Source organism: Dehalobacter sp. (assembly GCA_023667845.1).
GTDB lineage: Bacteria > Bacillota > Desulfitobacteriia > Desulfitobacteriales > Syntrophobotulaceae > Dehalobacter.
Genome location: JAMPIU010000178.1, coordinates 1 through 57,671, shown reverse-complemented (window position 1 = coordinate 57,671; position 57,671 = coordinate 1). Strand labels below are relative to the sequence as shown.

At 45.3% G+C, this 57,671-nt stretch carries 51 protein-coding genes and 2 riboswitches (1 of these 53 running past the window's edge); of the genes, 37 read left to right on the top strand and 14 right to left on the bottom strand.

Features of this window, described 5'->3' with window-relative positions; genetic code table 11:
* Positions 1 to 32, top strand: partial view of a class I SAM-dependent methyltransferase gene (locus NC238_15030; protein MCM1567222.1) — the 3' end only. 886 nt of this gene lie to the left of the window's left edge; 32 of the gene's 918 nt are visible here — the last part of the coding sequence; its start codon lies beyond the left edge, outside the window; its stop codon occupies positions 30 to 32.
* 26 nt (positions 33 to 58) lie between these two features.
* On the opposite strand, the gene NC238_15025 is transcribed toward NC238_15030, so the two are convergent.
* The gene (locus tag NC238_15025; GenBank protein MCM1567221.1) at positions 59 to 838 is read right to left on the bottom strand and encodes an ABC transporter permease; all 780 of its coding nucleotides are present in this window, start codon (positions 836 to 838) and stop codon (positions 59 to 61) included.
* 34 nt (positions 839 to 872) lie between these two features.
* Positions 873 to 1,844, bottom strand: a complete 972-nt coding sequence (locus tag NC238_15020) for an ABC transporter ATP-binding protein (GenBank protein ID MCM1567220.1) — start codon at positions 1,842 to 1,844, stop codon at positions 873 to 875.
* Positions 1,845 to 2,011: 167 nt separating this feature from the next.
* Positions 2,012 to 2,188, top strand: a riboswitch (cobalamin riboswitch).
* A 257-nt stretch (positions 2,189 to 2,445) separates the two neighbouring features.
* On the opposite strand from NC238_15020, the gene NC238_15015 reads away from it, so the two are divergent.
* From NC238_15015 to NC238_14930, 18 genes are all read left to right on the top strand, one after another.
* Positions 2,446 to 3,816: a cobyrinate a,c-diamide synthase gene (locus NC238_15015; protein ID MCM1567219.1), complete on the top strand. Its 1,371-nt coding sequence runs from the start codon at positions 2,446 to 2,448 to the stop codon at positions 3,814 to 3,816.
* Positions 3,817 to 3,937: 121 nt separating this feature from the next.
* Positions 3,938 to 4,492 carry a bifunctional adenosylcobinamide kinase/adenosylcobinamide-phosphate guanylyltransferase gene (locus NC238_15010; GenBank protein MCM1567218.1) on the top strand — a complete coding sequence of 185 codons (555 nt, stop codon included), beginning with the start codon at positions 3,938 to 3,940 and terminating at the stop codon, positions 4,490 to 4,492.
* Positions 4,476 to 5,249 (top strand): adenosylcobinamide-GDP ribazoletransferase, encoded by a 774-nt coding sequence (gene cobS / locus NC238_15005; GenBank protein ID MCM1567217.1) that lies wholly within the window; start codon positions 4,476 to 4,478, stop codon positions 5,247 to 5,249. Before NC238_15010 ends, cobS begins: the two co-directional genes overlap by 17 nt.
* Positions 5,246 to 5,641 (top strand): hypothetical protein, encoded by a 396-nt coding sequence (locus NC238_15000; GenBank protein ID MCM1567216.1) that lies wholly within the window; start codon positions 5,246 to 5,248, stop codon positions 5,639 to 5,641. The genes cobS and NC238_15000 overlap by 4 nt, the downstream gene beginning before the upstream one ends.
* Positions 5,634 to 6,236, top strand: coding sequence for a histidine phosphatase family protein (locus tag NC238_14995; GenBank protein ID MCM1567215.1), 603 nt, complete (start codon positions 5,634 to 5,636; stop codon positions 6,234 to 6,236). Before NC238_15000 ends, NC238_14995 begins: the two co-directional genes overlap by 8 nt.
* A gap of 87 nt (positions 6,237 to 6,323) precedes the next feature.
* Positions 6,324 to 7,298 carry an adenosylcobinamide-phosphate synthase CbiB gene (cbiB, locus tag NC238_14990; protein MCM1567214.1) on the top strand — a complete coding sequence of 325 codons (975 nt, stop codon included), beginning with the start codon at positions 6,324 to 6,326 and terminating at the stop codon, positions 7,296 to 7,298.
* Between the two features lie 773 nt (positions 7,299 to 8,071).
* Positions 8,072 to 9,157, top strand: a complete 1,086-nt coding sequence (cobD, locus tag NC238_14985) for a threonine-phosphate decarboxylase CobD (GenBank protein MCM1567213.1) — start codon at positions 8,072 to 8,074, stop codon at positions 9,155 to 9,157.
* Positions 9,132 to 10,253, top strand: a complete 1,122-nt coding sequence (locus tag NC238_14980; GenBank protein MCM1567212.1) for an alkaline phosphatase family protein — start codon at positions 9,132 to 9,134, stop codon at positions 10,251 to 10,253. The genes cobD and NC238_14980 overlap by 26 nt, the downstream gene beginning before the upstream one ends.
* Positions 10,254 to 10,290: 37 nt before the next feature.
* Positions 10,291 to 11,802, top strand: a complete 1,512-nt coding sequence (locus NC238_14975; GenBank protein ID MCM1567211.1) for a cobyric acid synthase — start codon at positions 10,291 to 10,293, stop codon at positions 11,800 to 11,802.
* Positions 11,803 to 12,333: a cob(I)yrinic acid a,c-diamide adenosyltransferase gene (locus tag NC238_14970; GenBank protein ID MCM1567210.1), complete on the top strand. Its 531-nt coding sequence runs from the start codon at positions 11,803 to 11,805 to the stop codon at positions 12,331 to 12,333.
* A gap of 781 nt (positions 12,334 to 13,114) precedes the next feature.
* A complete protein-coding gene (locus NC238_14965; protein ID MCM1567209.1) occupies positions 13,115 to 14,080 on the top strand; it encodes a DUF4405 domain-containing protein in 966 nt (321 codons plus the stop codon).
* A 343-nt stretch (positions 14,081 to 14,423) separates the two neighbouring features.
* A complete protein-coding gene (locus NC238_14960; protein MCM1567208.1) occupies positions 14,424 to 15,002 on the top strand; it encodes a TetR/AcrR family transcriptional regulator in 579 nt (192 codons plus the stop codon).
* Positions 15,003 to 15,027: 25 nt separating this feature from the next.
* Positions 15,028 to 17,118, top strand: coding sequence for an MMPL family transporter (locus NC238_14955; GenBank protein ID MCM1567207.1), 2,091 nt, complete (start codon positions 15,028 to 15,030; stop codon positions 17,116 to 17,118).
* Positions 17,118 to 18,686 carry a hypothetical protein gene (locus tag NC238_14950; GenBank protein MCM1567206.1) on the top strand — a complete coding sequence of 523 codons (1,569 nt, stop codon included), beginning with the start codon at positions 17,118 to 17,120 and terminating at the stop codon, positions 18,684 to 18,686. The genes NC238_14955 and NC238_14950 overlap by 1 nt, the downstream gene beginning before the upstream one ends.
* Before the next feature lie 147 nt (positions 18,687 to 18,833).
* On the top strand, positions 18,834 to 19,712 hold the full coding sequence (hslO, locus tag NC238_14945; GenBank protein ID MCM1567205.1) for an Hsp33 family molecular chaperone HslO: 879 nt from the start codon (positions 18,834 to 18,836) through the stop codon (positions 19,710 to 19,712).
* Between the two features lie 18 nt (positions 19,713 to 19,730).
* Positions 19,731 to 20,483, top strand: a complete 753-nt coding sequence (locus NC238_14940; GenBank protein ID MCM1567204.1) for an SDR family oxidoreductase — start codon at positions 19,731 to 19,733, stop codon at positions 20,481 to 20,483.
* 350 nt (positions 20,484 to 20,833) lie between these two features.
* Positions 20,834 to 21,223, top strand: coding sequence for a MarR family transcriptional regulator (locus tag NC238_14935; GenBank protein MCM1567203.1), 390 nt, complete (start codon positions 20,834 to 20,836; stop codon positions 21,221 to 21,223).
* A 65-nt stretch (positions 21,224 to 21,288) separates the two neighbouring features.
* Positions 21,289 to 23,166, top strand: coding sequence for an MFS transporter (locus tag NC238_14930; GenBank protein ID MCM1567202.1), 1,878 nt, complete (start codon positions 21,289 to 21,291; stop codon positions 23,164 to 23,166).
* A 593-nt stretch (positions 23,167 to 23,759) separates the two neighbouring features.
* On the opposite strand, the gene NC238_14925 is transcribed toward NC238_14930, so the two are convergent.
* Positions 23,760 to 24,245: a rubrerythrin family protein gene (locus NC238_14925; protein MCM1567201.1), complete on the bottom strand. Its 486-nt coding sequence runs from the start codon at positions 24,243 to 24,245 to the stop codon at positions 23,760 to 23,762.
* Positions 24,246 to 24,398: 153 nt separating this feature from the next.
* On the opposite strand from NC238_14925, the gene NC238_14920 reads away from it, so the two are divergent.
* Positions 24,399 to 25,163, top strand: coding sequence for a MerR family transcriptional regulator (locus NC238_14920; protein ID MCM1567200.1), 765 nt, complete (start codon positions 24,399 to 24,401; stop codon positions 25,161 to 25,163).
* Positions 25,164 to 25,254: 91 nt separating this feature from the next.
* A complete protein-coding gene (locus NC238_14915) occupies positions 25,255 to 26,370 on the top strand; it encodes a hypothetical protein (protein ID MCM1567199.1) in 1,116 nt (371 codons plus the stop codon).
* 84 nt (positions 26,371 to 26,454) lie between these two features.
* Here the strand turns inward: NC238_14915 and NC238_14910 are convergent, their stop codons facing one another.
* From NC238_14910 to NC238_14890, 5 genes are all read right to left on the bottom strand, one after another.
* Entirely contained in the window at positions 26,455 to 27,423 is a 969-nt protein-coding gene (locus NC238_14910; protein ID MCM1567198.1) for a DUF4474 domain-containing protein, read from the bottom strand.
* A 117-nt stretch (positions 27,424 to 27,540) separates the two neighbouring features.
* Positions 27,541 to 28,542: a DUF4474 domain-containing protein gene (locus NC238_14905; GenBank protein MCM1567197.1), complete on the bottom strand. Its 1,002-nt coding sequence runs from the start codon at positions 28,540 to 28,542 to the stop codon at positions 27,541 to 27,543.
* Between the two features lie 88 nt (positions 28,543 to 28,630).
* On the bottom strand, positions 28,631 to 29,134 hold the full coding sequence (locus tag NC238_14900; protein MCM1567196.1) for a hypothetical protein: 504 nt from the start codon (positions 29,132 to 29,134) through the stop codon (positions 28,631 to 28,633).
* Between the two features lie 178 nt (positions 29,135 to 29,312).
* Complete coding sequence (locus NC238_14895) at positions 29,313 to 31,052, bottom strand: ABC transporter ATP-binding protein/permease (protein ID MCM1567195.1); 1,740 nt, start codon at positions 31,050 to 31,052, stop codon at positions 29,313 to 29,315.
* Positions 31,053 to 31,253: 201 nt separating this feature from the next.
* Positions 31,254 to 31,733, bottom strand: coding sequence for a DUF456 domain-containing protein (locus tag NC238_14890; GenBank protein MCM1567194.1), 480 nt, complete (start codon positions 31,731 to 31,733; stop codon positions 31,254 to 31,256).
* A gap of 173 nt (positions 31,734 to 31,906) precedes the next feature.
* On the opposite strand from NC238_14890, the gene NC238_14885 reads away from it, so the two are divergent.
* Positions 31,907 to 32,254, top strand: a complete 348-nt coding sequence (locus tag NC238_14885; protein MCM1567193.1) for an FtsX-like permease family protein — start codon at positions 31,907 to 31,909, stop codon at positions 32,252 to 32,254.
* A gap of 86 nt (positions 32,255 to 32,340) precedes the next feature.
* Here NC238_14885 and NC238_14880 read toward each other — a convergent pair whose 3' ends face one another.
* Together NC238_14880 and NC238_14875 are read right to left on the bottom strand one after the other, a co-directional pair.
* Positions 32,341 to 33,537, bottom strand: a complete 1,197-nt coding sequence (locus NC238_14880) for an NlpC/P60 family protein (protein MCM1567192.1) — start codon at positions 33,535 to 33,537, stop codon at positions 32,341 to 32,343.
* Positions 33,538 to 33,540: 3 nt separating this feature from the next.
* A riboswitch (cyclic di-AMP (ydaO/yuaA leader) is annotated at positions 33,541 to 33,675 on the bottom strand.
* Positions 33,676 to 33,875: 200 nt separating this feature from the next.
* Positions 33,876 to 35,246 (bottom strand): TrpB-like pyridoxal phosphate-dependent enzyme, encoded by a 1,371-nt coding sequence (locus tag NC238_14875; GenBank protein ID MCM1567191.1) that lies wholly within the window; start codon positions 35,244 to 35,246, stop codon positions 33,876 to 33,878.
* 494 nt (positions 35,247 to 35,740) lie between these two features.
* Between NC238_14875 and NC238_14870 the strand changes: the two genes are divergently transcribed.
* From NC238_14870 to NC238_14860, 3 genes are all read left to right on the top strand, one after another.
* Positions 35,741 to 36,925 (top strand): Xaa-Pro peptidase family protein, encoded by a 1,185-nt coding sequence (locus NC238_14870; GenBank protein MCM1567190.1) that lies wholly within the window; start codon positions 35,741 to 35,743, stop codon positions 36,923 to 36,925.
* Between the two features lie 113 nt (positions 36,926 to 37,038).
* Entirely contained in the window at positions 37,039 to 37,665 is a 627-nt protein-coding gene (locus NC238_14865) for a carbonic anhydrase (protein ID MCM1567189.1), read from the top strand.
* 157 nt (positions 37,666 to 37,822) lie between these two features.
* Positions 37,823 to 38,659 (top strand): S1-like domain-containing RNA-binding protein, encoded by an 837-nt coding sequence (locus NC238_14860; protein MCM1567188.1) that lies wholly within the window; start codon positions 37,823 to 37,825, stop codon positions 38,657 to 38,659.
* Here the strand turns inward: NC238_14860 and NC238_14855 are convergent.
* Positions 38,628 to 39,341: a uracil-DNA glycosylase gene (locus NC238_14855; protein MCM1567187.1), complete on the bottom strand. Its 714-nt coding sequence runs from the start codon at positions 39,339 to 39,341 to the stop codon at positions 38,628 to 38,630. The genes NC238_14860 and NC238_14855 overlap by 32 nt on opposite strands.
* Before the next feature lie 257 nt (positions 39,342 to 39,598).
* Here NC238_14855 and NC238_14850 point away from each other — a divergent pair, with 257 nt between their 5' ends.
* The gene (locus tag NC238_14850) at positions 39,599 to 40,783 is read left to right on the top strand and encodes a PLP-dependent aminotransferase family protein (protein ID MCM1567186.1); all 1,185 of its coding nucleotides are present in this window, start codon (positions 39,599 to 39,601) and stop codon (positions 40,781 to 40,783) included.
* A gap of 8 nt (positions 40,784 to 40,791) precedes the next feature.
* On the opposite strand, the gene NC238_14845 is transcribed toward NC238_14850, so the two are convergent.
* From NC238_14845 to NC238_14835, 3 genes are read right to left on the bottom strand one after another with little or no spacing between them, the layout of a single operon-like run.
* The gene (locus tag NC238_14845; GenBank protein ID MCM1567185.1) at positions 40,792 to 42,024 is read right to left on the bottom strand and encodes a Ger(x)C family spore germination protein; all 1,233 of its coding nucleotides are present in this window, start codon (positions 42,022 to 42,024) and stop codon (positions 40,792 to 40,794) included.
* Complete coding sequence (locus NC238_14840) at positions 42,021 to 43,073, bottom strand: spore germination protein (protein ID MCM1567184.1); 1,053 nt, start codon at positions 43,071 to 43,073, stop codon at positions 42,021 to 42,023. Before NC238_14840 ends, NC238_14845 begins: the two co-directional genes overlap by 4 nt.
* Before the next feature lie 38 nt (positions 43,074 to 43,111).
* Positions 43,112 to 44,722 carry a spore germination protein gene (locus NC238_14835; protein MCM1567183.1) on the bottom strand — a complete coding sequence of 537 codons (1,611 nt, stop codon included), beginning with the start codon at positions 44,720 to 44,722 and terminating at the stop codon, positions 43,112 to 43,114.
* A gap of 641 nt (positions 44,723 to 45,363) precedes the next feature.
* Between NC238_14835 and NC238_14830 the strand changes: the two genes are divergently transcribed.
* From NC238_14830 to NC238_14780, 11 genes are all read left to right on the top strand, one after another.
* Positions 45,364 to 45,921, top strand: a complete 558-nt coding sequence (locus tag NC238_14830; protein MCM1567182.1) for a TetR/AcrR family transcriptional regulator — start codon at positions 45,364 to 45,366, stop codon at positions 45,919 to 45,921.
* Positions 45,922 to 45,966: 45 nt separating this feature from the next.
* Entirely contained in the window at positions 45,967 to 48,018 is a 2,052-nt protein-coding gene (locus NC238_14825; protein ID MCM1567181.1) for a formate hydrogenlyase, read from the top strand.
* Positions 48,019 to 48,058: 40 nt separating this feature from the next.
* Positions 48,059 to 49,054 carry an NADH-quinone oxidoreductase subunit H gene (locus NC238_14820; protein ID MCM1567180.1) on the top strand — a complete coding sequence of 332 codons (996 nt, stop codon included), beginning with the start codon at positions 48,059 to 48,061 and terminating at the stop codon, positions 49,052 to 49,054.
* The gene (locus tag NC238_14815) at positions 49,047 to 49,706 is read left to right on the top strand and encodes a hydrogenase (GenBank protein MCM1567179.1); all 660 of its coding nucleotides are present in this window, start codon (positions 49,047 to 49,049) and stop codon (positions 49,704 to 49,706) included. Before NC238_14820 ends, NC238_14815 begins: the two co-directional genes overlap by 8 nt.
* Positions 49,707 to 49,717: 11 nt before the next feature.
* A complete protein-coding gene (locus tag NC238_14810) occupies positions 49,718 to 51,202 on the top strand; it encodes a hydrogenase 4 subunit F (protein ID MCM1567178.1) in 1,485 nt (494 codons plus the stop codon).
* A gap of 88 nt (positions 51,203 to 51,290) precedes the next feature.
* The gene (locus tag NC238_14805; protein MCM1567177.1) at positions 51,291 to 52,934 is read left to right on the top strand and encodes an NADH-quinone oxidoreductase subunit C; all 1,644 of its coding nucleotides are present in this window, start codon (positions 51,291 to 51,293) and stop codon (positions 52,932 to 52,934) included.
* 370 nt (positions 52,935 to 53,304) lie between these two features.
* Entirely contained in the window at positions 53,305 to 54,249 is a 945-nt protein-coding gene (nuoB, locus tag NC238_14800) for an NADH-quinone oxidoreductase subunit NuoB (GenBank protein MCM1567176.1), read from the top strand.
* 226 nt (positions 54,250 to 54,475) lie between these two features.
* On the top strand, positions 54,476 to 55,306 hold the full coding sequence (locus NC238_14795; protein MCM1567175.1) for a carbon-nitrogen hydrolase family protein: 831 nt from the start codon (positions 54,476 to 54,478) through the stop codon (positions 55,304 to 55,306).
* A 42-nt stretch (positions 55,307 to 55,348) separates the two neighbouring features.
* A complete protein-coding gene (locus tag NC238_14790; protein ID MCM1567174.1) occupies positions 55,349 to 56,392 on the top strand; it encodes a DMT family transporter in 1,044 nt (347 codons plus the stop codon).
* A 121-nt stretch (positions 56,393 to 56,513) separates the two neighbouring features.
* Entirely contained in the window at positions 56,514 to 57,074 is a 561-nt protein-coding gene (locus tag NC238_14785; GenBank protein MCM1567173.1) for a PadR family transcriptional regulator, read from the top strand.
* Positions 57,075 to 57,123: 49 nt separating this feature from the next.
* A partial coding sequence (locus NC238_14780) for an alpha/beta hydrolase (GenBank protein MCM1567172.1) occupies positions 57,124 to 57,671 on the top strand: 548 nt, incomplete at its 3' end.

The following is a 57,671-nucleotide window of genomic DNA, read 5'->3' as shown; positions in this document are numbered from 1 at the left end:
CCTGTATGTATTGGCAAGTTGCAACCGTCTAGATTCCCAAAAGCAAAAAAGAGTCCGTTTATTGAATGAGCTTCTTTTTAACTATGACCAGCGGGAAAGGAAGCGTCAGCAGCGTAACGGCTAAGAGCCAGATGATATGGCCGGTGATTGCCGGAGTAACCTGTCCCAAAACCAATGGACGCACCGTTTCAACGGCATGGTACAGCGGCGTCAGCCACGGAAGAAAACGAATGGCGGCGGGCAGGCTTTCAATCGGGAAAAAGATTCCGGCAAACAAGAACATTGGAGAAATCAGCAGCGTGAAAAAATAGCCGAAAGAGTCATAATTGGGAGCGAGACTCGTCCAAATTAAAGAGAGATTGGAAAAGATGACGGACATGAGGATCAGTGGGACAAAGATGAGCAGGGCATACAGGGAGTGGACAATGCCGAACAAGGCGACAACAATAAAGAAAACCGCACCGTAAAGAACGCCTTTGAACGTGCCGTACAGGATTTCGCCGAGGACGATGTCGTCCATACTTACCGGCGTAACCACCATGCTGTGAAATATTTTCTCCTTGGACATCCGGGTATAGCTGTTGTAGGTCATTTCATAAGTCACAGCAAACATCGCTGAAGAAGCAATCAGCCCCGGAGCCAAAAAATCAAGGTAGGAAAGCCCGTTAATCTGCGTAATATAAACACCCAGACCAAAGCCCATGGCCCAGAGATAAAGCAGCGGCTCCAGAAAATTAAACATGATATTGGCTTTCCATGTTTTACCGAAAACCTTCAGATTCCGCAGAAATACTTTGAAGGTCAGTACGGGGTTAAGATCAGGCATTTTTATTCTAATCATATTCTTCCTCCATATCATCAGTATGCTAATCCTACTCCTCAAACTGACTGCGCTTACCATGCAGCGTTTCGCCGGTTAACTTCAGAAAAACGTCTTCAAGGTTAGTGGGCCTCAGCCGTTGATAGCTGACAGGGAAGTGTTCGTCCGTAATTTTGTGATTCAAGTCATCAGCCATCGCTGGCCCATCATTGGAATAGAGGACCAGATCATCTCCAATATGCTGATAGGATTTCAGCCAGGGAGAGCTCCATTGCAGGAGCATATTTTGATTGTCAGGATTCGTTCCAAGTTCAAGGGCATATGTCCCGACATGCTTATCAATAAGCTCTTCCGGTACACCTTGCTCAAGGATTTTGCCCTGATTGATGATGATCAGTCGGTCGCAGAGATGACTGGCTTCTTCAAGATAGTGTGTTGTCAGCAGCATGGTCGTACCGCTTTCTTTTAACTGCCGCAGGCGCTGCCAGACCATATGACGGGCGTACGGATCAAGCCCGGTGGTTGGCTCATCGAGAATCAATAGCTCCGGACGGTTGATCAACGCTCGTCCAATTGTCAGACGTCGTTTCATGCCGCCGGACAGCTCGTCGACGACTGCATTGGCTTTACTTCGAAGATCCATAAAGTCCAGGATCTCCAAAGCCCGTTCCCTGGCTGTACTACGCGGCAGACGGTAATAGGAGGCATAGACCAGCAGGTTTTCCAGAACCGTCAGTTCCGGGTCAAGGTTGTCTTCCTGGGCAACAACACCGAGACGTGCTTTAATTTCCCGGGAATGCTCCGAAATATCCTGATTAAAAACAGTCAGGCGGCCCTCAGTTCTGGGTGACAAGCCAAAGACCATTCTGGCCAGGGACGTTTTGCCGGCGCCGTTTGGACCAAGAAGTCCAAAACACTCTCCCTGCCGGACAGTAAAAGAGATATTGTCAACGGCAGTGAAATCTCCGAATCGTTTGGTTAGGTTTCCGGCTGAAATGATATCGGCTGGAAGAGAATAAGACATGAAGAGGTACCTCCGCGAATTGCTGTTCTTTTTTCCTAGCGTATCAAAAGGAGGGCGGAAGAGCAAGGCCGGGTCTGTGAAAATATCAAATATCATGTAGGGAGAAGGCAAGGAGAAGACTATATACTGTTCTGCAGATTGCGGGTGGACACGTTGTGCGTCTTCTGATATAATGGTATCGCTTAGGTTGCATTATTTTGCAATAATAGGGAAACAGGTGAAATACCTGTACGGTCCCGCCGCCGTAAGGTGGAGCAAATTCAAAGTTGCCACTGTTTACAATGGGAAGGCTGAATTTGCTTTGAAACCGAGTCGGAAGACCTGCCTGAGCCATTTTGCACTGTTTTCACGGAGGATGAAAGGTGTAGCATACGAATCGTGCAGAAGTGTTTTGGACTGTTTGCAGATTGTGTAAGTAAAACCTCTTCCAACCGCCGGTTAGAGAGGTTTTTTGATGTCCACGGATGGACGAATGCCGCGATGCCAGGGATGGCAAGGAGCGGCGACGGCCACGGACGGCCTAGTGCCGCGATGCCAAGGACGGCAAGGAGCGGTGATGTCCACGGACCATCTCAGCTTCGATAGAAATGGAGAACAAGTCATGAAAGCAGTTATTCCACGTATTATGTTTGCGGCTGCAGGCAGCAGCAGCGGCAAGACCACCATCACCTGTGCGGTATTACAAGCGCTTTTGGAGCAAGGGGTTCATCCGGCTGCGTTTAAATGTGGGCCGGACTATATTGATCCGATGTTTCATACCGAAGTCATTGGGACAAAATCACGGAATCTGGATTTGTTTATGCTATCGGAAGAGGTATGCCGGTATTTGCTGGTCAAGAATTCCGAACAGTCGCAAATCGCTGTTTTAGAAGGAGTAATGGGTTATTATGACGGGCTAGGCATTGGCAGTACCGTGGCAAGTTCTTACCATTTGGCTGCAGTAACGCAAACGCCTGTTATCCTTATTGTCAATTGTGCCGGTTCAGCAATCTCAATTGCAGCCTTGATCCAAGGATTCTGCCATTTTAGACCGGACAACGGGATCAAGGGCGTTATTCTGAATAATCTTACACCTTCCCTATACCCGCAGTATAAGGAAATGATCGAAAAAGAGACGGATATCCAGGTGGTCGGTTACTTTCCGAAGCTCAAAGAATGCGCGCTGGAAAGCAGGCATCTTGGATTAATTACAGCATCGGAAGTGGAAGACCTGCAGCAAAAAATGAAATTACTGGCCATACAGGCCAGAGAATCCATCGATCTGAAACACCTGCTGCGTATTGCAGGCAGGGCCGCGGAAATAGACTATCATGAGGCCGGGATCGAGAGAATCTCTGCTGTTAAAGTCGCCGTAGCCAGAGATAAAGCCTTTTGTTTTTATTACCAGGACAGTCTCGACCTTTTGGAAACATTGGGAGCGGAACTGCAGTACTTTAGCCCGCTTGATGATCGAGCCGTACCTGAATGCGACGGACTGATTCTCGGCGGCGGTTACCCGGAATTATATACCGAGCAGCTGGCCGGGAATACATCGATGTTGGCAAGCATCAGGCATGTTCTCTCCAATAATACTCCCTGTATAGCTGAGTGCGGCGGGTTCATGTATTTATTGGAACGTATTGCTGACAAGGACGGCAAACCTTATCCAATGGCAGGATATTTAGAAGGGGATGCTGTACTGACGGATAAACTGAACCGTTTCGGTTATATCACGCTGACGGCGCAAAAGGATAACCTGCTGTGCGGCAAAGGCGGCAGGATTAACGCGCATGAATTCCATTATTCTGATTCGACAGCCAATGGCGGCGGTTTTACGGCAGTCAATTCGTCCGGGAGCAGAACGTGGGACTGTATCCATGCCGATGAGAACCTCGTCGCCGGTTACCCTCACCTTCATCTCTGGGGAAACCCTGAGTTTGCGCGTTCGTTTATTCGGAAATGCAGCGATTTTCAGGCTGCCAGGATGGGTTAGTCAGGCGTGTATAAGCTGGAAAAGTTTGAATCGCTTGATGATCGCTTGATGATAGATAGATAGATGATAGATAATAATAGATAAAGGGATATTTTTGTGAAAGGAAAGAGGCGGTGAGTAAATGTTGGCTTTGGTCAGCGGAGGCGTTGCCAGCGGAAAGTCTGAAATAGCGGAAAATTTGGCTGTTAGCCTGAATAAAGGAAAAATGGCCTATATTGCAACAATGGCTGCCTCAGATGAAGAGTGCCGCAACCGGGTTGTCAAGCACCGTCGGATGCGGGACGGCAAAGGGTTCAACACTTTTGAGTTTCCTTACGGACTTTCCGAGAAAATCCCTATTTTAAGCGGCTGCGATACCGCTTTACTCGAGTGCATGGGCAACCTGATTGCCAATGAAATGTATCTGCAGGAGCGCAGCCCGCAGGAGGCTATTGAATGCATTCGCAATGATATCCGGCTGCTAGCGGCTACCGTACCGAATACCGTCATCGTAACCAGTACGATATTTGAGGATTTCAAAGCCTATGATGATTTTACGACCGGCTATATCCGTGTACTGGCTGAAATAAATTCGGCAATTGCCGCGGCTGCAGATGTCGTGATTGAATCCGTCTGCGCGATCCCGGTCATCCATAAAGGAATGAAGGAGCTTTCCGGTTATGAAAATCTTGTATGAATCGTTTGTTGCAGCCTTTTCGATGTTTTCTAAAATTCCGATGCCTCAAATCGACTGGAACGAGAAGAATATGCGTTATTCTTTTATCTTCTTTCCTGTGGTCGGGGCTGTCATTGCCTTTGTTCTCTATTTTTTGTTTCTATTGTTGGAATATTTCGGGTTCAGTCCCGTCTTTTTTGCTGCTGCAGCTGTGTCTATTAACGTCATGATCACTGGCGGAGTTCACCTCGACGGTTATTGTGACACGACAGATGCCTTGAATTCCCATAAGGACCAAGAGGAAAAGCTTCGAATCCTTAAGGATCCCAATGTTGGAGCCTTCGCGCTTATCTATACGTCTGCTGTCCTTCTGCTGCAGTTTGCGGCGTGGTATGAGACCTATCTGAAACCGGACTTTTTCTTACTCGTTCTTGTTTCTTTTATCCTGTCACGTTCGATGGCTGCTTTAGCGGTTGTCTCCTTTCCGTGTGCCAGAGATACAGGACTTGCTGCAATTTTTGCAGGTTATGCTTCGAAGAAAGCGGTAAGAATCATTAGTTGCTTTATGGCTTTATTATCGATTGCGATGATGCTGTATGTAAGTGTGATTATCGGGATCATTGCAGTTCTGTTTATTATGCTATCCTTTTACTTATTTAACCTCATGGTTCAAAAACATTTTGGGGGTATAACCGGCGATCTAGCAGGCTTTTACATTGTAGTAAGCGAAACAGGAATACTTCTGATTTCGGCAATAGCAGGAGGCGTTATACTATGATTTTGGTGATCGGAGGTGGCAGTCAGGGGAAATTGGAATTTGTCAGGAGAAGATGGGATATCGCTTCGGCCAATATTACGGACGGAGGGACTTGCAGCTTCGAAGAGGCTTTTCAGCGTCCGGTGCTTGACCATCTGCATCTGCTGATCAGACGTTTGCAGGAAGCCAGCCTTGATGCTCGGAAATTTATCGCTGACGGAATCGAGCAGCACCCTGGCATGATTCTGATTTGTGATGAATTAAGCTCAGCCGTGGTGCCGGTTTTAAAAGATGACCGGGAAATGCAGGAAACGACCGGGAGGGTCCTTTGCGCGGCCGCCCAGAAAGCGGCTAAGGTCTATCGTGTCTTCTGCTCCGTTCCGGTTCTGATTAAAGGTGAAGAACATGACTAAGTTCCTGTACCTGATCCGGCATGGCAAGACGGAAGGAAATCTGAGACGCAAGTATATCGGAATTACGGATGAGCCTTTATGTGAACAGGGGATCTCCGAAATCCGTGAGTATATTGCTGCCGGCCACTATACGGCGGTTGAACATGTCTTTGTCAGTCCAAGGCTCCGCTGCCTTCAGACCAGGGAGCTGATCTATCCGGATATTCCTTATAGTACAATACCTGAACTTGCGGAGTGCAGCTTTGGCATATTTGAAAACAAATCGTATGAACAGCTGAGGGACCTTGCCGAGTACAAAAGCTGGATCGACGGCGGCGGGAAACAGCAAGTCCCGGGCGGGGAACAGCCGGAAATGTTCAGGTCCCGCTGCCTGGAAGGTTTTAACCGCGTGATGCAGGAAGTAGATGATGCCGGAATCGAAAAGGCCGCACTGGTTATTCACGGCGGTACGATCATGATGCTGCTTGAGGCATTTTCGCCCGAAGTATTTGATTTTTACCATTGGCAGATAAAGAACGGTGAAGGCTATCAGCTGACGATTGATCAGGCTTTATGGACCGAAAAGAAGAAGCTGGCGGCGATATCGAAGATCTAGATGATAAGAATATAAAGGTCCGAAGTTGGTCGCCCGCTGGTTTTGGTAATGACGAAGTCGATGAAATGATAAAGAAGTTGGTATTGAATGATTACACTTTATGCTTTAGTGACAGGTTATATTTTGGATTTGATTTTTGGTGATCCTCCCTGGTTGCCTCATCCGGTCCGCTGGATCGGTTCGCTGATTGCCGGGGGAGATAAATACCTGCACCGGATCAGTTGCAGGACGGACCGAAGCCAGTATTGGTGCGGGGTACTGCTGACTGCTACCATTGTTACGGTGACATTTCTCGTGCCGCTGGGCCTATTGTATTTGCTGAATAGCATCAGCCCGCTGCTAGGGTTTATTGTCGAGGCCTTGATGTGTTATCAGATTCTGGCTACGAAGTCGCTGAAAGCTGAGAGCATGAAGGTCTATGATGCCCTGCAGAAGAACGATATCATGGAAGCCCGTTATCAATTATCCTGGATTGTCGGCCGGGACACGGAGAACTTGAACAGCTCCCAGGTAGCGAAAGGCGCTGTGGAAACCGTGGCCGAAAATCTTTCCGACGGCGTTATCGCGCCGATGCTTTTCATTCTAGTTGGCGGCGCCCCATTGGGCTTTTTGTATAAAGCGGTCAATACGCTGGACTCGATGATTGGCTATAAAAATGACAAATATCTTTATTTTGGCCGGTTTGCTGCCAAACTGGATGATGTCGCCAATTATCTTCCGGCTAGAATTTCTGCCTATTTGATGCTCCTGGCTGTTTTTTTGACCCGTTATGATTTCAAAGATGCCTTGAGAATCTACCGGCGTGACCGTCATAATCATACCAGTCCGAATTCCGCCCACACTGAAGCCGTTTGCGCCGGGGCCCTTAATGTTCAACTTGCCGGAAGCAATTCTTACTTTGGCAAGCTGGTGGTTAAGCCAACGATCGGTGACCCGATCCGGGAGATCGAGGCTGAAGACATCCGCCGCGCCAACAAGCTGATGGTTGCGACGTCGCTTGTCGGCCTGATTCTGGGGTTCGCTGTTAGAGCCGTTATTGTGCAGAAAGTAGTAGCTTTGTAAATTCTACGGAGCAGAAGAGCACAATCAGTGTAGTTATCAAGACTTATTAAGGTAAGCCTGTAGTTATCCGCTCTTTGGGGATTATCTTTGAGTGAAGCGCTCTATGGGGTAGGTCTGGGAGTCACAATACCGCTTTTCGGCTGTTGTGCCCTCCGTGGCACAAAAAGCCGCGCTCCGCCTCGTGCTCCGCTTAGCGCGGAACTGTGACTCCCAGACTGATCTTAAGGGTGGGAGACTTTAGCGGCTCAAGAAGCACTGTCAAACTTAATAAGCAGGTTTACTTTGCCTTCCTTTGCCTTCCGTAACTAGCTTCTTTATGACTTGCTCCTTGTATCAGTACCTTCTAAGCATTGTTACTTCTGAGCGCAACGCTCTACATCGTGCTTCACATGGCGGCAATTTAGGATTTTAGACTTGTGCTTGCCAACAAAGCGAGGAATACCGGCTGAGACAGTATAATGGGACTTAAGGTATTCGGCTCGGTGCTTTTCTAAACTTTCTACAAAACTTTCTACAAATTAGCGTATCTTCGTAACCTGACAAGCGGAACATGGATGTGGAGCGCGGCTTTTTGACGGCCACGGATGGCCTAATGTCGCGATGCCATGGATGGCGCAATAGCCGAAAAGGCGGTTACGAAGAGACGCGAGCCTCAAAATAAAGAATAAAATAAAAGATTTCAATAAGCTAAAATGCTAGAATAATGCTTCAGAGAAACAGTTCCACTTTAAACAAACTTAGGCTACAAATACGACAGAGACAGGTGAGAGCAGATGTATCAATATATCCACGGCGGAGACATTTATTCGGTAAAAAAACTGACGGGCAGGCAGGAAATTCTTGATTTTTCTTCTAACGTCAATCCACTCGGGCTGCCGGAGTCTGTAAAGGAAGCCGTGATCCGTTCGCTTGATGAATGTACGAATTATCCGGACCCGTTTTGCCGGGATCTTGTTGCGGCTTTGGCCAACTATGAGTGCACGGATCCTGATTATATCCTTGCCGCCAATGGGGCCGCAGAGATTATTTTCCGACTTGCGTTGGCTCTGAAACCAAAAAAGGCGCTGATCTTTGCTCCAACCTTTGCAGACTATGAAAAGGCGCTGCGTACGGTGGATTGCTCGGTAGAATATTATTTTTTACGGCCAGAGCACGATTTTGCAGCCCGTGAGGACCTGTTGGATCAGATGCGCCCAGGCCTGGACCTGATGATCATCTGTAACCCCAATAATCCTACCGGTCAATTGTGTTCACGTGCGTTTTTACAGAAGGTGCTTGCCAAGAGCCAGGAAATCGGGGCAATCGTGATGATTGATGAATGCTTTATGGATTTTGTCGAAGATAAAGAACAATTTTCTGTGCAAAACTGCATTGAACAGTATGAAAATCTCGTCATTCTGAAAGCTTTTACCAAGATATTTGCGATGCCGGGTTTTAGACTTGGCTACGCTTTGACAGCGAACAAAACATTGCTCGAACAAATGAGGTCTGCCGGTCAAGACTGGAGTGTTTCAACGCTGGCCCAAACGGCCGGTACCGCTGCCTTAAAAGAAACTGCCTATCTGCAGCAGACGAAACAGCTGATTCAAACAGAAAGAAGATTTTTGATTGATGCACTTTTGGGTCTTGGACTGAAGGTCATCGGCTCCAGAGCAAACTACATATTTTTCCGGACTCAGCGTACAGACCTGTCTGAAAAGCTGATAGCGAAAGGGATTATGATCCGTCCATGCGCCAACTATGTCAATTTAAACGGTGAATACTTCAGGGTTGCTGTGAAAAGCCATGAAGATAATTTGAAACTCAGCGCCGTACTCAGGGATGTGATATGTGATGAAAGCAGTCATGGTCATTGTTGACGGACTTGCAGATGAAAAAATTGAAGAATTAGGCTGGCAGACCACATTTGAGGCTGCCCGTCATCCAGAACTTGACCAAATTGCCGCTGAAGGTCATACTGGCTGGTTTGATTCCTGCCCGCAGGATTACCTGCCGGAAAGCATGCCGTGTATCCTGAATCTTTTAGGCGTTAAGCCGGCCTATTTCCCGCAAAGCAGGGCATCACTCGAACTGCTTGCCAACGGCTACTGCCTGGAGCAGGATGAAGTCGTTTTGCGCTGCAATCTTGCCGCCCTTGACAGTCACGGAAGATTAGCTTCCTTCAACGGCGGGAACTTAACCGGAGCTGAAATGCAAAAAGCAGCGAAGATAGCGGCTGATATCGATCCGAATATCAAGATGCTGCATTTATCCGGGTACAGGAACCTGATCATTGTCAAAGCGCATTATTTTCAAACGCTGGATTGCAAGACGTATCCGCCGCATGAATTTTTGGGCGATGATTCCGATGATTTATTAGCGGACATTTGCACTTCGGCCCCCATACTCCAAAAATTTGTTTCGGAGGGGAAAAATAGGTTAAAATACCTAAGCAGCCAAGAACAGCAAATGATTTTTTATCCATGGGGGATATCTGGGAAAAGCCGTTTACCTGCATTTGCAGAATTGTATGGTAAAAAGGCAGCGGCAGTCTGCGGTACGGAAATTGCCAAAGGGATTGCTTTGGCCTTGAAGATGGATGTTCCTGATTTGGCAAAAGCTACTGGAGATACGGATACGGATCTGGCCCTTAAGGCGCAAACGGCATGCCGCTTGTTATCCGAGTATGACTTTGTGCTTGTGCATATCAATGGCACAGATGAAGCCGCTCACCGGCATGATCATCGAGAAAAAATTGAATTTATCGAAAGAGTTGATCGGGAATTTTTTGCTTTTCTGCGTCAGAACCTGAAAGATGATACTGGGATTCTGATCTGCGCTGATCATGCGACCAGCCCTGTCAGCGGGAAGCATTCGGCCTTGGATGTTCCGTATATCTTCAGGAAAGCCGGGGAAACCTTGCCGTCGGGGAATTTAGAGGCGAATAAGGTCTTAAAGTATTTGATTTCAGAGTAAATACTAACATAACAAACAGGAAAGCGGGTGTCACACGATGGCCAAATCAATCATGGTTCAGGGAACAATGTCCAACGCCGGAAAAAGCTTGTTCACGGCAGGTCTGTGCCGTGTTTTTAAACAGGCAGGTTATAAGGTAGCGCCCTTCAAATCCCAGAACATGGCCTTGAACTCCTACATTACCAAAGAAGGACTGGAGATGGGCAGAGCGCAGGTTGTCCAGGCAGAAGCTGCCGGGCAGGAACCCAGTGTCCTGATGAATCCGATCCTTCTGAAACCGACGAATGATCAGGGCTCGCAGGTCATTGTCAACGGTGAAGTGTTGGGTAATATGAATGCAGCAGACTATTTTAAATATAAGACCAGGCTCATTCCAAACATTATGGCGTCCTATCAGACGCTTGACCAGAACAATGACGTTATTGTCATTGAAGGAGCAGGCAGTCCCGCAGAGATTAACTTGCAGGAGGATGATATCGTTAATATGGGGATGGCCAAAATGGCTAAAGCTCCTGTCCTGCTTGTTGCCGACATTGACAGGGGTGGCGTTTTTGCATCTATTTACGGCACGGTGATGCTCTTAAGTGAAGATGAAAGGAAAATGATCAAAGGCATTGTGATTAATAAATTTCGCGGAGATGTAGAAATTCTGAAGCCCGGGCTGCGGATGATCGAAGAAAAAGTCAATATTCCGGTCATCGGTGTCGTTCCATATCTGAATATCGACATTGAAGATGAAGATAGTTTATCCGAAAGAATTGCTGTGGACAAAACAGTGCAAGCAGTAGATATTGCAGTGATCCGGCTGCCAAGGATGTCCAATTTTACTGATTTTAACGTTTTCGAACTGATTCCCGGAGTTTCCCTGCGCTATGTAAAATCCATGGCTGAGCTGAAGAATCCGGACATGATCATCTTGCCAGGGACGAAAAATACGATGGCTGACTTGTTGTGGCTGCGTCAGAGCGGTCTGGAAGCGAAGATTAAAAAGCAGGCTGCTGACGGGGAAACCATTGTATTTGGCGTATGCGGAGGCTACCAAATGCTTGGAGAAACGTTGGAAGATCCTTTTGGCGTAGAAGAGGGCGGGAGTCTCACGGGAATGGGTCTGCTGGATATGAAGACAATATTCTCCAAACAGAAGACCAGGACGCAGGTGGAAGGTCGGTTCAGTCAGCTTGATGGTGTTCTTGCCGGATTATCCGCGATCCGTTTCCACGGTTATGAGATTCATATGGGCGTGACAGAAACAGGAGATACCGAGCCTCTGACGCATATCGACATCGAGTCAGGCCTTCAGGTGCAAAAGACAGAAGGCGTCCGGAAGCGGAATATTATGGGCAGCTATGTTCATGGCATATTTGATGAAGAAGGAGTCGCTGTAGCAATTGCCGAATGTCTGTTGAATAAAAAGGGGTTGGATTCAACAAGCCTCAAACGGTTAAGCTATAAACAATATAAAGAGCAGCAGTATGACCGATTGGCGGATGAAATCCGAAAACACGTCGACATGGCTGCGATCGTGGATATTTTGGAGGCAGGTGTATAATTGATGAAAAAGGGTCTTATTCATATTTACTGCGGGGACGGCAAAGGAAAAACGACCGCTTCCCTCGGTCTGGCAGTCAGGTGTGCAGGCAGAGGGCGCAGGGTATTGATCGTCCAGTTCTTAAAAAGCCAGGATACTGGGGAACTGCATACCCTGGAGAAAATTCCGGGGATAACGTTTTTGCGCGGTGAAGAGTCCTTTGGTTTCTATAATCAGGAGACAAATGAGCAGAAGGAGCAGCGCAGGACCGTTTATAATAAGATCCTGCAGCAAGCGGTTTCAGCGTGCCGTGAGGGCCAAGCCGATTTGCTGATTCTTGATGAAGCCGTAGCCTCCTATAATTATGACCTGATTGACCGTGCGCTTCTGCTTGAATTTTTGCGGACGAAACCTGAAGGGCTTGAGGTTGTGCTGACCGGACGGGGGCCTGTGGAAGAGCTGCTCGATTTAGCCGACTATGTCTCTGAGATCAAGAAAGTTAAACATCCTTATGATAAAGGGATCAAAGCGCGCCTCGGCATTGAACGGTAATATTTGACAGCCTCGATTCCATCTTGACAAGAATCCGGTCTCCGCTTTATACTAAAATCAGAAAATATAATACATGATGGTTAAAAACATACAGTGTTACCTTTTGCTGACAGGTCAGGTTGGAATTCGAGGCACAGGTCAGAGGGATGTATGGGATGTTGCCGGACGGATTCAAAGCCACCTTCAGGGTTGGCTTTATTTATTCAGATTAGTTTCCCGCAAAATTCCTCAGTTTTCCGTTAAGATTCGTGTTTGAGGTCCATCGATTTCCAGTTAACGTTCAGGTTCACAAGTATGTTGTTTCAGTAGATTCGTTTGTTACCTTGACCTTAGGTTTTCACCAGGCTCCATTTCTAGACTCCATTATCCGGGTGATTCTTGAGAAAGGCGTAGAGAAAGTAGCGTAAGTCCCATTTGTGATTCCATGTGTTTTGATTAAAGTAGGTGACTCGAGTAAAATTATCTGTTTGTGTCCATGAGGAATTTTGCGGGTTATACACTTAAGGCCTCTTCGCATCAATGCGAGGAGGCCGTTTATTTGTGTGCCAACAAGGGTGTACGTTTAAGAAAGGCATTAGAATCAATTTAAAATGCAATTTGCATTTGCCTTATTTATACGATACCGCCTTTCGGCGGTATTATTCTTGTGCAGACGGATTGTTCATAAAATTGTCATCTTTCTGCCATAGAACCAACACAGGAGCCGTATAGAATACATAGCAAGATAAGAATGATCGTATTAGAAATTGATACGAATACATAACGGTTAGGTGAGGGTTGAATGAGCAGCAAATTAGTGACAAAGATTGTATTGGATATTGCGATGAGCATACTTTTTGTGTTCTTGCTGGATGCTTTTGGAACCGGGTTAGCTTTTCATGAGATTGCAGGGCTATTTATTTTTGCTCTTTTCGGTATCCATATTCTGTTGAACGGATCCTGGGTGAAAAACACAACGTTGAATCTGATACAAAATAAGCTTAAAAATAGGACCGCAGTTTCCGTAAAGATGAAATATGCTTTGAATCTCGCAATCTTCATCAGTATTTCGATTATCGTGACTACGGGAGTTCTGATATCGAAGGTTTTGTTTCCTTCAGATACGATTCATGGTGAATGGATCTATCTGATCCATAAATGCACATCATACGTCTGTCTGGGCTTCCTGATCACCCATCTTGCAATTCATGCCAGCTATTTCGTAAAATCAGTCGGCAGGATCATCATAAACCTAAAAGAACGCAATGTCAGGAAGACACTGGTTCGCCTTGGTGCGGCATGCCTGCTGGTCGTCATGTTGTATACCCGGGTTCTTTCAACAGTTTCGGCAAGCGATGAGAATCAATTAGGCAAAATTGCAGAGACCCAGATCACGACATCGCAAAGTACATCCCCAAACAGGACTGACTCCCCGACAGAAGGCCAATATAATGAAAACATAACCTATTCGGAGGGTTCAGTTTCTGACAATCGTGTTACTGGAAGCAGTATCACCGGGGACATATCGATTAGCAATAATAAATCAGAAGACGCTGATGCTATTGGTTCGGTAAATAATGCCGCTACGGATGTAACTGTTGATGATACCACCGGTTCGGAAGAAAAAATCAGTCTTGATGCGTACCTGTCCCAGCTGCACTGTAACGGTTGCCATAAAAACTGCTCTCTTTTGTATCCGCAATGTGATAAGGCTCAAGGTGAAATAAGGGCGGCAGAACAGGAATATCAGGAACTTTACGGGATATAAGCAAACAATGACGCTGCAAGGATAGGAAAATATAGATATTAAGCAAGGCTAAGCAAAACAACCGATTTGACCCCGGTTGTTTTGTTGTTGTGCGCCATGTATGGCGTGTAACTAGGCGGTGAAAGTATGCTATGGGGGCTGGCAGTTGGCAAACGTCAGCCCAGAGCAAGGGTGTCCACTACGAGGTGAAATCTGAAGAAATATGATGAGCAAACAGATACATATCCAGGATACGGCCACATAGAATAAGAATAACGCAGCATAAATGAACTTATGTTTAATATTGACACTGGATTTCCACCGCGATATACTGAAACAAAGAATAATGAATGGGTGTTTATTTATGCAAGTGCCAAAAGAAGAAATCAAAAAAAGGATTATTGAGGCAGCGGAAGAGGAGTTTCTCGTCTCAGGATACCGCCATTCCTCAATGCGGAATATTGCGCAGCAAGCCGGGATTACCGTAGGGAATATTTACTCCTATTTTTCCGGTAAGGATGACCTGCTCGATAATATTCTTCAGTCTACCATAGAACAGCTTCGGAAACTGGTATTCATTAACATATCCGATAAAAGCAGTCTGTCGACGCAAAGCATCACTTATGTCACGGAAGCGATGACCAAGGTGTTTCTGGATAACAGAACGCAGTTTTTGATCCTGATGAAGAGTGTTGAGGGCTCTAAATACGAAAATATAAAGGCGGAACTGATTGAGCTTGTTAAGCAGCGTCTGGAAAACGATTTGTTCTTAACCAGTTCCAGGCCCGGCAGCGATATGCTGCTTGCCGATTCCCTGGCCGTGGCGCTTATTGAAGGTATCATCAATATTTTTAATAAGTATGGCGGGGATGAAGAGCGTCTGGCTAATCTGTTGAACAAATTCCTTTTATTGATTATTGGGGATATTCTAAAGAGGATTTAAAAGAACGGTAAAGGACGGTACGGGTATGCAGCTGCTTATAGAAAAGCTTGTGAAGCTTCTTATTGCCCATAAACGGGCGGTTTTATTGACCTATTTGGCTATCATCATCGTCAGCATTACGCTTGTACCCAGTATTAAAGTCAACTATGATTTGGCGGAATATCTGCCGGAACACTCCATGACCAAGCAGGCAATTACACTTGTGAACAAGGAATTTGGTTATCCGGGAACTGCTCAGGTTATGATAGAAAATGTTTCTATCCGAGAGGCCGCGCTTGCCAAGGAAAAAATCAAAGAGGTTCCGGGTGTGAAAAACGTGATTTGGCTGGACGATGTCACGGATATCACAGTCCCTGAATCCTTTATTCCCCGGGATTATCTGGATAGTTACTACAAAGATGGTGCGGCCTTATTTCAGGTTGAATTTGCGCAGGGGGATTATGCCTCGGAAACAGGGGACGCCCTGAAGACGATCCGGGCTTCTTTAGGTGAAAAGGCCAGTATCACAGGAGAAGCTGAAGATTCAAGCCATATGCGGGAAGTACTGGCTGCGGAAATGTCCAAAATCATGATCGTCGTTATTCCGCTCTGCGTCCTCATCCTGATGTTGGCATGTTACTCCTGGATAGAGCCGCTGCTGTATTTAACCGTCATTGGTATTTCCGTGATTATCAATGCCGGAACGAATGCTTTTTTCCCTGAGATATCTTTCATTACGAATTCAATTGCCGCGGTGCTGCAATTCGCCATTTCGATGGATTTCTCGTTGTTTCTTTGCCACCGCTATCTAGAGGAAAGGGATGCCGGGGCAGAGTTTCTTCCTGCAATTGTCAAAGCGGTAAAAAATACATTGTCGTCTATTTCGGCGAGCGCACTGACGATTGTAGCAGGCTTTTTAGCCCTGCTGTTTATGCAGTACGGGATTGGGAAAGATCTTGGACTGGTACTGATTAAAGGAATCTGTCTGAGCTATATCAGTGTGATCATTTTGCTGCCGGTTCTGATCGCGATCTTCCACAAAACAATTGATAAAACCCGGCACAGACCCCTCGTTCCACCGTTTAAGAAGATAGGGCAGGGTGCAATTAAAGTAAAATATCTACTGTTTGCCCTGGCCTTGATAGTTATTATTCCGTCTTTCCTGGCACAAAAGAATACCGACTTTTTATATGGCAATACTTCCGGAAGTTCCAGTGAGGGGACCATTGCCGAGGAAAGAAAGAACATTGAAAGCCGCTTCGGCATCTATAATCCTGTCGTTGTACTTATACCTAATGATGATATTTCTTCGGAAATTCAGCTGGCTGAGGAACTGAAGAAACAGAAATATATCCGCGATGTTCAGACCCTGGTTACGCTGGCAGATCCTGCTGTACCACGTTCTTTACTGCCGCAAAGCGTTAAGGATATGTTCCTGTCAGAACATTATACCCGGATGATCGTTCTTATGAACATTACCGGTGAAAGGCCCGAGACTTCCAAAGCCGTTACAGAACTTGAACAGTCGGTGCAGAAGTATTACCCTGACGAATGGTATGCCGCCGGGAATGCCACCAGTATTGCCGATATTAAGAATACGGTTGAATATGATACGCGTACAGTTAACCTGTTTTCAATTCTGTCCGTGGGTCTGATTATTCTACTGACGTTCCGTTCTATCTCTGTTCCGATTCTGCTGATCGGCGTTATTGAGTCTTCTATTTGGATCAACATGGGTATCCCATATTTTCAGGGATCAAGCTTGGTGTTTATCGGCTATCTGGTGGTGAGTTCCATCCAGCTTGGCGCAACAATCGATTATGGGATCCTGATGTCCAACCGCTATCTCGGATTCAGGAAGACGCAAAAACCCAGAGATGCAGTGCTGTCAGCGTTGAATACTGCCGGAAACACAGTGATGATCTCAGCTCTGATTCTTGCCGTGGCGGGTTTTGCGGAAGGACTGCTTTCCCAGATTAAAGCAATCAGCGATATTGGAATTTTGCTGGGCAGGGGAGCCGCACTGTCAGGACTGATGGTCCTTGTTTTGCTGCCGGTACTGCTGATGACGTTTGATAAGATCATCATAAAGACCACTTTCTCTGTGAAAGAAAGTGGGAGGGAGGAGACAATCTGATGAAAAAACCGATCGCATGCTTTCTGACTGTAATGCTGCTGGTTCCCGTATTTTCTTTATCCGCATCTGCTTCAGATACAGAGAGCACAGCAAGCAACCCCAATATTACCGTTGTCAAAGATGAGACCGTTTATGCGGACCTGAAAACGGATGGGAGTATTTCCGGCATTACAGTCGTCAATAGGATTGATACGCCTGAGTCCGGCATTTACCTAGACTACGGTGTCTACGATTCGATTACCAACCTTTCCGGCAGTGAAACTCCTGTGCTCGCCGATGGCAGAATTTCCTGGCAGCTGCCGGCACGGGACAAAGGTTTCTACTATCAGGGCAAACTGACTGAGGGAGAACTGCCGTTTGCGTTTAGTATTACCTATCGGCTGAACGGCCAGAAGGTTAAGCCCGAAGACATTGTCGGCAAAGAAGGAAGGATTGAAATTACGCTCAAAGTTCAGCCAAATGCTGAAGCCAAAGCGTATTACAGAGAGAACTATCTTTGTCAGGTCCAGCTGCCGCTGGATCTGGATGAAAATACGGTTCTTTCTTCATCAGGCGCTTCCGCCATGATTTCCGGCAAGACCCTGACGCTGGCCTACATGGTGCTTCCGCAGAAAAATGCTCAATATACAGTGGTTTATGATACTGAAAAGTTCCAGATGGCGTCCATGACGATGACCTGCTCCTATTTTGACAGTTCCAATTTCCTGAATCTTAACATGGATACCGGAAGTATAACGCAAATGTCACGTGGAGCCGGGCAAATTGTTTCCGGTACGGAGAAGCTGAAGGACGGTTTAATCGAATTGAATAAAGGCATGGCAAGTATTGCTTTGGGCTCTGCCAAACTTCAGCAGGGAACCGGCACGATGCGTCGGGGGATAGAACAATATTCAGCCGGAGCATCGAGTCTCGCGTCGCAGTTTAAGCAGATCAGCAGCGGTACAGTTCAGCTTTCCCAGCAGGGACAGGAACTTGCATCTCAGTATACCAACCTTTCCTCCGGTATAACTGCCATGATGGATCAATTAACTCCATTGCTGAATTCTCTGCCCGCTGAACAAAGACAGGCTTACCTCCAGCAGATCGGAACCATGAAGGCTCAATTATCCCAATATGGCACCGGCCTGTCCAACTATACAACGGGCGTAGCCCAGTCTGCGCAAGGTATTACTGAATTTTCAGCAGGGTTGGATCAATTTGCGCAGCAGGGGGCGGAATTAAAAACAGGTGCTGTGGCACTGGCCAACAGTACAGCTGCGATAACCGACGGCTTCAATCAGCTAGTATCCAGTTCAGCGGTTTTGCCTGATCAGGTTCAAAAATTGATAGACGGGCAAAAACAATTTAAAAACGGTATTGACGAAGCTTCCGGATTGCTGGAAACACTTTCATTTGCCAGCGGGAATGAGATAAAGCCGGTATCTTTTGTGTCCTCGCAGATTTCCCCGAGAAGTATTCAGTTTGTTATCCGGACCCCGGATTTGAAAGCTGCAGCAGATGAAAAGGCCACAGTCACGGAGCCAGGAAGGCTATCGTTCTGGGAGCGTTTTATCCATCTATTTCGTTGATTTTTTTCAGAGAATATTGAACTTTCGTGCTAATTATGATCTAATAGTGACGGTGTTAAAAAAGCTTTTTCTAAGGCTGATGACAGATTTCTTCAGCCTTTTGTTTGTCCTTGAAGATCAATTTCAACGATAGATAAGGAGATTGAAATGAACGATTATTTGATTAAGGCTTTGGGTTATGACGGCAAGGTACGCGCTTACGCAGTTTTGACGACGGAAACCGTCGGTGAAGCCCAGCGCAGGCATCAGACCTGGCCGACAGCATCGGCGGCACTCGGCCGGACACTAACCGCCGGTCTAATGCTCGGGGCAATGTTCAAAGGCAATGAACAACTGACTGTCAAAATTGAAGGCAACGGCCCGTTGGGTATTATCCTGGTTGACGCCAATGCGCACGGGGAAGTCAGGGGCTATGTCACCAATCCTCAAACGCATTTGGATCTAAATCGGATCGGGAAATTAGACGTTAGCGGAGCTGTAGGTTCTGAAGGCACATTGTCTGTTGTTAAGGACCTGGGTATGCGGGATTACTTTACAGGGCAGGTTCCGTTATATTCCGGAGAGATCGGGGAAGACTTTACCTATTATCTCGTCAAATCCGAACAGATTCCTTCTTCGGTCGGACTCGGTGTCCTGGTAGCGCCGGATCATACTATTCAGGCTTCCGGCGGCTTTATTATCCAGCTATTGCCCGGAACGGCCGAAGAGACTATTTCTGAAATTGAAGAACATCTTAAAACAATTACCCCGGTCTCAACGATGATTCAGCATGGGTTTACGCCAGAGGAAATGCTGGGAGAAATTTTAGGCAAAAATAATGTTCAGGTACTGGAGAAAATGCCGGTGAAATTTCAATGCCAGTGTTCCAAGGAGCGGATCGGCAATGCGATGACCAGCTTAGGCAAAGAGGAAATCGAAGAGATCATTCAAACCGACGGCCAGGCGGAAGCCAAGTGTCATTTTTGCAACGAGACCTACCTGTTTTCGAGAGAGGAACTTCAGAAGTTGAAGGATGCCACAAGGTAGAAAGGAACAGTACAGGATATGAAAGCCTTAATCACCGGGGCCAGTTCAGGTATTGGCCGGGATATTGCCAGAGTGCTGAACACGAAAGGGTATGATTTAATCCTGGTTGCACGGCGTCTTGACAGGCTGGAAGAATTAAAGGAAGAGCTTTCCTGCAATGTCCAGACGATCAGCCTCGATCTTGCGCAGGAGGAATCCTGTTTCCGACTCTATGACCTGGTTAAAAATCAGGAGATTGATATACTGATCAATAATGCCGGGTTTGCTGTGTACGGCGAATTTGATCAGACGGACCTTACCAGAGAATTGGAATTGATCCAGATCAATATCAAAGCAGTTCATATCTTAATGAAACTGTTTCTGCAGGATTTCAAGCGGCGTAACCGGGGATATATATTAAATGTGGCTTCTTCAGCTGCCTTTTTACCGGGGCCTTTGATGGCTGCCTACTATGCTTCGAAAGCTTATGTGCTGAGACTGACGGAAGCTGTATATAAGGAGCTGCAAAAGACAAACAGCAAAGTGTATGTAGGAGTACTGTGTCCAGGGCCGGTACATACCGAGTTTGAACAAAATGCCAAGATCACGTTTGGGGTAAAAGCACTGGACAGCCCTTATGTAGCCAGGTATACGGTTGACCGGATGCTTAAACATAAAAGGGTGATTATTCCCGGGATATTAATGAAGGCTGCCTTTGTCTTTACGAAAATCCTGCCGCAAAAAATACTGTTGCATTTTCTCTATAAACTGCAAAAAGAAAAATTTGTTTAGAAATCCTTGCTTCGGGTATATTTACTGAATATATTGACTGATGCACCGCCGTTGAAATATTGTTTCAACGGATTTTTGTTATCTTGTTATCTTGTTATCTTGTTATCTTGTTATCTTGTTATTTTGTTATTCTTATGGTTATTCTTTAGATTGTACTTGTCCACGCTATCAGAGATTTTTATATGTATTGGGTTGATGTGGGTTGATGTCGTCTATTGACAGACATAAAAAAAACGAATAAGATAGTTGTTAGTACAACAGTTGCAAGGACAACTATATGTAAAGAGGGGTGATTCGTGTTGCTGATGAAAGACCTGTCGGTCATATTTAGGTTTAATCGCATTTATTCAATGAGAAGGTTGAGTAAATATCATTTGGGGCATTCGGAACAAGAAATTCTGATGTTTTTATCTAAAAACGATCAGGTAAATCAAGATATGATTGCCGCTTTTTTTGTGATTGACAAGGGAGCGGTTGCCAAAAGCTTAAGCAAGCTCGAAGAAAAAGGGTATGTGAATCGAATGATAAACCCTGAAAACCACCGCGAGAAAATAATAACCCTGACGCCAAGGGGATTGGAAATCATGGACAACATGCAGGAAATCCTGACTGACTGGCATACAGCCATCTATGAAGGACTTAACAAAGAAGACATCGTACAGTTCCAAAAAATAATGTCGGTCATTGCTGCCAACAGCATGAAAGCTGTCAACGAATGCGAGAAAATTTTGACCAATTAAAAATCTAAAGATGGGAGTTAAGCAAATTGAACAAATCAAATACAAAAAACAGCTTCGTTCTCATTATGATTCTATACCTGCTCGGCATTTTTATGGGTGCAATTGACACGGGAATTGTCACACCGGCCAGAACAGTTATTCAAAGTCATTTGATGGTCGATGAAAAAACCGGGATCTGGATGATTACGATTTATACACTGGCTTATGCGGCCAGTATTCCGATCATGGGTAAACTTGCCGATATGTTCGGACGCAAATACATTTATCTTGCCAGTATCTTTCTTTTTGGTCTTGGATCATTGTTCTGCGGTTTAGCTCAGGGGTTTGACAGCTTTACGGTCTTGCTTATGGCCAGAGTCGTCCAGGCGTTTGGCGGAGGTGGAATCCTTCCGGTTGCGACTGCTGAATTTGGTACAACATTTCCTCCGGAAAAACGGGGGATGGCCCTGGGACTGGTTGGGGGAGTATACGGGATTGCCAATATTTTCGGAGCTTCGGCAGGCAGTGCCATTCTGGATATCTTCGGCAGCAGTAACTGGCAGTTTATCTTTTATGTGAATCTGCCGATCACGCTGTTTATCCTAATCGCCGGCTTCCTCTGTCTGCCAAATAACAGAAATGACAATGTCAAAAAGATTGATATCGGCGGAATCTTGATTCTGACCGTGATGATTCTCGCTTTAATGTATGGACTCAAGAATATTGACTTTTTTGATTTCAAGTCAACTTTAATCAGTACGAGTGTTTATCCTTTCCTAATCCTGTTTGTGCTTCTTGTTCCTTTCTTTATCCTGGCTGAGAAAAAGGCGGAGGATCCGGTGATGAACTTATCGTATTTTACAAACTCACGGATCATGATCACCTTTATCATTGCCTTTATTACCGGAATTGTGTTAATGGGGATGATTTTTGTACCGCAGTTTGCTGAAAACTCACTGAAAATCGCTTCCGGAAGCGGCGGCTATTTCGTCATCATTCTTGGTTTGTTTGCAGGGGTTGGCGCTCCTATATCCGGGAAGCTGATTGATCAATACGGACCTAAACTGATTTTAGGTCTCGGCTTTTTGATCTCTTTGGTTGGTTCGTTGTTCTTAATCTTTGTCACAGCTGACCATCCCAGTATGCTGACGGTAAACATAAGCCTGGTTCTCATGGGCCTTGGTATGGGCTTTACGATGGGGACGCCTTTAAACTATATGATGCTGGAAAATACCAAAGATGAAGAGTCCAATTCGGCACTCGCAGCCTTGTCGCTTGTCCGCTCGATCGGAACGGCGATTGCGCCTGCGATCATGGTTGGTTTTCTGGCACATGCCGGAGTGGAAGTTCAGAATAATGTGATGAACCTGCTGCCTAAAGAAGTCTCCATGCCGAGACTGCCATATGCGCAGGAACTTACAACAGAAATTAATGAGATGAAAGGCAATCCAATGATGAAAAATGTTCTGGCAACCGCCGATATGTCTGACTTTTCCTATCTGGAAAAGATTGAAATCAATATGAACAGCAGCAGTGACTATCAAATTCCTGACGAGCTGATGGAGAAAATAAAATCTTCTGACGTTACGACCATCACGGAGAACAGCAAATTGATTGCAGGGAGCTTCTTTGCTGGCATGGCTCCGGATATGATTTCGAATATTCAAACCGGGATTCAAAACGGAATTGATGAGCTTACGGTTGTGGAATCGATGCCCCAGTCAAGCGTATCCTTCCGGGATACGATAGAAAAAATGACGGTCTTAAAAGATGCCATCCCGGGAGCTTTTGACACAGCCAAACAAAATTATCTCGCGGAGGTTGATCAGAGAAGCACAGTCATTGAATCAGAATTCCAAAAAACCTTAAACAGCGGATTTAAGCAGGTGTATCTGACAGTTACGATTTCTTCTCTAATTGGCTTGATCTTCCTGTGCTTTTATCGAAGAAAAACCGGTCAATAAGCAAGGATAGAGCTAAACACAAGCCGCACGTATAGAGAATTCATATTTTGAGTCGCTTCTTTTCAAATTCTTGGGCAATTGTAGCCTTACACAGATATTCCGCTTGCACGTTTTCGTGGCTACTCGCACAAATCCTCGCTAACATGCCAAAACCTCTGGGCTTTTTAGAATGTTCACCGTTGGCATGTCTTGACGCTGCGGTTTTTGCTCGCTTAACGCCACTGACACTTAACGCTCGACTCCATATCTGTGTAAGGCTACAATATTTGAAGCATCCAGAGCAGCAATAAGCCCCAGCAAAGAAGATCTGTCTCTTTACATGAAGATTAAATGGACGGGATATCAACGACACGGTGCTGTCCGCGCCAAGTGGAGCTTGGATGCGGAACGCGGCTGTTTGTGCCATGGATGGCACAACAGCCGACAAGCGGATGGCACCATGTCGTCAGCCTCAGCTTAACTCAAAAATCAGCATCATATTGGTTAAGATATACTCTTGTTTAGGTTACCCCTAACATTTAACACAGAGCCCAAACAATAAAAACGCTGCCGGCAAAATTGTCGGCAGCGTTGCAACAGCATATTTGATGGGTTTATTGGACATTCTTGAATCTTGAAGAAGGTGCACCGCAAACGGGGCATTTTTCCGGTGCTTCGTTTTTATGGATATAGCCGCAGACCTGGCAGTAATAGTAGTCATTGTCTGCGGTTAAATCTTTAAGTGCGTCTTTGTATAAAGCGGCATGCGATTTTTCAGCCTCGTTAGCTAAGTGAAAAACTCTTTGTGCTTCAGAATTGCCTTCGTCTTTTGCTTTCTCCAGAAAACGCGGATACATTTTGGTAAACTCAAAAGTTTCACCATCAATCCCAGCTTTGAGATTTTCTTCTGTTGATTTTAGCATACCCAGCACTTTCATCTGGCTTAACGCATGCAGGGCTTCAGCTTCAGCTGCTGCCCGAAATAGCTTGGCAGCGCCGTTATATCCTTCTTCTTCAGCTTTCTGAGCGAAAGCGGTATATTTTCGGTTAGCTTGAGATTCGCCTGCAAAAGATTCTTTCATATTGTCTTGCGACGTCATATAAATCCCTCCTTATTATTCTTCACTTTCATGATATTACCATAAATAGCTTATAATTGTAATATTATATCCTATTTTGTCCCAAAGCATCGAAAATATTTTTCTTGACATTGACGCAGCGTCAAGGTGTATCCTGATTTTGAGGTGAGCGGTGTGGAATATTCGGTACGAAAACTTAGCCGGTTGGCAGGCATTAGCCCCAGAACAATCAGGTATTATGATCAGATGGGGCTTCTAAAGCCGGCCAGGGTTAATTCTTCAGGCTATCGCCTATACGGACAGGCGGAAGTAAACAGGCTGCAGCAGATCTTGTTTTATCGTGAACTGGGTATGGGGCTGGAAATGATTAAGGAAGTGATCAATTCACCGTCTTTTAATGAACTAAAAGCTTTTCGGGAGCACCTTTCACAGCTGCTGCAAAAAAAAGCGCAGCTTGAAAGTCTGATCGTGAATATTGAGAAAACGATTGCGTCTTATGAAGGGAGAATGACCATGTCTGACCAAGAAAAATTTGAAGGATTCAAGAAAAAGATGATTCAGGAAAATGAAGCAGCTTATGGGGAGGAAATCCGCCAAAAATATGGAGATGATGTTGTCGATCAGTCCAATCAAAAATTTCAGGGCATGAAACCTGAGGAGTATGAAGAAATGACTAAGCTTTCTGTCATGATTACGGAAAAGCTGGAGGCTGCTTTCCAAACAGGTGATCCTGGCTCCGGGCTTGCTCAGGAAGCCGCAGATCTGCACCGTAACTGGCTGAGCTATTTTTGGAAGGAATATAGCAAAGAAGCACATGCCGGTCTGGGACAGATGTATGTTGATGACCCAAGGTTTACAGCCTACTATGATAAGAAGCAGCCTGGGACAGCAGTCTTTTTACGAGATGCGATTCTTATCTATACCGGGATGAAGGAATAGAAAAAGGTTCACTTCCGTTTTGCCATTTCCATATATTATCTTGAAGGTTTTTATAAGATCAAGATGGACATGGCAAAGGAGGAACCTTCTATTGAAAAGAGATATTCATTATTATGCGCTTTTGGCATTTTGCAGGTCATGCGGGTTCAACAAGGAAAGTTCCAGAAAAATTGCCTATGCTTCGCAATATGTCGATGATGCCAAAATCAATCTGATGACGATTCAAAATCCGGCACCGGAAGTCAGCGTTGACCGCTCTGATAACCGTGCTGTTTTTTTAAATATGGCAACCTGTCATTCCTATTTTAAAATAAAAACGTTTAATTACGAGGCAATGATCAACAATACTTGTGCTTTTCATTTTGTCCCTGGCTGCAAAGGAGAAAACTTCACGAAGAAACTCCGCTGTAAAGAGGAGTCGCCGGTGGTCTTGGCACTTTTAAATGAGGCCCTGGACGACAATAATCTGATTAAATTTGGGATTGTTCTGCATGCTTATGCCGACACTTTTTCGCATCAGGGTTTCAGCGGCGTGCTCAGCAAAGTGAATGATATTAATCATTGCGGAGCGCGCAATGAAGTTTACTTAGGAATACCTGATCTGATTCTGTATTTGTTTAAACAGTTATGCGGAGAAAAATATGACGAAATGTTTGACCGTGTTGTGCCCGCTTATGGACACGGGCAGGCTTTGACCTTTCCTGATCTGCCTTACCTTGTTTGGTCGTATCGGTATGACAGCAGCGATGCCTTCGCGGGCAGATACACCGTTGTGGAGATTGATAACAAAGAAAGGTATCAGCGGTCTTTGGCCAAAATAAAAGGGTACCTTGAGATTTATTTAAAAAAACATCCTGAATTCCGTGATTCAAATTATCAATTTGATGATACCCCTAAGCTTATGAGCCAGCTGATTAATAAAGATTCGGATAAAAACAGGGAAGAAAGCTGGATTGCCTTCATGCTTGAATACGGGATGTTTCAGAAAAATGAATGGCCTGGCATTGTCTATCAGGAGAGTGAATGGCTGAGAAAAGCGTTTCAAAATTTTAATCCCCAAACCTTTAATAACAGGAGAGTAGACAATGTGATTCTTGCTGATCATTTTGCAGAATCAGACTGGTATCATTTTTATCAGGCGGTCAAGTGGTATAAAAAAAGATTCTTTGAATGCTGTCATCATAACAAACTGTTTATTCCTAAATAACGAAGAGATATAGAGGTAGGTTTGGGAGGGGATCGTTAAAAATAGGCAAAAAAAAGGGACCTTTTGTCCCGATAATTGCTGCTATCAACTGATTCTTTGATGTTCGAAAAGCTCTCTGCTTCTTCTGTAACCAAAAAGGCCGACTAAACCCAGGATCAGAACCTTCATCCACAATTCATAAAATTCCTTGCTCTTTCCGAGTCTTAAGACGGTTTGATATAACTGTGGGGCCAGGCTCTCAATCGCTTTCATTTTATCCTGCATTGTGCTATAAGGACCCGTGATTTCCTGATATTTGTCACATAACAATTTGTTTTTAGCCTGAATGAGCCGGTCTGTACTGGATTTCCGCGTTCTTGGCTGGACGGTATGCGGCTTGGCAAAAGTGAAAGATACGTTATTTCCGGAAAAATAAAATTCCTGGTCATTGTATCCGGCATCTCTTAAACCGTTTAGAAAAGCGTCCCGCATTGCTGTATTCGGAAAAGCAAGATCAATATCCATCGTTAATTCCGAAGGATCAGAAAATTCGCCTAATTTAAAACCTGTCAGCCACCAGTGTTTTTCTGATCGGGTAAAGAGCACGCTTCCATTCTTCCTTAACACGAAGGACATCGGCAGCAATTCATCGTTGTCTACGGATTTATAAAACATTCCGCTGAAAATTCCCGGAAGCGTAAAATGAAATGCCCCGGTATAAATCCCGATTTCTCCGCCGGTTACCAGATCATACTGACCTTTCCAGAAGCCAATCATCCATTTCTTGCCGTCATATTCAAAATAAACCGGTTCAGAATCAATAATCATACCCGTCGGGGCTGATACCTCATCATAAATTCGGCAATACCCGGCATTCCTTTGCCATGGATTTAAAGTCGCGTAAAAAATATCCTGTTTCGGATCATACCGATAACCGGCATTTTCAATTACCTGATCCAAATCGGGGTCACCGGTACCTTGAGCGGGAACCGCAAGACTTTTCACAATTTCCGGATTAGAGACCCCGGTTTGAATAGGATAGCGAATGAAAGCGTTGGGTTTGTGAAATAACATCGGATTCGCCCCTTAAACAGATTTTTAGAATATTTGACAATGACATTTTATGTAGAAAGGACAAACTCTGGAACAGGTTTGTCCGTGACTAATAAAATTTTTAAAATGAATAGAATTTTAGGATTCAATGCTTAAACGTTGTAATCTCACGATATTGGCTCTTAAGAAGAGGATAATAATCAGAGCTGTCATCAATACTTCCATCCAGGCTTCCAGAGAAGGGGTGCGTTTGCCGATTTTCTTCACTTTTTTGTACATTCCAGGATCTTGTTTTTCCAACAGTTTGAGTCTTTCCTGGACGGTACCCTCAGAGCCGGTCATTTCCTGATATTTTTCACATAAGAATTTATTTTTGCGCTGGATCAACTGATCAGTCAATCGTGTGCGTGTCCAGGGCTGGGCCGTCTTGGGGATATCGAACGTGAAGCTTACGCTGTTATCCTGTACGGCTAAATCGTGCTCATTGTAGCCGGCTTTACGCATTCCTGCGAGAAAAGCATTCCTCATATTAACATCTTTTAATGTGAGGCAGATATCCATTGTCAGCTCATCCGGCTCAGCAAATTCGCCGAGTTTGAAACCGGTCAGCCACCAATGTTTTGCTTTTCTGGAAAAAAGTTCTTTTCCATTCTTCTTGATGGTATACGACATGTCCAGAAGCTCCTTATCGTTGACCGACTGGTAAACAAGACCGTTTGACTTATACAGGCCGATTTCACCGCCGCTGACCAAATCATATTGACCTTTCCAAAGGCCAACCATCCACTTTTCGTTGAGGTAATCAAAGGTTATGGGTTCACAGTCGATAATCATGCCAAGCGGTGCGGCAGCCTCATCAAAAAGCCGGCAGTAACCGATATACCTTTGCCAGGGCTTCATATTCGAGATAAAAATATCCTGTTGCGCATCATAGGAATAACCGGCAATTTCAATGATTTCATCAAGGTCTTCGTTACCGGTGCCAACTGAGACAGACCCGGTATGAGATTTATTTTCTTCTGTTGCTAGTGCTGAATCAGGTTCAGTCCCAGTCCCAGTCTCAGTTATTGACTCATCCCAGGTTGATTGCTGCATGCTTTGATGATAAGAATATGAGGCATCTCTGTTAAATAATAACATCTTCCTTCCTCCTTAATAGAATACCAATATATGGATATAATATGTAAAAATCCCCAGTATGCAAATACTGGGGATTGATAAATTGAGATTAATGACTCGGTCTGCTCTGTCCCTGCATACCCTGACCCTGCATGCTTTGGCCATACTGAGAAGGCTGCTGGCCCTGCTGGCTGACCATATTTTGGCTCTGCTGGCTCATCTGAAATAACTGGCCTTGAGTCTGATCAATAAGTTGACCCATCTGTTCCAGTACCTGGTGAGCTTGGATCTGCTGATTGGCCTGTGTCAAAGCGGTCATTGCCGTTTGGATAGCTTGTCGCAGCTGTTGATCCGCCTGCTGTTTCTGCTGCTGGGTCTGGTTACGGAAGCCCTGAATTTGCTGCTGCAGTTGATTGGCTGCCTGTTGGCTCTGTTGAATGATTTCGTTCTGATTTACTGTACCCTGAGAAGAAAAGCTACTAAATGATACTTGTTTTAACTGATTCATGGTGTTTTCCATTGCGGATAACTGGCTTCTTAGATCACCGATTTCTTCACTGACTTCCATGTCTTTCTTGGCAGAAGCTAAAATGTTCTTGTTTTTTTCATCCATTCTTTTTTTACCTCCATAAGCAATTATGACCCCAACTTATTTTTGTCAAATTACAATAATTTTATTTTAGTAAATTTTCCGTAAAATTTTTTGACAAAATAATGCAGATCATTAAGCTCATGGACAACAATTACTTTGAATACGTTTGCGTTGTTTTGCTTTACTCCGGCTGGTTTTGCTATCTATCGTTTCCCTCGAACTGCATGTTGTAATACCGGGCATAGATCCCGTTAAGATCAATCAACGCGCGATGTGTGCCCTTTTCCTGGATGCCCTCATCCGAAATGACAATGATTTCGTCAGCATTTTTAATGGTACTCAGGCGATGGGCAATAATAATCGTCGTCCGGTTATGCGATAGCTTGGACAGGGACTCCTGAATATAGCGTTCACTTTCATTATCCAGTGCCGAAGTCGCTTCATCCAGGATTAATATCGGCGGGTTCTTCAAAAATACCCTTGCTATCGACAGTCGCTGTTTTTGTCCTCCCGAAAGCCGGACGCCCCGTTCACCGACGAACGTGTCATAACCGAGTTCCAAAGACATGATGAATTCATGAATGTTGGCACTGCAGGCAGCCTCGATGATTTCCTGGTCGGAGGCATTTGCTTTGCCGTAGGCAATATTCTCCTTGATCGTACCGCTGAACATATAGACATCCTGCTGCACGATCCCGATCGCATTTCTTAAGGATTCCAGCGTGATATCCCGGATATTGTTACCGTCAATCGTAATGGTTCCTTCGGTAACGTCATAAAAACGGGGGAGCAGGGAGCACAATGTTGTCTTTCCGCCGCCAGAGGGACCCACCAGAGCAACTTTACTTCCGGTAGGAATTCGGATGCTGACATTCTGGAGGACATCATCATCGAGGTTGTATCGGAAAGAAACATTGGAAAATTCTATTTCACCTTTGACGTTTTCCAGAGGCAGGGCGTTTGGTTTTTCGATAATATCAGGTTTTGTCTTCATAATTTCCTCAAAGCGTTTAAACCCGGCAAAACCCTTTTGAAACTGTTCGGTAAAATTAATCAGTACTTCCAATGGTTGAACAAAGATATTGATGTAAAGCAGGTAAATGACAAGTTCCGTAAGTGTTAGTGATCCACCGGCAATGGACAGGCCGCCGGAGACAATGACGACAATATAAAGCAGCCCGGAAAAGAAGGAATTCCAGGCAAAATAACCTCCCATCATTTTATAGCTGCCAGCTTTGGATGCCAGAAAGTCCTGATTGCTTTTCCGGAATTTCATTTTTTCTGCTTCTTCATTGGCAAAGGACTTTACCACCCGGATTCCAGCCAGACTATCCTGAAGGCTTGCGTTGACTTTGGCAATTTTGATCCGGTTATCCAGGAAGACCGTTTTCATCTTGAGGTTACGCTGAATACTGAAAATCACCATAATTGCTGTGACAGCGAGCAGGATAAGAGTCATTGGCACATTCAGCAGCATCAGCAAGACAAATGCCCCGATAATTTTCAGGAAGGAAATAAAGATATTCTCCGGTCCGTGATGCGCCAGTTCGGAAATGTCAAAAAGGTCGTTGACGAGTCTGGACATCAGCTCACCGGTATTGTTCTGGTCATAGTAAGAGAAAGACAGACGCTGAAAGTGCGTGAATAAATCTCTGCGCATGTCGGCTTCCATCCGGGCTCCCATGATATGGCCCCAGCAAGTGATAAAATACTGGCAAAAGTAGCGGATTATGTAGAGTGTCAGCAATGCTGCGCCGAAAAAGCCGATGCTGTGCAGGATCACTTCTCTGCCTTGAGTAAAAACATTTTTGCTTAAGTGATTCAGGATTTGAGGGAAGGACAGATCGACGGCGGAGACAATCACTGCACAAAGCATATCCGTATAAAACAACAGGCGGTAAGGCTTATAATAACGAACAAAACGGTTCAGGATATTCATGCTGCAGAGCCACGCTTTCTAAAAATAAAGCCTGCAAATACTTGCAGGAATCTTACTCTTTTCTCGGAACAGTATAGCATATTTCATTAAAAAGAAAAAATCAGGCGGATAAATTCCATTCTGCGAAAAGAATGAAATTAATATTTCTGTCAGAAAATCAAAGGGGAAATGTGCTTTCTATAGAATATTTATGCAAAGTCATTAATAGATGCGCACGAAAAAATAGATAATCATAATGATTTCGGCACCGATTTTGACAGCCGTACCGCCAAGGACACCGAGCAGTGTACCTAAACCAATTCGGATTGTCTTCTTTAATTCCGTACCACGGATCAGTTCGGCTGCAATCGCCCCCAAAAACGGACCAAGAATAATACCAAGCGGTCCAAGAACGATCAAACCCAGAATAGTGCCGATCACTGCGCCCCAGGCTGCTTGCTTGCTTCCGCCGAAGCGTTTCGTTCCGATAGCCGAGGCAAAATAATCCACAAAGAACAGCAGGATTACGACCAGGGCCTGCAGGATGAAAAAGTAGGCATTTAACGTTGCGAAGCCTGTCATGAAGCCATAGACCAGCATTCCTGCATAGATCAAAATGACGCCGGGTAAAACGGGAAGAACAGTTCCAACAATACCCGCAATAAAGAGAACAACCGCAATGATTAAAGCAATGGTATCCATTCTTTCTTCCCTCCATTTTCAGATAGGATCATTCATATGTTCTATGATAATAATCAATATAATTGCCAATGAATTTGCTGCTTACCCGTATAAATATACTGGATTGGAAAGAAAAATTCAATTTTTTAATTCTATCCGGGGCACCAAAAGGATCTGTAAGCCGATGGGGGCGTTTGATCGTTACATCGCTGGTCATCGAGGAAAATAAAGAAACGATCTCACTCCTGAAAATATTCGGCTATCGTAAAAAAGAAGTGAATTCCCTGATACTCAATAGTTCATCAGGGATCATTGTGATTGGTTATCTTCTTGGGATTCCGCTGATCCTAGCTTCCATGAGTATGATGTTCAAGTCGTTGACAGAGAGTGTCAATCTGGCAATGCCGGTTACGATCAGCTATCCGTATATCATCGTTGGCTTTATCATCATTTACCTGACCTATACGCTGGCTAAAGCCTTAAGTAGAAGGAAGATCAATCAAATCTCGATGGGTGAGGTCTTACAGAGTGCAAGAGATTAGGAAAGAGATTTGCAAATAAAAATGATGCTAAAAGTTAACTATTAGCATCATCCTACTCGTTTCGATAACTCTTGCCAGTAAAGTTGTTAATATCTGCGGGCACCAAGATAACTGGACGAATGCGCGCTTAGATTGGATACGACAACGCCGGTTGAATAATTAAAGGCGTGCACATATTGTCCTCCGCCAATATAAATACCGACGTGTGAGGCGCCCCGGGCATAGGTCGAGAAAAAGACAAGGTCTCCCGGCTGCAGCTCATCCCTGCCAACCGGGGCACCGGAAGCATACTGCGCGAAAGAGGAATGGGGAAGGGAGACACCGGCCGCAGCGTATACATAGCGGGTAAATCCGGAACAGTCAAACCCGCCGGGGCTTATTCCGCCATAAACATACGGGCATCCGACATAGCCCAGTGCATAATCAACGACATTTGAATAGCTATTGGATCTGGAAGCAACCAGGATCGGCTTGGCAGTCGGGCCTTCGGCAATCACTTCCGTCACAGCGTCCTGGAGAATCGTTTCCTTGACAACCTGCTTTTCCGAATACTTGCCGTTACTCTGGACATAAGAATAGGTTACGGACTTCGATCCGTCACTGCCTGCCGTAATCACTTCTTTTTTACCAAAGCCGAGCTTATAATCCTTCTTGGTGATGGTATCATATTGGATTTTCTGGGTTTCCGTATATTTCCCCTGACAGATGACCGTAAGGGAGTTATGATCAATCAAAGATTTCAAAACTTGTTCAGGTGATTGAATTTGGGAAAGCCCGGCGGTTGTTTTGGAGAATGTGACGTCTTCGGCGATCTTAACGGAAGTCACGACATTATCTTTCGTGGGTTTCACGTAATAGGCCTGAAACTCTTTTAAGACCTGATCAATATCTCCCGCATCTGGCAAAACGGCAATCGCAGTACCATTGATGGCGAACTGATAGGCGTCGTAGGGTTGGTTAATTTTTTCTTCAACATTGTTTGGCCGCAGCGCAGAACGAAGATAATCGGCATTGCTGACGGTGATATTGGTATAGGCCATCTCGTAAGGTTTTTCTTTGGCTGCAGACGCCATAAGTGTATCTGCAGTATTTTGGTTAAAGACAAGTCCAAGTTGTTTTCCGTTGACAGAGACAGCGATGGCATTCATTGGGGCGGCAAGGTAACAGGCAAACGACCCGATTAATATCATAGTAATAAATAAACCACCGAGCAGGCGCGGTGATTTCCATGATATCTTTTTAAGGCAGGTCAAGGTAACGCAAATGATCTGCTTAAAATGCATCAAATTTTCACCTTTCTTAGCTTACGAGGTTAGTTGACGGATTCGGACCAAAGGTATAGGCCCTACGCAAAATGCGATTCACCCCAGAAAAAGAAGTTCCCCCGCTCCAGGCTAGCCTGGATTCAGCTCTTATTTAGTTTATATTATAATACGCAATTTTGTAGTAATTCGACACATAATTAAAATATCCTGCCTCGGGACGAAAAATTTATAACGCTGTGCAAAGCTACAACACCCAAGATATATAAACGAAGGACGCCTCAATTTATTTGAAACGCCCTTCGTAGGCTGTGTTTAAATACATTCCCATATTACGAAGTCTGTTAGGAATGCTGATTCTACAGATCCACTTTTGGCAGCGTAGCAAAGCCTTTTTCCAGATCGGCATCGGTCGGAATATAGTCTGTCATTGTGCCGGCGTTATAGCTCATATAAGCAGCCATATCAAAATATCCGGTGCCAGTCAGGCCAAACAGGATGGTCTTCTTTTGACCGGTTTCTTTACACTTGAGCGCTTCATCCATTGCAACCCGCAAAGCATGTGCGGATTCTGGAGCAGGCAGGATGCCTTCACAGCGCGCAAAGGCTGTAGCTGCTTCAAATACCTTGGACTGTTCAACTGCCCGGGCTGTCATATAGCCGTCATTGTACAGTTTGGAAACGATTCCGCTCATACCGTGATACCTGAGGCCTCCGGCGTGATTCGGAGAGGGAATGAACCCTGATCCGAGCGTATACATTTTGATCAGGGGCGTCGTTTTTCCTGTATCCCCAAAATCAAACGCATATTTGCCGCGGGTCAGAGAAGGGCAGGAGGCAGGTTCAACACCAATAAACTCGATATTGTTTTTGCCGCGGATCTTGTCACCCATGAAAGGTGCAACCAGACCGCCAAAGTTCGAACCGCCGCCGATACAGCCAATAATCATTTCTGGCTCAATGCCGTACTTGTCACAGGCAAGCTTGGTTTCTTCGCCGATCACGGACTGGTGCAGCAGGACATGGTCGAGTACGCTACCAAGTACATAACGACAGTTTTCGGTTTTGACAGATGTTTCAATCGCTTCCGAAATCGCGCAGCCAAGAGAACCGCCTGTGCCGGGGTTTTCAGCCAGAATCTTCCGGCCGATTTCCGTCGTGTCGGAAGGAGATGGAATGACTTTTCCGCCATAGGTTTCAATGACAGCTTTCCTGTAGGGTTTCTGTTCTGCAGATACTTTCACCATATAGACGGTTAATGGAATATCATAAAACGCACAGGCCATCGATAAGGCCGTACCCCATTGTCCTGCGCCGGTTTCCGTTGTCAGCGAAGACAGACCCTGTTTTTTGGCGTAATAGACCTGAGCAGCAGCAGAGTTTAATTTGTGGGAACCTGAAGTATTCGTGCCTTCAAATTTAAAATAGATCTCTGCAGGTGTATCCAGCAGCTTTTCAAGATTATAGGCTCTCACGAGCGGGGAAGGACGGTACATCCTGTAGTATTCGCGAACTTCCTCAGGAATTTCGATATATTCGTCCGTGTTGTTCAATTCCTGTTCAATTAGTTCGTCACAGAAGATCGGCCGCAGATCATCTGCGGTGCAGGGCTTCATGGTGCCCGGATGGATAAAGGGCGGCGGGAGCTCTTTCATAACAGCTTTTACATTATACCAGTACTTGGGCATCTCTTCTTCAGGTAAATAGATTTTGTAAGGTATGCTTGTCATGGTCTTCATTCCTTTCCAAATTATTAATAACTATCTTTTGATTAATCTTCGATGAATAAAGGAAATCTATTAAAAAAAGCCTTTATCCAAACTATCGGACAAAGACTTTGATCTCTGCGGTACCACCCAACTTGCGTTTACACGCCGCTTAAAACGTATGACGGACATACGCTCCATTCATAACGGGCGGAGTTCCCGGCCTGCATACGCTTACTCTTTGTAATCTCTGCACGGCCCTCATGAGTCCATTCACATTAGTGCTGTTACCGCTTTTCCACCGGCTGCGGCTCTCTTGAAACAGCAAACATCATGTTACTACTCTCATTCTGCGGTTTAACAGTATCAAATATTGTTTAAATCTTAGCTTGAAATTAGTTTTTTGTCAAGAGAATGCAAGAACCCCATAGTCAGGGAATTGCACCATTTTGAAAAAACGCAAAGTATGGTAAACTCTAGAGAAGTACACGATACATTGTCTAACGGAGGAATTGGCTGTGGCACTTATGATAAACGAACTTGACCGGAGACTGAATCACTTATGCAGCCTCATGGATCGGACCTGTCCTGAATGGGATACTGTCCTTATTTTGGGTAAAGTAAATCAGTATTATTTTACAGGAACAATGCAGGACGGCATGCTTGTAATTCAAAAAGACCGGACCCGGCACTATTTTATACGCCGAAGCTATGAGCGCGCCAAAGCTGAATCGCCCCTGACCACGATCTATCCGATGGAAAGTTACCGTGATGCGGCCGGGATGATCGGACCTGAGCTAGGAAATACCTATCTCGAGACAGAAATCGTGCCGCTTGCCATGCTGCAGCGGCTGAAGAAATACTTCACAATGACAGATATCCATTCAGTGGACAAGGTGGTGCTGTCGGTCAGATCGGTCAAATCATCCTACGAACTTGAATGGATAGAACAAGCAGGGAAAGCCCATTGCAAGCTGCTGCATGAACTTGTTCCTCCGCTACTAAGGGAAGGTATGAGCGAGGCTGATTTTGTGGCGGAACTTTATGCCGCCATGATCAAGATTGGACATCATGGCGTCAGCCGGTTTTCAATGTTCCAGACGGAAATGGTTGCCGGACAGATCGGTTTTGGCGAAAGTTCTCTTTATCCGACCAGCTTTGACGGGCCCGGAGGGGCATATGGCATGTGTCCTGCCGTTCCTTTGTTAGGCAGCCGGGAAAGGAAGCTGAAGAAGGGGGATTTGGTTTTTGTCGATGTTGGTTTTGGCTGCAATGGCTATCATTCCGATAAAACCCAAGTCTACATTTTTGGAGCCAAGCCTGCTGCCGATGTCGTGAAGGCTCATCGTTCCTGTCTGGAAGTTGAACAGCGTCTGGCAGCGAAGCTGATTCCGGGGGCGATACCGTCAGAAATCTATCAATCTGTCATGGGCACGCTCAGTGAAGACTTCAGGCGGAATTTTATGGGGTATGGAGAACGGCAAGTCAAGTTTCTGGGTCACGGCGTCGGACTTCATGTCGATGAGCTGCCTGTGATTACGAATGGTTTTCTAGCGGAACTCACTGAGAATATGGTCATCGCGCTCGAACCGAAAAAGGGTCTGCCCAACATTGGCATGGTAGGCGTGGAAGACACCTATGTGGTGAGTGCTGCCGGCGGCAGATGTCTTACGGGCGGAGGAACGGATATTATCGAGGTATAAGACTATCAAGGAATTTTTCAACGGCGCAAATATCGTTATGGACGGCAAAATGGCCGGAAAGATGACTTATGTGTATAAGGCTTATCTATAAATAAGAAGCAAGGATGTAAAATATGGAGAAATTACTTCAGGGCCTTATTCAATTTAAAGAAACGGATTTCCAGCAGCACAGGCAGCTTTTTGAGGAACTAGGGAATTCCCAAAGCCCGCACACTTTATTTATCGGCTGCTCGGATTCAAGACTGGTCCCCAATTTGATCACTGGGACATTGCCCGGAGAGTTGTTTGTCATCCGGAATATTGCCAATATCGTACCGCCTTACCGCAATATAGAGGAATACCTGGCCACGACTTCTGCGATTGAATATGCCATCAATATCCTTGGCGTTCAGCATATCGTCGTCTGCGGCCATTCCAATTGCGGAGGGTGCAAATCACTGTATGCCTCGGAGAAAGAAATGGAATCCATTCCGCATACCCGGAAATGGCTGGAGTTGGCCGGACCGGTTAAGGATAAAATAGCAGCAATGGATATCCCGGAACAAGATATGGCAAAAAGGGAATGGATGACTGAACAAATCAACATTGTTGAGCAGCTCAAACATTTGTTAACTTATCCGTTTATCAGGGAAAAAGTCCTGAATCAGACGCTGACCATGGAAGGCTGGTACTATATCATTGAAACTGGTGAGGTCTTTCGTTATAATCGGCAAAACAGCGAATTTGAACTTGTGAATTAACTGCAAATCAAGTATTAGATGACGGTTTGATCCAGGAATCAACGCTCGTATGATTTCCTGGATTTTTATAAAAATGACCGATGGTAGTACAATCTTTTAAATAAAGATATAATAGGAAATACTAAGATCTGATATATGAAATAAAGAGGGAATTTAGATGATTGAATATGGCAAAATGCAGGAACTGAAAGTCGTGAAGACATCTCAAAATTGGCATATCCTGAATGCAAAGAACGATACGCAAAATAGTGTATTATTACCGATAAACCTGGCTCCAAGGAACGTCAAAATAGGTGATAAAATTGAAGTATTTGTGTATAGAGATACGAAAGAAAGGATCATGGCCTCCATAAAAAAACCAAGGTTGGTACTCGGTGAAACGGCTGCGTTAACTGTCGTCGATACGACAGAATTTGGCGCTTTTTTAGACTGGGGTTTGGAGAAAGACTTATTGCTGCCGCTTAAAGAGCAAGTCGGTGAGGTCAAAAAAGGCGGTACCTACCTGGTGGGATTGGCGCTCAATAACAGCCATCAGTTATATGCCACAATGAAAATATATGATTTGCTCAAAATGAACGCTCCTTATAAAGAAAATGACAATGCTCATGGCACTGTCTATAACTTTAATCCTGAGTTTGGCGCGTTTGTCGCCGTGGATAATCAATATCACGGGATGATTCCAAATAAGGAATTGTATGGCAGCATTGCGATCGGTGATAAGGTCGACGTCCGAATCAAGAAGGTAAGACAGGATGGCAAGCTGGAATTAAGCTTAAGACAAGAGATCGCGCAGCAAATAGAGACGGATGCCCGGGTCATTTTTGAGAAGTTAAAAGCAAACGGCGGTGTGCTTAAGCTCAATGACAGAAGTTCTCCTGAAAAAATCAAGTTGGAACTGCAAATGAGCAAATCTGCCTTCAAGCGGGCGTTAGGCAGGCTGCTCAAAGAAGGTGCAGTCCAAATCACGGACGATGCGATCCGGCTGATGTGGTAAATGAGGCAGGCAGATTTTCTATTTGCCAGTCAATAGGCTTCTTGCCAATCGAGGCCAAAAATTGATTGGCCCTGGAAAATGGTCTGCTGCCGAAGAAACCGGCATGGGCTGACAGCGGACTGGGATGGACGGATTTGATGATACAATGCCTGGGTTGCGTGATCATGCTCAGTTTTGACTGGGCATTCTTCCCCCAGAGGATAAAAACGACAGGGTCTTCCCGATCGTTTAACTGCGCAATGATTTTATCTGTAAATTGGGACCAGCCTATGTTGCTGTGGGAATTGGCCTGACCGGACCGGACGGTCAGCGAAGCATTCAGCAGCAGGACGCCCTGGTCGGCCCATTTTTTCAAATATCCGTTATTTGGAACATAGCATCCCAGATCATCGTGCAGTTCTTTAAAGATATTCATCAAGGACGGCGGGGCCTGAACACCCGGCTGAACAGAAAAGCTTAAACCGTGGGCTTGTTGAGGGCCATGATAGGGATCCTGGCCCAGAATGACCACTTTTACATCCTTGTAAGCGGTATAATGTAGGGCATTGTAAATATCGTATTTATCGGGATAAACCGTTTTTGTCTTATATTCGTTGATCAGAAACTTTCTAAGTTTCTGATAATATTCTTTCGCGAATTCCGTATGAAGCAAATCGTCCCAGTCATTTTTTAGGATCTGCATTCAAATCACCTCGCAACCAATTATATCATTTTAGATCATCACATGACAGAGAGAGCTGGATATCGCGGGGTAAAACATTCCTGAACGTTCAGGAAAGCAGTTTGATCTTAGGCGTTGATTCTCAGAAGGGGATGAAGGCTCTTAACGGTTCTTAGGAAGAAAACCTCCGCAGATATTGGGACTTTAATCTTCCGCTTAAATGTGGGATACTAATAGATATGTGAATTTGTGCGAAAAGGCAGGAAAAAGAGAACGTTATGGAATATAACTATGCAAAAAGGATCAACCATTTGAAAGCTTCAGAAATCAGGGAAATACTAAAAGTTACGGAAAATCCGGAAATCATCTCCTTTGCGGGCGGACTCCCGGCGCCGGAGCTGTTTCCGGTTGATGAAATTAAAGAAGTCAGCAGGATTGTGCTGGAAGAAGAAGGGACAGAGGCTTTACAGTATACGACGACTGAAGGCTATCTTCCTTTGCGGAAATGGATCGCAGCACGTATGAATCATCGGCTGAGCACCCAATTTGAGCCGGACAGTATCCTTTTGACCCACGGTTCACAGCAGGCCTTGGATCTTTCAGGAAAGGTTTTTTTGGATGAAGGCGATATCGTGTTGTGCGAAAGCCCGACGTATCTTGCTGCCATCAGTGCGTTCAAAGCTTATGGCTGCGAGTTTAAAGAGGTGCCGACGGATGAGGAGGGCATGATTCCTGGGGAACTGGACAGGATACTGGACAGTACACCGAACGTTAAACTCATTTATGTCATTCCCGACTTTCAAAACCCGACAGGCAGGACCTGGAGTCTTTCCAGAAGGGAACATCTGGTTAAGGCGGCCAGGAAACATCAGGTTATGATTATTGAAGATAATCCATATGGTGAATTGCGTTTTGAAGATGAACCGCTTCCGTCCCTGCAGGCTTTTGATCAGGAGGGCTGCGTCTTAAGCCTCGGAACGTTCTCCAAAATATTCTGCCCGGGTTATCGGATTGGCTGGGTCGCCGGGGATCAGAAAGTGATTGAAAAATATGTCCTTGTCAAACAGGGAACGGATCTGCAGTGCAACACCCTGGCGCAGAGAGAAATCGCCAAATACCTTGAATTGTATAATATCGATGAACATATTGAAAAAATTCGCAAGGTCTACAAAAGACGCCGCAATCTGACGGTAAAACTGATGGAGGATCATTTCCCCGAGGGAGTCACCTTTACCAGACCCAAAGGAGGGCTTTTCGCCTGGATTGAGCTTCCGGCGGATATCAATGCTAGGGATGTGCTGATCAAAAGCCTGAAAAAGAACGTCGCGTTTGTGCCCGGCGGTTCATTCTTCCCGAACGGCGGCAGGGAAAATACTTTCCGAATCAATTTTTCGAATATGCCTGACGATAAAATTGAAGAAGGACTGCAAAGCCTTGCCGGTGTCCTGCGCGAATTTGTCTGATGTGGATTTCATTCATTCGGAGGATTCACTTCTAATTCTTCTTTCAGTCTGCCGGTGCTAATGATTTTTGCTTTCACATTAATTTCAACATTTGCGTTCACAAAAGCTTCCCGCCATTCCGATCCCAAAGCATGAAATGTTTTGGGATCTTTGTGATGCAGCTTTTCGGAGAAACCCAAAAAATCAGCCTTGTAGGTTTTGGCCTGGTTAACTGTTGCGGTGGCTATTTTTTTTAGTTTCTCACTAATGATAGGTTCTAATTGCTCAATATCTTCTTTAGTTAGCCTTAAACCGTTATTTTCATCGATTTCTCCTTTCGTCTGAATTGCAACCTGATAAGATATTTCTTCGTTGGAGACAACCGGTTTTACTTTATACGTTGAACTGCTTAGAAAATAGTTAAACATGGTTCCGTCCTTCTGAACGGGGATGGAAATCGGGCCTTTGTTAATTTTTTGCGTCAGCAGCAGAAAACCAAGGGTTTGTTCCTGATCAAGCCAGCCCATCAAATGGCCAGCTTGAAAAACACCCAGGCCTTCGATAATGCTTCCTTCAGTTTTGGGATTAGCTCCGGATTCTTTGTTATCCGATTCCAAGGGTATAATCTTAATTTGCGGTAAAACGGCATCACGGTCATTGCTTGTCAGCCAGGATACAAACTTATAGAAATACATACCATAAGATTTGCCGGTGTTTGTGGCTTTTAAATCGATAAACTGGGATACCTCCGTAGAAAACGACTGGTCCATCGTGCCTCTCGTCTTAAGTATTTCCTTGGCTTCACCTTTGGCTACCAAAAGGATATCGCGGGGCCGGGTCTGCGGGAAGCGGGAACGATGTTCGATAATCTCAGGTACTTTTTTTTTGGCGGCCTCTTCCCCAATAATCGTGCCTGTAGCGTAACCATAAAAAGGGACAGTCGGCAGTTTTGCGGAATAATTTCTAATTGCATCCTGCATTGTTGGTCCCTGACCGGTGAGAAGCTGTTCTGCATTGCCGCTCAAACTGGACTTCTTTCCTTCATCTTGTCCCTGACCGCCTTGCGGCTTCAGGATCAGCGTGGCTGCAGTCCAAACATCCTGACCGTTGATTTGGGTATAGTCATAGCCGCTTAGTGTGACAAAAGCCAGCGTTTCGACTTCCTTATTGCTCCAGCATCCTGAACAGAATAATAACAGTGAGAACAAAACGCTGAAGATCCCTATGTATCTAAAACGGAGCTTTTTCAGTAGTTTCTTCAATGGTAACGCCCCACTTTTTTCTTTTTGATGACAGTCAGCAGCAACAGCAGACCAGGGATCAGCAGCTCAAACGTTAAAGCGATCGATGGCCATATATTCTTAAGAAAATGACCGACATCAACAGGACTCTCAAATAATAAGTTTGGTAGAATAATGTTGGGTAGAGCAAGCCCCAGGAGAATATACTTCTTGCTTTGGAGAGAAAACATCCGGACTAAGGTCATTGTCTCCAGGTAATACATGACGGCTACTTTGACCACGATACCGGATACCCAGATAAAAATAACAAGGAATTCAAGCCTTTGAATTGTAATGAATTTGATATATTTAGCTAAATATAGAAAAGCAAAGTACATATCACCCGTATATTCCGGCCCAAAAACAGTAAGGGTGGCAACAGTAATGAAAGTCAGCAGGATACCGGCAGCAATAATTCCGAAGATGCCATTCTTTAAAATATCCTCTGCCTGGTTTACTTTTGGGAATAAAAATACGAGTACAACAATCTGACCAAACCAGGCTACAGGAACAAGGGAAGCATCCAGAACGGACAGGATACCCTTATCCAGAAAAGGCTGCAGATTGTTTAGATCCATATCTCTGAGGGCTAATGCCAGCAAGACCACCAGAGACAGTATAAATAAAGGCAGAATAAACTGGTTGACCCGCACAATCACTTCGATTCCTTTAATAACTGCATAGGCAGCCACAATTATCAAACCTGTTTGAAAAACATAAGGTGGAGTTTCGGGCATAAGGTTCATATTCAAAAAATCAGTAAATTCTCTTATTACCAAGATACTTATGGTCAGAAAGAATAATACATAGCCGAAAGTCACGACTTTTCCGAGGATTTTGCCGAGCAGGATTTCAGCATATTGGGGCAGCGTCAGCTTTGGAAACCGCCGTCCCAGGTAATAAATCAGCATAAGGTTAACGATCCCGACAGCAAGCGCAATCAGGACGGAAAGCCAGGCTGATTCTGCGGCCTTTTCCGCTGTTATGCCGGGAATTAACAGGATCGCAGTGGATATGACAATCATAAACATTAAAGAAGCAAGTTGTATACCGGATATCTTTTCTGAATTTATGACCTTATCCTCCTATACTTTGGTTTCGACGGCCCCTGGTTGTCTTTCTGACGGACAGGATTCACCGTACGGAACGACTTCGGCCGTTTGGACATCGCCCACCATGGGGCCCGGACTAGGATATCTTTGATTTCGCCAAGGCTTAAAGGAGCAAACGGAATCAAATAAGGAACACCGAAAGAACGTAGGCTGCAGAGATGGATCAGGATGATCATCAGGCCGAACATGATACCGACTCCTCCCAGAAAGCTGGCCAGTAAAATCAATATAAACCGCAGTATCCTGAGTGCATATCCGGCATCATAGTTTGGGATCGAAAAAGACGCGATTGCCGTGGTCGCTACGACAATAACGGAAATCGGGGAAACCAGGCCTGCATTGACCGCTGCCTGGCCGATAACCAAACCGCCAACCGTACTGATAGCTTGGCCAATGGTTTTCGGAAGCCGGACACCGGCTTCCCGCAAAAGTTCAAAAGTAAACTCGATGACAAGGATCTCCAAAGCAATTGGCAACGGTAAACCCTGCCTTGTTCCTGCCACTGAACTGACGAGATGCGTCGGCAGCAATTCCTGGTGAAAGGAGAAGACGGCAACGGTGACTGACGGCAGTAACAAGGCCAAATTCAAGGCAATCAATCGCAGAATCCTTGTAAACGTCGCAAATACTGAACCGTGATAATAATCCTCGGCTGCCTGTAGCATGGTTACAAATGTCGCCGGAATGAGCAGCGGCATCGGAGAATTATCCACCAGAATCGCGATTCTGCCTTCCAACAGCGAGGCAGCGACCTTATCGGGCCTTTCCGTGTATTGCACCAGCGGAAACAGGGAATACTGCTCGTCCATAATCAATTCTTCAATGTAACTGCTCTCCAGTATGCTGTCCGTTTTGATTCTGCCAATCCGTTGCTTCACTTCCTGCAGCAATTGTTCATTCACAATCCCCTGAATGTAGCAGATCGCAATTTTCGTATGGGTTAGCTCACCGACTTCTGAAGTTTCCAGCTTAAGTTTGCTGGTCTTCAAACGTCTTCTGATGAGGCTCATGTTTGTATCAATGGATTCAATAAACCCATCCTTTGGCCCGCGCACACCCGGTTCGGTATCAGACTCAACAATGGACCTATTTTCACCGCCTCGTACCCCGGCAGCCAGAGCGGAAGACGAACCGTCGATGATCAGAACCGCATTGCCGGCAAACACTTTTTGTTCGACTTCATCCAGATAAGAAACAGTGCTGGTGTCAGTAAGATTCAGCAGGCTGTCCTGAATGATCTGCAGTAGGTTTGCGTTACCCGCCTTTATCAATTGCTGAAGTTTATGCGTCTCTTCCAACAGGGTTTTCAGTATAGAATCACTGATCACTTGATTGTTCGTAATGGTTGTGGCATAGACGATGAAAGCCCTTACCGGTTCTTCCAAATCAATTTGAAATGGGTGGAACTGGACGTCCGCACAATTGGCAAAAAGCTGCTGCAGCTTTTTTATGTTATCCTCATAATTTCTGGACAGCGGCTGTTTTTTGGGAGGCTCCGGGGCAGAGGTAGGCTCAGGTGCTGTATTTGTCCAGCTTTTTAAGGTTTTCATCAGTCGATTGATAAACATCTTTTGTTGGCCTCATCCTATCTAAACGGTATAGTATTATTGTTTGCCAGTTCAGGAAAATTTATGAACTTTTCTAAAAGGAATTTTATTTATTCAAAGGATTCACTTCTAATTCTTCTTTCAGTCTGCCGGTGCTAATAATCTTTGCTTTCACATTAATTTCAACATTAGCGTTCACAAAAGCTTTCCGCCATTCCGATCCCAAAGCATGAAATGTTTTGGGATCTTTGTGATGCAGCTTTTCGGAGAAGCCAAAGAATCTTGTAAGTTTTGGCCTGCTTAACTGTTGCAGTGGCTATTTTTTTATTTTTTCACTAGCAACAGATTCTAGTTGCTCAATATCTTCTTTAGTCAGCCTTAAACCGTTATTTTCATCGATTTCTCCTTTTGTCTGAATTGTAACCTGATATGTTATCTCTCCGTTGATGACAAACGGAGTTTTTTCAATAGTAACACCTCACTTTTTCTTTGTTATGATAGCGAATAGCAGCAACAAATTGGGGAACGACATAGATAGTATTTTCCGGTAATAAGTTTATGAACCTTTCTAGAGCTGCTTGACAAGTTATTGGGTCAATCCTATAATTTATTGAGGCTACCTAACGTTAGGTAGGTATTTTGTTTTTTGGAGGGACACTACGGTGGAAACAAAGAAGAAGCTGATGGACTCGGCTTTCAGATTGTTCGCAGACAACGGGACAGGGTTTTCCCTAACCGAAGTTGCCAGTGAAGTTGGCATCCAAAAAGCATCGATATATGCTCATTTTTCCAGTAAAGAAGATTTATTGTATGCGGTCATCAATCGGGAAATTAATCAATATTTCCTGGAGATTAACGAGCATTGCGAAGATCTGCGAAGCATGTTCTTTATGATTCTTGATTACTATGACAAATCGCTGACCAAACTGTATTTCTGGAAGAGACTGTTGCTTTTTCCGCCCAAAGCCTTCGCTGAAACGCTGATCGCCAAAATCCACCGCTTATCAGAAGAGCGGTTCCAAATGGTTAAAGATATTATTCAGGCCAATATGGATAAGGGGGTCATCCGGCGTCAGGACCCTGAATCCGTGGCAATATCCTATACAGCCATGACGCACGGGCTGCTGTCAAGCATCCTCATTTATCAGCCTGAAGATGTAACAGGGCATTTTGAGGAGATCTGGGAGAATTTCTGGCGAGGGATTTGTTCAAATGGTTAAACGTTGATTCCACATTTGATTTCATAGATGGAGGACGAATGTCTCATGGAGCTTTTACTGCATCATTTATATCTGGTCTCGATATTTGGCTATTTGCTCGGAGCTTCTATTTCCCTTGGATATCTCTTCGTCAAAGAACAAAATACCGGCAATATCATTGTTAATGCGCTATGTATCGCGGCTTCCGCAGTCGCAGCGGCAGCTTCAGTCGGGAAAATTTTCTCGGGTGTTGGAACGCTGAACATTTTTTCGCTGCAATCCGCAATTCCGTTCATTACCCTAAATATCAGTATTGACAATCTTTCTGCGTTCTTTGTGCTGGCGCTGTCGATCCTGGTCTTTTGTGTTTCGATCTACTCGATCGGCTATATTTCCCATTACAACGGGAAAAGGAACATCGGCCTGTTTAACTTTCTATATGTAATGTTTATCATTTCGATGTTTTTTGTGCTGACTTCGGCCAATGCCGTATTTTTCTATATCTCCTGGGAAGCAATGTCTTTGCTGTCTTATTTCCTGGTCGTATTTGAATCGGAGAAAGAAGAAAATCAAAAAGCCGGAACGGTCTATATTGTGATGACCCATCTGGCAACTGCTTGTCTTTTAATTGGATTCATGATCATTTATCACTATACGCATTCCTTCGATCTGATTGTTGCTCAAAACGGCACGGTGATCCCCGAAATGGCCAGAAACATTGCCTTCATCTTATTTTTGGTTGGCTTTGGCACAAAAGCAGGCGTTATCCCGCTGCATATCTGGCTGCCTTACGCTCACCCGGCTGCCCCGAGCAATGTCTCGGCGCTGATGTCGGGAATCATGATCAAGACGGCTATCTACGGACTGATCCGTTTTGTGCTTTGCTATTTAGGCGTACAGAATACTTGGTGGGGAATTGTCATTCTTGTTTTGGGCATGCTGTCGGCTGTGCTTGGGGTTGCCTACGCTTTGATGGAACATAATATCAAAAGATTGCTGGCCTTTCACAGCGTAGAAAATATCGGGATTATTCTGATTGGCTTAGGGGTCTCGTATATCGCCTTTGCCCAGAACCATTTGCTCGTCGGCGGTCTGGCCTTAACAGCAGCGCTGCTGCATACGTTCAACCACACCTTGTTTAAAGGTGGTTTATTTCTCGGAGCCGGAGCAATCCAATATGCCGTACATACCAAAGATATCGAAAAACTTGGCGGGCTTCTGAAAAAGATGCCCGTTACCGGTCTCATGGTCCTGTGCTTTTCTTTGGCCATATCGGCCATTGTCCCGTTTAATGGCTTTATCAGTGAATGGCTGACATATCAGTCCATATTTGCCAATATATTGCCCGGACAGATCGGCTTAAACTTCTTTTCGGCGGTCGCCGTGGCAGCGCTGGCATTGACCGGAGCGTTGGCCGCTGCTTGTTTTGTGAAGCTGTTCGGGATATCCTTTCTAGGCCTTCCACGAAGCGAACAAGCCGCGAATGCGCAGGAAGTTCCCAAAACCATGAATATCGGAATGGGCCTTCTTGCGTTGATCTGTCTCGGCATCGGACTTTTTCCGTTAACGATCTTAAAGCTCTTGGATCCGGTCGTTGGCAGTCTCGGCGGCGGCTCAGTCTTCAGTCAGCTTCAGGGAGGCTTTATGCTGGCTTATTATCCGCTGACGGTTTCCCCAGGCAGCATATCTCCAGTTGCACTGATCCTGGCCTTGGCCGGAATCATCCTGTTGGCGCTTCTGGTCATCCGGATCGTTGGCGGTAAATATATCGAACGGAAATACGGAACGTGGGACTGCGGCTTTGAAGCGCTGAATGCGCGTATGCAGTACAGCGCAACCGGTTTTTCCAAACCGATCAAGATTGTTTTCAGGATCTTGTTCAGACCAACCAGGAAAATTACGACAGAGGGGGACTCCTTCTATTATCCGGAGTCAATCGAATATGCGACGACAGTTGCTTCGATATTTGAAGATTACCTCTATCATCCGGTCATCAAAAGACTTCAGAAATTTTCCCAAAGAACAAAGTATAAGATTCAAACCGGCAGTATCCATAATTATTTGATCTATATATTTGCCGCGGTTCTCTTACTGATGCTCTATAACCGTTTGGCTTAAACAATTAGACTGAGGGATTGGCATTCGAGGCGGAAGTTTAATGAAAGACTGTACACCGGGAAGGATAGGGAATGAAGCAATGAACAGCATCGCCTATATTATCATTCAACTGATTGTTACTCTTTTGGCTGCACCGCTTGTGGGCGGCCTGATCAAAAAGGTCAAAGCTTTGACTCAAAAGCGCAAAGGTGCGCCTGTCTTGCAGATGTATTTTGATCTTTATAAATTGCTGCAAAAGACCTCTGTCGTTTCAGAGGTATCTTCGTGGATTTACAAGGCAGCTCCGTATATCGTTTTTGCGACAGCTCTGACTGGTGCGTTGTTGGTCCCTGTATCAACCAAGATTGTACCGGTTCTGATTCCGGGTGATTTTATTATGCTCGTTTCCATCCTGGCACTTGGTAGATTTTTTATGATGGCTGCCGCCCTGGATACGGCGAGTACCTTCGGCGGGATGGGAAGCAGCAGGGAGGCCATGATTTCTTCACTGATTGAACCATCCATTCTTGTAGCCCTGTTTACGGTAGGGCTCCTTTCCGGGTCCACTTCATTGCCACGCATGATGCAGACCGTACAGGTTACAGGGTTTCCTTTTGCTCATCCGGTTTATATGATGGTGGGGTTGGCGCTGCTGATCATTATCATTGCGGAGACATCCAGGATTCCGGTCGATGATCCGTCCACCCATTTGGAATTAACGATGGTGCATGAGGCGATGATCCTGGAATATTCAGGCCGTCATCTGGCTTTACTGGAATACGGCGCAGCTGTGAAACAGCTTGTTTTCGTGACACTGTTTGTGAATATCTTCATTCCGCATGACCAGCTGATTCCGTTTATGGGTTTCGGCGCTGTTATTTTATCACTTCTGCTTTATTTGCTCAAAGTGGTCCTTATGGCGGTGGTCATCGCGTTGATTGAAGTCAATACAGTTAAGTTCAAGCTTTTCAGCATCCCGAATCTGGCAGCCTTATCTTTTATTCTTGCTTTTCTGGGAATTTTGCAATTCTTTATCCTGGGAGGTTATCATGTCTGAAAATCTTTCGGAAACCTTGTCTGTACTTATTTTACTTTCTTCTTTTGTGCTTATGGCCAATAAACGAATCAGCTCCTATATCAAGTCTTTCCGGATTCAGTCCATGCTGATTGCTCTGGCTGCCGGGGTCATGGGAGTCAGAAGCCTGTTGGACGAAGGACGCTGGGATATTTTGATTGTCTGTATCCTGATTGTTGTTCTGAAAGTCATCTACATTCCAGGTCTTCTGAACAGGACATATGCCTCTGTAAGGTACAGAGTTGAAAAAGACTTTATCTTGAATATTCCAATCCTGGTTTTGGTCTGCTGCGGACTGGTTGTTTTTTCTTACTTCACGCTGGCTTCGATTGACGGCAGCAGCCAGGGGATGTCCAATATGCAGCTCGTCAACTCGATCTCCGTGATCTGGATCGGCCTTTTCTTTATGATCAGCCGTAAAAAAGCGCTTGGACAAATCATTGGCTTTCTGGTCATCGAAAACGGTCTGTATATCACAGCCATGCTCGCAACGCAGGGAATGCCTTTCATTGTGGATCTTGGGATATTCATTGACCTGGTTACCTTCGTTCTGATTATGGGCATGCTGACGTTTCGCATTAATGACCAATTTGACTCCATTGATACGGATCAACTCAATAATCTGAAAGGATAAGATACAACGATATGGGCTTTTTACTTCTGGTCATTCCAATCATTGCCTTACTGCTGCTCTTTATACTTAAACCGAAGCGGCTGCAGCACCTCGTCAGTGTCTCATCAGCCGTGCTGCTGCTGATCATCGCAGCTATCCTGACCCATAACGTCATACTGTATGGAGCGATTGCTTATTCTTGGCTGGGCGGATTTTTCTATCTCGATGCCCTGAGCATGATGATTCTGGACATTGTCCTGACGATAGGTTTGATGGCGGCCATCTTTTCGATTGGTTATCTTGAGGAAGAAGTCAGACAGGATAAGCTGCCGGCCCCAAAAATCCGACTGTACTATATGCTGATGGTGACTTTTATTTTTACGATGATATTGGCGCTGACAGTCAAAAACATGGGTCTGATGTGGATTGCGATCGAAGCGACAACGCTGGCCTCAGCCTTTTTGGTCGGCTTTTATAACAATCGTTATGCGCTTGAAGCTGCCTGGAAGTATGTGATTATTTGTTCTGTCGGTATTGCGGTTGCCCTGCTCGGTATCATTTTACTGCACCTTTCTTCGGCCGGAATATTGGAGAGCGGCTCATTTTTGGATTGGACGGCGCTGTATGCCAACGCGGCATCCTTAAAAAGTTCTGTTCTGCGCCTGGCCTTCATCTTTATTTTGGTCGGATTCGGGACGAAAGCCGGCCTTGCTCCGATGCATACCTGGCTGCCTGATGCGCACAGTCAGGCTCCATCACCGATCAGTGCTATGCTGTCCGGTGTTCTTCTGAACAGTGCGATGTATGGCATTATCCGGACGACGGCCATTGTGAATCACAATCAGGGAAGCAGCAGCTTTACCGGGAGGCTCCTCATCGCGATCGGGATTTTATCGATTGCTACCGCGGCTATATTTATTCTGACGCAGAAGGATTATAAACGGCTTCTGGCTTATTCCAGTATTGAACATATGGGAATTATCGCTGTTGCGATCGGGATCTTTACACCGCTGTCTATTTTCGGCGGGCTGCTGCATATGATTAACCATTCGCTGACCAAGTCCATGCTGTTTTTATCTGCCGGCAATATCATGCAGAAATATGACACCAAACAGATTTTCAAGATCAAAGGGATTCTGAAAACGCTGCCTGTTTCGGGAACGGTCTTTCTGCTCGGTCTGTTTGCAATTGCCGGAACCCCGCCTTTCAACGTATTTGCGAGTGAATTCAGTATTACCGCCGCAATTTTCAACCAATCCAGCCTTTGGGTCGGAATGGTGTTCATTCTGCTTCTGGCGGCTGTATTTGCCGGCATCGCTGTGACGCTTTTTAAAATGTTTTATGGTGAGCCGGACAGTACGGAGGCTGCTGCTGCCAAAACAGGAGAAATCAACATTCTCGGAACAATCTGCCTGGTCATTCTGCTGGCAGCCGTTACAGTCGGCGGGGTTTATTTGCCGGAAACAGTCCGGGAGCTGATCATTCAGGCCCAGGGAATTATCCTAGGTACAATCTAATGAAGGGATTCGTAAGTCCTGTTAAAACAAAATGGTAATTTTGGCTAATCAAGCTTGTATGAATTATTTGAGCAGGGAATTTGAGAACGTGGCACTAGTAAATGAAATATTGCTGAAAATAGAGGTAGAGATGATGAAGGCATCCGAATTAAAACAAATACTCGCGGAAAAGTTTTGCGTTGCAGAGTTGACCGATATAGGCAAGAAAAACAGGAATAGCCACGATCATGAGCTTTATCTGAATACAGCTTCGGAAAGTATTCCCGGAATATGCGCCTACATGAATAAAGAACTGGGTTATCCGCTCGTCCTGATGTTTGCCAATGATGAGCAAAGCCAGAATTCCTGCTTTGGCGTTTATTACGTTTTTGCGGACAGACAGGATGCGTTGCTTCTGGTGATCAAAGTGTCGGTCAGTCCTGACAAAATGGAAATACCGTCAGTCAGCAATATCATTCAGGCTGCGGCAGCGTACGAGCGGGAAATCAAGGATTTATTCGGAATCATCCCGATAGGCCACCCGGATGCCAAAAGACTGGTTTTTCATAGCAACTGGCCGAACGGGGTTTATCCGCTGCATAAAGCTTTTCCAGCCGGATACAGACCGCAGCGGGCGGCAGAAGAAATCAGTTTTTGCAAGGTTGAAGGGGAAGGGGTCTATGAGATTCCCGTTGGACCTGTCCATGCCGGAATCATCGAGCCGGGCCATTTTCGTTTCAGTGTGGCCGGAGAACCGATCATCAATCTTGAAGCACAATTGTACTTTGTCCATAAAGGAATAGAGAAACTGGCCGAACAGCAAAGCATTGAGAAATGCCTGTATATTTCGGAACGGATTTCAGGAGATGAGACCTTTGCCAATTCCCTGGCGTACTGTCAGGCCATCGAAAAGATTGCCGGAATCGAAGTTCCGGTCAGGGCAGCCTACACCCGGGTCATTTTTGCCGAGCTGGAGAGGCTGACCAGCCATCTTGGCGATCTCGGCGGGGTTTGTCTTGACGCTGCTTACGGGTTTGCAACATTTCAGTTCCGGATGATCAGAGGCTGGGCCTATGCCTTAGCTGATGAACTGTGCGGCATGCGCTTCCTGAGAAGTGTCAATAAACCGGGCGGGGTACGCAAAGACTTTGTGGCCGGGAAGGAAACCAGTTTGATTGGTCAGCTGAATAAAATCCGCTGTGAGCTCGAGGATACTGTCGAGATTATCAAAGCCAACAGTTTATTTATTGACAGAATTGAAAATACCGGTATTCTAGATCAGAAAATTGCTGCCGATTTGAATACGGTCGGCCCCGGCGGCCGGGCTTCAGGACTGCGCTATGATGTTCGAAAATCTTTTCCATATGCGGCATATCCGCAGCTCAAGTTCAATATTCCGGAACATTACAACGGCGATATTAACTGCCGGCTGAATACCAAAATAGAGGAGTGCTTTGAATCCATTAACCTGATGGTCCAGGCAATCAATCAAATGCCCTCAGGGAAGGTTCTGGAACCTGTTGAAGCTGTTGAGCCGTATCGCTTTGCTTTTGGTTTGACCGAAGCCCCGCGCGGCGAAAACATCCACTGGCTGATGACAGGCGAGAACAACACTGTGTACCGCTATAAAATCAGGACGCCGTCTTTCTGCAACTGGCCGGCCCTCTGTCATGCAGTCAAAGGCAATATTGTGCCGGACTTTCCGCTGATCAATAAAAGCTTTAACCTTTCCTACGCAGGGAACGATCTCTAAGGAGAGGCATACTACGATCTGGGGCAAGTCTGGGGGCCACAATACCACTTTTCGGCCATTGTGCCATCCATGGCACAAAAGGCCGCGCTGCGCAATCCTGCTCCGCTCACAGTGGAACTGTGGCCCCCAGACTGATCTTATGCATATTCAAGCAGGTTTGCATGTCAGAATGTAGCTCGTTTTTGTAGATATTTTAAATAGTTGTAATCGTATAACTTAGTTTAATCAATCAACTTATATCAATGTCTAGCATGCAGAAATTACTAATCAGCTTTTGATCAGTCTGCGTGCCACGGTTCCAGCGTCAAGCGGAGCATGGAGTGCGTAGCGCGGCCTTTGACGGCCACGGATGGCCTAATGTCGCGATGCCATGGATGGCAAGGAGCGACGGGTCAAGGATGACACAACGGCCGAAAGCGGAACTGTGGCACGCAGACAGGCCCAAAATAATAATTTATCTATTGATAAAATATACGGTACGAGCAAGGAAGACAAAAAAATGTTTAAGATGCTAAAAAAAATCATCCAATACCCAAGGCTTACCCAGGAATATCCAAAGATACCCGCCAGTGGCGCCCAGTTCCTGGGGCAGACCGAAATCAATCCTGAAAAGTGCAGTTTTTGCGGGGAATGTGTCCTGCGCTGTCCCTCTCAGGCAATCGTGATGGCTAAGGAAGCAGGCATCATTGGGATTAACTATGACGCGTGCATCTTCTGTGTGCTGTGTGAAGAAGTCTGTCCGGCAGGTGCAGTAACGACCACCAACCAATTTGAGCTGGCTGAAAAGGATAAAGCAATGCTCCACGTGGATAAGAGCGTATCTGTCAAAAACCAAACGCTGATGATTGATGAAAACAACCTGCCTGACACTTCCTACGAAGCGGTTTGCAGTGACCTGGAAGCAAAGATCAAAAAGATGTTCGGCCGGAGTCTGCAGATCAGAGAAGTCGATTCCGGTTCCTGCAACGGCTGTGATTATGAGATCAATGCGCTGAATAATCCCGTCAACGATATTGAAAGGCTCGGAATCAGTTTTGTGGCGTCGCCAAGACATGCCGACATGCTTTTGGTGACAGGCACTGCAACCAGAAATATGCAGCAGGCGCTGGTGAAGACGTATCATGCAGCACCTGATCCGAAGCTCGTCGTAGCAGTGGGTGCCTGCGCCTGCAGCGGTGGCATTTTTAAGGACTCCTATGCCACCAACAACGGCATCGATACCATTGTACCGGTCGATGTGTATATCCCCGGCTGCCCGCCACGGCCTCAGGCCATTATTTACGGCATCTTGAAAGCGCTGGACCGGATGAAGTGAATTATTACTTCAACGGCTATGGAGAACTGGTATCACGGTACTATGAATGGTATGGAGCAGTACAAATCAGTCTGCTTGTTGACTTTTTCCGAGCACGTATGATAATGATAGTAAGCAGATACGAATCCAAAATAGAAGTATTTTAGGATTCGTTTTTTCTTAGGCAAAGAACAAAGATAGTAAATGATAAATCAAAGGACAAATAACTTGTAAAGGATGGATCATCTTGTCTATTGTTCGAACTGCGGCGCTTCAGTTAAAAGTTTCTCCGGAGAAATCGGAGAACCTCGACCGTCTCCAACAACATTTGGACAGCCTGGCTAAAGAGAATGTTGATCTGGTCATTCTGCCGGAGATGTTTAACTGCCCATATCAGACATCTTTATTTCCTGATTATGCAGAGGAAGAGGGCGGGGCGTGCTGGCAGAAGCTCTCATCTCTGGCCGTAAAGTATAAGATCTATCTCGTTGCAGGTTCGATGCCGGAAAAAGACCGGGAGAACAAGATTTATAACACTTCGTATGTGTTTGACCGCCAAGGCCGGCAAATAGGCAAACACCGCAAAGTTCACCTCTTTGATATCGAGATTGAGGGCGGACAGCAATTTCGGGAATCGGATACCTTAAGCCCCGGAAACAAGGCTACTGTATTTGACACGGAATTCGGAACGATGGGAATCTGTATCTGCTATGACTTGCGCTTTCCGGAACTGGCGAGACTGATGGTCGATCAGGGCGCTAAAATGATTATTGTGCCGGGAGCCTTTAATATGACGACCGGGCCGGCCCACTGGGAGGTCCTGTTCCGAACCCGGGCAGTGGATAATCAGGTTTTTATGGTGGGCGCTGCTCCGGCCCGTGATCCGGAAGCCGGATATACGTCCTGGGGGCACACGATCATGGTCGGACCGTGGGGAAATGTCCTGCAGCAAATGGATGAACGCGAAGGTTGTATCATTCAGGATCTTGACCTGGCTGAAGTGGCTAAAGTCCGACGTGAATTGCCGCTGCTTGCCCAGAGAAGGTCAGACCTGTATCAATTAACTTCAAAATGCTGATTACGTGACGCCGAGATTATGTCAATAAGGCAGGGATTTTCGATGCAGAAACAAAAATTTGCAGTATTCCAGGCACTCCTGGCAGCTGCACTTTTCGGTATAAGCACGCCATTGTCCAAATTGTTATTGTCCCATTTATCGCCGATCATGATCGCTGCACTTCTTTATCTGGGTGCTGGCACCGGCATGTTCGCGCTGCGATTGATCATTAAAGCAAATAGGCCGTTATCTAAAGAAGCAGGTATTGCCAGGAACGATCTGCCCTTTACAATTGGAATGGTGATTTTGGATATGAGTGCGCCTATTCTGCTCCTGGTCGGATTGAGTACGACTGCGGCTGCTAATGTATCTCTATTGAGCAATTTTGAAATCGCGGCGACCGCACTTCTTGCCTTGTGGCTCTTTAAGGAGACAATCGGGAAAAGACTTTGGACAGCAATCATTCTCATTACGGCTTCCAGCATACTCTTATCTTTAAAAGATCTTCAAGGACTTTCTTTTTCGGCAGGTTCCATATTTGTCCTGCTGGCCTGTCTCTGCTGGGGATTAGAGAATAATTTTACGAAAATGCTTTCGCTGAAAGATCCCATGCAGATCGTCGTCATTAAAGGATTGGGGTCTGGAACAGGTTCCTTGCTTATTGCCTTTGTCACCAAGCAAATGACAGCCGGTTACAGCTATATACTTTTTACGCTAATACTGGGATTCTTCGCTTATGGCCTCAGTATCTTTTTCTATGTCAGAGCCCAGAGAGACCTCGGGGCGGCCAGAACAAGCGCCTATTATGCCATTGCACCGTTTATTGGCGTCGGCTTATCTTTTATTGTCGCCAAAGAACCCATAACAAGCAATTTTATTATGGCAGCTATTCTAATGATATTTGGGGCCTATTATGCGGCTAGGGAGAAACATGACCATCAACATCGTCACGAAGTGTTGTGTCATGACCATCGCCATCATCATGGTGACGGCCATCATACCCATGTTCACGGTGATTTTACATCAGGGGAACACAGTCATCCGCACGAACATGAAACCATACAACATGCACATCATCATGCACCGGATATGCATCACAAGCATTAAACATTTAACCTTATTTGATATTAAAACTTTTTATAAATGGGATAGCACTTTACAAATACAATAACATATGTTATTAATAACATATGTTATTGTATTATTTTGAATGGAAGTGAAGAAAAAAATGATGCCCATGATGATGTCCATTAATTATGCGATTCTGGGAATTCTCAGTACGCAGTCTCTGACGGGGTATGATCTGAAAAAAATTATTCAGGATTCATCGTTTATGTATTGGTCCGGCAATAACAATCAGATCTATAAAGCCTTGGTTGAACTGCTGAACCTGGGTTTTGTGACCAATGAAATCCAGATGCAGGAAAGTTCACCTGCCAAAAAAATATATACGATCACGGCAGAGGGGATCGTAGAATTGAAAAAATGGGTGCTTTCAACACCGGAAATCGCGGAAATCAAAAAAACCTTTCTGATACAGCTTGCCTGGTCGGATCTCCTGAATGATGAGGAATTAAAAAGTTTGCTGTTGGCATATGAAGAGCAAATTAAAATGCAGATCATCCTGGAAAAAGAGAAAAGCCGCAGAGGCAGGTTTTCACCAGCCAGAAGCAAAAGGGAACTTACTATGTGGGAGATGATTCAAGAGAATATCATTTCATCCTGTGAAAATGAACTGAGCTGGCTGGAAACCGTCCGGAATAAGCTTAGCGGCGATTTTCAGCAATAATAAACGACAAGAAGAAAATGGCAGATGAATATTCAGTGGAGGGAAAGCTATGAAAAACGGAATGGCCTTCCGCACTCCGGAAGGGAAAAAAGAAGTTCTCAGAATGTATGATGCTTTATTGGAACAATGGTCAGCGCAATATGAGACGATCCATCTGACTACCCGGTATGGCAAAACGTTTGTTTTAGCAGGAGGCGATCCAAACGCGCCGCCGTTGATCCTTCTTCATGGCAGCGGGATGAATTCCGTGATGTGGCTGGGGGATATGCCGACCTATATGAAGCATTTTCGCGTCTATGCCGTCGATATTCCAGGGGAACCAGGAAAAAGCGCCGAAGAACAGTTGCCTTTCGACAGTTCTGCTTATGCGGAGTGGCTTGATGATGTCTTTGGAGCGTTAGCGATCGATAAAGCAAGTATAATCGGGATTTCTTTAGGTGCCTGGCTCGCGATCAAGTATGCTGTTTTCCGGCCGGAAAAAGTAGAAAAGCTTGTTTTGCTTTGCCCATCCGGCGTGGGACCGCAAAAGGGTTCTTTCCTTTTTACAGCGATGTTCCATATGTGTTTTGGAGATCGCGGACTAAAAAAACTATTCTA

Coding starts and splice junctions, on each gene's coding strand:
- NC238_15020 (MCM1567220.1), bottom strand. CDS start 1,844: ATGTCTTATTCTCTTCCAGCCGATATCATTTCAGCCGGAAACCTAACC.
- NC238_15015 (MCM1567219.1), top strand. CDS start 2,446: ATGAAAGCAGTTATTCCACGTATTATGTTTGCGGCTGCAGGCAGCAGC.
- NC238_15010 (MCM1567218.1), top strand. CDS start 3,938: ATGTTGGCTTTGGTCAGCGGAGGCGTTGCCAGCGGAAAGTCTGAAATA.
- cobS (MCM1567217.1), top strand. CDS start 4,476: ATGAAAATCTTGTATGAATCGTTTGTTGCAGCCTTTTCGATGTTTTCT.
- NC238_15000 (MCM1567216.1), top strand. CDS start 5,246: ATGATTTTGGTGATCGGAGGTGGCAGTCAGGGGAAATTGGAATTTGTC.
- NC238_14995 (MCM1567215.1), top strand. CDS start 5,634: ATGACTAAGTTCCTGTACCTGATCCGGCATGGCAAGACGGAAGGAAAT.
- cbiB (MCM1567214.1), top strand. CDS start 6,324: ATGATTACACTTTATGCTTTAGTGACAGGTTATATTTTGGATTTGATT.
- cobD (MCM1567213.1), top strand. CDS start 8,072: ATGTATCAATATATCCACGGCGGAGACATTTATTCGGTAAAAAAACTG.
- NC238_14980 (MCM1567212.1), top strand. CDS start 9,132: ATGAAAGCAGTCATGGTCATTGTTGACGGACTTGCAGATGAAAAAATT.
- NC238_14975 (MCM1567211.1), top strand. CDS start 10,291: ATGGCCAAATCAATCATGGTTCAGGGAACAATGTCCAACGCCGGAAAA.
- NC238_14965 (MCM1567209.1), top strand. CDS start 13,115: ATGAGCAGCAAATTAGTGACAAAGATTGTATTGGATATTGCGATGAGC.
- NC238_14960 (MCM1567208.1), top strand. CDS start 14,424: ATGCAAGTGCCAAAAGAAGAAATCAAAAAAAGGATTATTGAGGCAGCG.
- NC238_14955 (MCM1567207.1), top strand. CDS start 15,028: ATGCAGCTGCTTATAGAAAAGCTTGTGAAGCTTCTTATTGCCCATAAA.
- NC238_14950 (MCM1567206.1), top strand. CDS start 17,118: ATGAAAAAACCGATCGCATGCTTTCTGACTGTAATGCTGCTGGTTCCC.
- hslO (MCM1567205.1), top strand. CDS start 18,834: ATGAACGATTATTTGATTAAGGCTTTGGGTTATGACGGCAAGGTACGC.
- NC238_14940 (MCM1567204.1), top strand. CDS start 19,731: ATGAAAGCCTTAATCACCGGGGCCAGTTCAGGTATTGGCCGGGATATT.
- NC238_14935 (MCM1567203.1), top strand. CDS start 20,834: ATGAGAAGGTTGAGTAAATATCATTTGGGGCATTCGGAACAAGAAATT.
- NC238_14930 (MCM1567202.1), top strand. CDS start 21,289: ATGATTCTATACCTGCTCGGCATTTTTATGGGTGCAATTGACACGGGA.
- NC238_14925 (MCM1567201.1), bottom strand. CDS start 24,245: ATGACGTCGCAAGACAATATGAAAGAATCTTTTGCAGGCGAATCTCAA.
- NC238_14910 (MCM1567198.1), bottom strand. CDS start 27,423: ATGTTATTTCACAAACCCAACGCTTTCATTCGCTATCCTATTCAAACC.
- NC238_14905 (MCM1567197.1), bottom strand. CDS start 28,542: ATGTTATTATTTAACAGAGATGCCTCATATTCTTATCATCAAAGCATG.
- NC238_14900 (MCM1567196.1), bottom strand. CDS start 29,134: ATGGATGAAAAAAACAAGAACATTTTAGCTTCTGCCAAGAAAGACATG.
- NC238_14895 (MCM1567195.1), bottom strand. CDS start 31,052: ATGAATATCCTGAACCGTTTTGTTCGTTATTATAAGCCTTACCGCCTG.
- NC238_14890 (MCM1567194.1), bottom strand. CDS start 31,733: ATGGATACCATTGCTTTAATCATTGCGGTTGTTCTCTTTATTGCGGGT.
- NC238_14880 (MCM1567192.1), bottom strand. CDS start 33,537: ATGCATTTTAAGCAGATCATTTGCGTTACCTTGACCTGCCTTAAAAAG.
- NC238_14875 (MCM1567191.1), bottom strand. CDS start 35,246: ATGACAAGCATACCTTACAAAATCTATTTACCTGAAGAAGAGATGCCC.
- NC238_14865 (MCM1567189.1), top strand. CDS start 37,039: ATGGAGAAATTACTTCAGGGCCTTATTCAATTTAAAGAAACGGATTTC.
- NC238_14860 (MCM1567188.1), top strand. CDS start 37,823: ATGATTGAATATGGCAAAATGCAGGAACTGAAAGTCGTGAAGACATCT.
- NC238_14855 (MCM1567187.1), bottom strand. CDS start 39,341: ATGCAGATCCTAAAAAATGACTGGGACGATTTGCTTCATACGGAATTC.
- NC238_14850 (MCM1567186.1), top strand. CDS start 39,599: ATGGAATATAACTATGCAAAAAGGATCAACCATTTGAAAGCTTCAGAA.
- NC238_14840 (MCM1567184.1), bottom strand. CDS start 43,073: ATGTTTATGATTGTCATATCCACTGCGATCCTGTTAATTCCCGGCATA.
- NC238_14835 (MCM1567183.1), bottom strand. CDS start 44,722: ATGTTTATCAATCGACTGATGAAAACCTTAAAAAGCTGGACAAATACA.
- NC238_14825 (MCM1567181.1), top strand. CDS start 45,967: ATGGAGCTTTTACTGCATCATTTATATCTGGTCTCGATATTTGGCTAT.
- NC238_14820 (MCM1567180.1), top strand. CDS start 48,059: ATGAAAGACTGTACACCGGGAAGGATAGGGAATGAAGCAATGAACAGC.
- NC238_14815 (MCM1567179.1), top strand. CDS start 49,047: ATGTCTGAAAATCTTTCGGAAACCTTGTCTGTACTTATTTTACTTTCT.
- NC238_14810 (MCM1567178.1), top strand. CDS start 49,718: ATGGGCTTTTTACTTCTGGTCATTCCAATCATTGCCTTACTGCTGCTC.
- nuoB (MCM1567176.1), top strand. CDS start 53,305: ATGGATGGCAAGGAGCGACGGGTCAAGGATGACACAACGGCCGAAAGC.
- NC238_14790 (MCM1567174.1), top strand. CDS start 55,349: ATGCAGAAACAAAAATTTGCAGTATTCCAGGCACTCCTGGCAGCTGCA.
- NC238_14785 (MCM1567173.1), top strand. CDS start 56,514: ATGATGCCCATGATGATGTCCATTAATTATGCGATTCTGGGAATTCTC.